Here is a 57,313-nt window from a genome sequence, read left to right on the forward strand (position 1 = left end):
GTCAGCATCGAGAACATCCACCGCGCCGAGCACATCGCCCGGTCCGAGGCGCTGTCCGGTCTGGCCAACCCGGCGCTGGTCGTGCTCGGCCGCATCCTCGAGCGCGGCTGGGACGCCGGGGTGTTCCGCGACGACGTCGACGCGCTCGACGTGCACCAGGTGATCAGCGCCTTCTGCGTCTTCCGGACGGCGAACCGGCACACCTTCGGCGCCATCTTCGGCCGCGACATGCTCGATCCGGCCCGCCGCGACCACCAGCGCCGGCTGCTGGCCGACCTCGTCGTCGCCCACCTGACCGCCTCCCCGTCCCCGCGGTGACCGGGCCGACCCGGCCGGCCGTCGGGTCGGCGGCTGGACGAGCGGGGCGCTGACGCGCCGTCCGGCCGGCCCGCCGGTGACGACGCCGGTGGTGTCGACCCGGCCGGTCTCCGTGCCGTCGGCCCGGAGGCGGGCGAGGGCGGCCAGGTGGCCGGCGTGCCAGGCGAGGACCTCGTCGTCGTCCGTCCCCCGCACCGGGTCCCCGGCCGCGCCGAGCGGGACGGGGTCGTCCGCGCCGGTGGGTTGACACGGTGACTCCGATCACCTCACCATCTGGTACGTAACCAACTGGTACATAAGCGCCCGACGCAGACCCACCCGTGACCCGGGTCGGACGGGCAGCCGGGCGAGCACGGTCCGGGCACCCCGGGCGCTGATCCGCACCCCACGCCGCCGATCGCCGGCACGACTCCGCTCCCCGCCGGCCCACCAGGAGACCGACCATGAGCCCGACTCCCGCACCGGGTGCCACCACCCACGAGCAGCTGCCACGCAAGGCCGCCCTGGCCAGCTTCGTGGGCAGCATGCTCGAGTACTACGACTTCTTCATCTACGGCGCCGCAGCCGGGCTGGTCTTCCCGCAGGTCTTCTTCCCCGAGTCCGACCCGTCGACGGCGACCCTGCTGTCGCTGGCCACCTTCGGCGTCGCCTACGTCGCCCGGCCGCTGGGCGCGGTGGTCATCGGCCACTTCGGCGACCGCGTCGGCCGCAAGCGGATGCTCGTGCTCACCCTCCTGCTGATGGGCGTCTCGACGTTTCTCATCGGCGCGCTGCCCTCGTACGCCGCCATCGGGGTGGCCGCCCCGGCGCTACTCGTCCTCCTGCGCGTCCTGCAGGGGCTCTCGGCCGCGGGCGAGCAGAGCGGGGCCAACTCGCTCACGCTCGAGCACGCCCCCGAGGGACGCCGCGGCTTCTTCACCAGCTTCACGCTGTCGGGCACCCAGGCCGGCCTGATCCTGGCCAACGTCGTCTTCCTGCTGGTGGCGCTGCTGCCGGAGGACCAGCTGCTGAGCTGGGGCTGGCGGGTCCCGTTCTTCCTGTCCGCGGTCGTCGTCGCGGTCGGCTACTGGGTGCGCCGCTCGCTGCCCGAGACCGCGGAGTTCGAGCGGGTCGAGCAGGAGCACACCGTCGCCAAGCTGCCGGTCGCCGTCCTGTTCCGCGACCACTGGGCAGCGGTGCTCCGCGTCGTCTTCTGCGCGCTGGTGTCGGTGGTCAGCACCATCGTCAGCACCTGGGCGCTCGCGCACGGCACCAACATCGTCGGCATGGAGCGCTCCACGCTGCTGTGGATGGTCATCCTGGCCAACGTCGTCGCCCTGGGTGTGCTGCCGCTGTGGGCCCGGCTGTCGGACCGGATCGGCCGCCGTCCGGTCTTCGCCCTCGGCGCGCTCGGGTCGGCCGCGCTGGCCTTCCCGTTCCTCTGGGCGCTGCAGCAGGGCAACGGCCCGCTGGTCGTCGTCCTCGGCATCGCGCTGTTCGGCGTCGTGTACTCCGCGGCGAACGGCATCTGGCCGTCCTTCTACGGCGAGATGTTCTCCACCCAGGTGCGCTACTCGGGCATGGCGATCGGCACGCAGATCGGCTTCGCGCTCGGCGGCTTCTCGCCGGTCATCGCCACCGCCATCGCGGGCGAGGGCTCCGGCGGCTGGGTGCCGGTCGCGCTGCTGACCGCCGGTGCGGCCGCCGTCGCGGGGCTGTGCGCGCTCACCGCCCGCGAGACCGCGCACGTGCCGCTCGAGCAGCTCGGCGACGTGCACGCCCGCGCCGGGGTGCGCGAGAAGAGCCTCACGCGCGCCTGAGCTGCGCACCGTCGCGGAGCGGGCCCCGGCCGGGAGCGGCCGGGGCCCGCTGTGCGTGCGGGTCGTGGAGCACACTGGTCGGGTGACCGTCGTCCTGACCGGGGCCGACTACGCGGCCGCGGTGTCCGCACCGGGGATCGTGCTGGTCGACTTCCGCGCGGCCGGGTCGGGGTCGAGCCGGGCGTTCTCCCGCGAGTTCGACGCCGCGGCGGAGCGGCACCCGGGCCTGGTCTTCGGCTCGGTCGACACCGAGGCCGAGGCCGCCCTGGCCGCCCGCGTGGGCGTGCGCTCGGCGCCCACGCTCCTGGTGTTCCGCGACGGCGTGCCGGTGTACGCCGAGCCCGGCTACCTGCCCGGCGACTCCCTCGACCTGCTCGTCGCCACCGTCCGCGAGCTGGACATGCCCGCGGTGCGCGCGCTGTTCCCCGAGCCCGTCGACCCGCGCTGAGCCGGCACCGTCCTGCCTCACCGCAGCCCGTCCGACCCGACCGCGGAGCGTCCTCCCCGACCGTGCACCGTCGGGGAGAACGCGCCACGATCAGGTCACCTGATCGTGGCGGCGGCTCCCGAGACCAGGACGACGACCAGCGTGCGGGGGCCGTGCACGCCCTCCACCCGCTGCAGCTCGATGTCGCTGGTGGCCGACGGCCCGCTGATCATCGTCAGCGGGCGCAGCGGGTCCAGCCGGCCCAGGCTCTCGGGCACGTTCCCGACCACCTGGTCGGCGGTCACCACGCAGACCAGGCAGTCGGGCAGCAGCGACAGCGCCCGCCGGCCGCACGGCGGCGTCCCGTCGAGCACCAGCGTGCCGGTCTCGGCGATCGCCACGGCGACGGCGGTGACCGAGGCGGCCCGCTCGGCGAGCTGCACCGGCGGCCGGTCGTCGTCGGTGTCCAGACCCTCGGGGCGCCAGGCGGCGGGCAGACCCGGCGCGGCCACCACCGACCCCGGCGCCCAGCCGGTGCCCAGCCCGGAGTCCAGCGCGGCTGTCACGGTGGCCGCGACGTCGTCGGGACCGCAGCGCAGCACCGAGGCCTTGTAGTCCTCGAGCCGGTCGACGAGGACGTCGAGCAGCTCGGCTGCCGGGCGGTCGTCGGTGGTGCGGTAGTCGCGCACCACCTCCGGCACCGGCGCCCGCGTCTCGCCCAGCGCGGTGCGGATGCGGCCGAGCACCTCCTCGCGGGCGCTCACGACCGGCCCCCGTGCTCGCGCGCCCACTGGGCGGTGAAGCTCTCCGCGGGCGGGGTGGGCAGGTCGCGGCTGCGGGTCCACGCCGAGGCGGGGAAGGGCAGCGCGGCCGGCATGGTGGGCCGCCCCCGGGCGAGGAGCCGGCCCAGGCCGGCCGCCCGCTGCGCCAGCCGCCACAGCCGCGGGCTGCTCATCGCCCGCGCCAGCGCCTTGAACGCCACCGACTCCGCGGTCGGCTTCTCCTGCGCCTCGACGTGCTCGGCGCGCAGGTGCACGAGGATCGACGGGATGTCGATGGCCACCGGGCAGACGTCGTAGCAGGCGCCGCACAGCGAGGAGGCATAGGGCAGCGAGGCGTTGTCCTCGACGCCGGTCAGCTGCGGCGAGAGCACCGCGCCGATCGGCCCCGGGTACACCGAGCCGTACGCGTGCCCGCCGGTGCGCTCGTAGACCGGGCACACGTTGAGGCAGGCCGAGCAGCGGATGCAGTGCAGCGCCTGGCGGCCCACCTCGTCGGCCAGGACCGCCGTCCGGCCGTTGTCGACGAGCACCAGGTGGAAGTCCTGCGGCCCGTCGCCGGGCGTCACGCCGGCCCACATCGAGGTGTAGGGGTTCATCCGCTCTCCGGTGGAGGAGCGGGGCAGCAGCTGGAGGAACACCTCCAGGTCGGGCCAGGTCGGCACCAGCTTCTCGATGCCCATGACGGTGATCAGCGTCTCGGGCAGGGTCAGGCACATCCGGCCGTTGCCCTCGCTCTCGACGACGGCGAGCGTGCCGGTCTCGGCGACGGCGAAGTTCGCCCCGCTGATCGCCACCCGGGCCCGGAGGAACCGCTCCCGCAGGTGCGACCGGGCGGCCATCGCCAGCCGGCGCGGCTCGTCGGTGAGGTCGGCGTCGACCCGGGGCATGGTGCGCAGGAAGATCTCGCGGATCTCGGCGCGGTTCTTGTGGATCGCCGGCACCAGGATGTGGCTGGGCTTGTCGTCCCCGAGCTGCACGATCAGCTCGGCGAGGTCGGTCTCGTGCGCGGCGATGCCCGCGGCCTCGAGCGCCTCGTTCAGGCCGATCTCCTGGGTGGCCATCGACTTGACCTTGACCACCTCGTCGGTGCCGGTGGCCCGGACCAGGTCGGTGACGATGCGGTTGGCCTCGGCGGCGTCGCGCGCCCAGTGCACCGTGCCGCCGCGGGCGGTCACCTGCCGCTCGAGCTCCTCGAGGTGCTCGTCGAGGCGGGCCATCGTCGCGGCCTTGAGCGCGCTGCCCGCCGCCCGCAGCTGCTGCCAGTCGGGCAGCTCGGCGACCACCCGGGCGCGCTTGCCGCGGATCGTCTGCGTCGCGTGGCCGAGGTTGGCGCGCAGCTGGCCGTCGCGCAGCGCGTCGCGGGCGGCGTCGGGGAAGGACCGGTCGCCGCGCAGGTGGCCGACGCCGCGGGGCGCGGTCGGCAGGCCGAGGAACGTCGTCCCCGACCTCGGGGCGCCCGGGGCGAGCGGGGTCTGGTCGGTGCGCAGGTCCTGCGGGGTCGTCGTCACGCGGCGCTCCTCTCGTGCATCTCCGCGGAAGTGCCCGGTGCACCTCCGCGGAGATGCACCGGGACGGTGGCGGTCACGCGGTCACCGCCGGGCGGGTGGTCTGGTCGGGGCTCACGGCGTCCTCCGTCGAGGCCAGGATCTCGGCCAGGTGCACCGTCCGGGTGCCCGAGCGCAGCCGGGACAGCCCGCCGCCGATGTGCATCAGGCAGGAGGAGTCGCCGGCGGTGCAGACCTCGGCGTGGGTGGACAGCACGTTGGCCATCTTGTCGGTGAGCATCGCCGTCGAGGTGTCGCTGTTCTTCACCGAGAAGGTGCCGCCGAACCCGCAGCAGGACTCCGCGCCCGGCAGCTCCACCAGCTCCAGCCCGCGCACCGCGCGCAGCAGCTGCAGCGGCCGGTCGCCGACCTTGAGCAGCCGCAGCGAGTGGCAGGTCGGGTGGTAGGTGACCCGGTGCGCGTAGTAGGCGCCGACGTCGGTGACGCCGAGGACGTCGACGAGGAACTGCGACAGCTCGTAGGTGCGCGCGGCCAGCGCCTCGGCCTCGTCGGCCAGCCCGTGCTCACCCGCCCGGCGGGCCACCATCGCCTGCTGGTGGTGGATCGAGGCCACGCACGACCCCGACGGCGCGACCACGGCCTCGGCGCCGGCGAAGGCGCGCACGTGGTTGGCCACGATCGGCACCGCCTCGCGCCGGTAGCCGGTGTTGACGTGCATCTGCCCGCAGCAGGCCTGCCCGGCCGGCACGACCACCTCGTGGCCCAGCCGCTCGAGCAGCACCGCCGTCGCCCGGGCGACCTGCGGCACCACCGTGTCCACCAGGCAGGTGGCGAAGAGCGCGACCCTCATGGAACCCCCTCCTCAGCGTCCGCCGGTGCGGCGGACGCGGCTCGACTCACGGACGACGAGCACCGGCTCGAAGACCTCCTGGACGTGCACGTGCCCCTCGCCGCGGGCCTCGTCGAGGAGCAGTCGCGCCGCGCGGGACCCGAGCTCCTGGCGCGGCTTGCGCACCGAGGTGAGCGGGACCGCGGCGGCCGCGGCGAAGTCGATGTCGTCGTAGCCGACGATGGCGAACTCGTCGGGGACCCGCACCCCCTGCCGCACCATCTCCTGCAGCACGCCCAGGGCCATGAGGTCGTTGGCGCAGACGGCGGCGGTGGGCCGGCGGGACGCGGGCATGCCCACGATGCGGGCGGCGGCCTCCCGCCCGCCCGCGACGGTGAGCACCTCGGGGGAGAGGGTGAGCAGCTCGTCGACGGCGCCGGTGGCCTCGCGCACCGCCGCCTCGACGCCGTCGTGCCGCTCCTGCACCTGCGGCAGGCCCGAGGCGCCGCCGATGAAGGCGATCCGCCGGTGCCCCCGCTCCAGCAGGTGCTCGGCCGCCAGCCGCCCGCCGAGCACGTCGTCGACGGCGACCGAGCACTGGTCGGGCCCGCTCGCGCGCCGGTCGAGCAGCACCACCGGGATGCCGCGCCGGCGCAGCGACTGCAGGTGCGGGGTGAGCTCGGCGGTGGGCGTGATCAGGACCCCCTGCACCCGCTGCTCGGCCAGCACGTCGAGGTGCGCGGACTCCTTCTCCGGCCGGTCGTCGGAGTTGCACAGGATCAACGCGAGCCCGGCGGGGTTGACGACGTCCTCCACGCCCCGGGCGACGTCGGTGAAGAACGGGTTGGCGATGTCGAGGACGACCAGGCCCACCGTGCGGCTGGAGCCGGCGCGCAGCTGGCGGGCCGACTCGTTGCGCACGAACCCCAGGGCGGCGATCGCGCCGAGCACCCGCTCGCGGGTGGCGGCGCTGACCACCTCGGGCCGGTTGAGCACGTTGCTGACCGTGCCGACCGAGACGCCGGCGGACTCGGCGACGTCGCGGATGCTCGCGGGCACGGCGCCTCCTCGCGCAGGCCGGGGGAGGCGCCCGGGACGGACGCCGTGCGGCGATGGTGAGCGTACGACCTGAAACGTGTCAACCGCCGGGGCAGGGCTCCGCGATGCGGACGGCGGCGTCCCGGTCGTGGCCGTTGACATGGTTCCGGCAGCGCCCCTATGGTCTGCGCCACAAGCCGTGTGAATCGTTTCAGCATGGGAGGTGGTCGCCGTGGACCACGCGTCGTCGTCGGCGCCCGGCCGGGTCGTGCTGGCCCTGGAGGACGTCGGCAAGAGCTTCGGCGCGGTCGCTGCCCTGCGTGGCGCGCAGCTGGAGCTGCACGCGGGGGAGGCCCACGCGCTGGTGGGCGAGAACGGCGCCGGCAAGTCGACCCTGGTGAAGATCCTGGCCGGGGTCCACGGCCCCGACACCGGGCGGGTGCTGCTCGACGGGCAGCCGGTGACCCTCACCGACCCGGCCGCCGCCCGGGCCGCCGGTATCGCGGTCATCTACCAGGAGCCCACGCTGTTCCCCGACCTCTCGGTCGCGGAGAACATCTTCATGGGCCGCCAGCCGCTGCTCCCCGGACGCCGGATCGACCGGCGGACGCTGGGCCGCCGCTGTCGCGAGCTGTTCGACCGCCTCGGCGTCGCGCTCGACCCCGACCGCCCGGCGCGCGGCCTGTCCATCGCCGACCAGCAGATGGTCGAGATCGCCAAGGCGCTGTCCTTCGACGCGCGGGTCCTGGTCATGGACGAGCCGACCGCGGCCCTGTCGGGCGTGGAGGTGGAGCGGCTGTTCGCCGTCGCCCGCTCGCTGCGCGACTCCGGTGCGGCGGTGCTGTTCATCTCCCACCGCTTCGACGAGGTGTTCGACCTCTGCGACCGGATCACCGTCATGCGCGACGGCCAGTGGGTCTCCACCGACCTCGCCCGCGACCTGACCGTCGACCAGGTGGTCCGCCGGATGGTCGGCCGCGAGGTCTCCTCGCTGTTCCCGAAGATCGACGTCGAGCCCGGCGAGGTCGTGCTCGAGGTGCGCGGCCTGACCCGCCGGGGCGTCTTCGCCGACGTCTCCTTCGACGTGCGGGCCGGCGAGATCGTCGCCCTCGCCGGCCTGGTCGGCGCCGGCCGCAGCGAGATCGTCCGCGCGGTGTTCGGCGTCGACCCCTACGACGCGGGCTCCGTCCGGGTGGGCGGCGAGGAGCTCCGCAGGGGCGACCCGGCCGCGGCCATGGCCGCCGGCATCGCGCTGGTCCCCGAGGACCGCCGACAGCAGGGCCTGGTCATGGAGCTCTCGGTGGAGCGCAACGCCACCCTCACCCGGCGCTGGGAGCTGGCGAGGGGGGGCCTGCTCAGCTCCCGCGCCGAGCGGGCCCAGGCCGCCGAGTGGTCGCGGAAGCTGCAGGTCAAGGCCGGGAAGCTCTCCGACCCGGTGTCCACCCTGTCGGGCGGCAACCAGCAGAAGGTCGTCCTGGCCAAGTGGCTGTCGACCGAGCCGCGGGTGCTGATCGTCGACGAGCCCACCCGCGGCATCGACGTCGGCACCAAGTCCGAGGTGCACCGGCTGCTGTCGGAGCTGGCGGCCGGGGGCCTGGCCGTCGTCATGGTGTCCAGCGAACTGCCGGAGGTGCTCGGCATGGCCGACCGCGTCCTCGTCGTCTCCGAGGGCCGCCTCGTCGACGACATCCCGCGCGCCCGCGCCGACGAGGACAGCGTGATGCTGGCCGCGACCGGCCAGGGCGGCACGCGCGCCGGGGCGGCCCGGTGAGCGCCCCGGTGACCGGGACGCCCGCCGCGCTGCCCGAGGAGCTGGCCGCCCCCGAGCGCACCGGCCACCGCGGCTCGGCCCTCGTGCACCGGCTGTTCGTCGTGCGCGAGCTGGGCATCCTCGCCGCGCTGGTGCTGCTGGTGGTCGTCACGGTGGTCGCCAACCCGCGGTTCCTGTCGGGCCAGAACGTCCGCGACCTGCTGCTGTCGGCCGCCATCCTCACCGTGCTCGCCGCGGGTCAGACGATGGTGATCGTCACCCGCAACGTCGACCTCTCCGTCGGCTCGGTGCTGGGCCTGTCGGCCTACGCCACCGGCACGCTGCTGGTCGTCGCGCCGGGCACGCCGGTGGTCGTCGCCGTGCTCGCCGGCACGGCGGTCGGCGCGGTGTGCGGCCTGCTCAACGGCCTCGTCGTGGCCGCCGCCGGGGTGCCCTCGCTGGTGGTCACCCTCGGCACGCTCTACGCCTTCCGCGGGCTGGACTCGCTGTGGGCCAGCAGCGCCGACCGGCTGCAGATCAACGCCGCCGACCTGCCCAGCGGCTTCAAGGCCCTGGGCGGCGCCCGGCTGCTCGGCGTCCCGGTGCTCTTCCTCGTCGCCGTCGCCGTCGTGCTGCTGGTCGGCTGGTACCTGCGCACCTTCCGCAGCGGCCGCGAGCTCTACGGCATCGGCTCCGCACCCGAGGCCGCCCGGCTCTCGGGCATCCCGGTCGGCCGCCGGGTGCTCACCGCGTTCGTCGTCAACGGCGCGCTGGCGGGCCTGGCCGGCGTCCTCTACGCCGCCCGCTTCCAGACGCTGGACACCACCGCCGGCACCGGCCAGGAGCTCTTCGTCGTGGCCGCCGCGGTCGTCGGCGGGGTGGCCATCTTCGGCGGCAGCGGCTCGGTCTACGGCGCCGCGCTCGGCGCGCTGCTGCTCACCACGATCGGCACCGCGCTGCCGCAGCTGGGGCTCGACCCGTTCTGGCGCGACGCCGCCGTCGGCGCGCTGATCCTCGCCGCCATCGCCCTCGACCGGGCGCTGCAGCTGCGCCTGGCCGCCCGTCTCCGGGGGAGGAACGCCCGCCGTGACCGTTGACACCGCTCCCGCCCCGGCCGCTCCGGCGCCCGCCGCGCCCGCACGCCGCGGGCGGACCCTGCCCGCCGGCAGCGTCATCACCACCTTCCTCGTGCTGTTCCTCGTCGTCGCCGCGTTCTCGGTCGAGGGCTTCGCCAGCACCCGCAACGCCGGCTTCCTGCTGCTCGACGTCGTGGTCATCGCGCTCATCGCGCTGCCGCTGACGCTCATCGTGGTGACCGGCGAGATCGACCTGTCGGTGGCCAGCACCGTGGGCCTGTGCAGCGCGGTCATGGGCCGGCTGTGGGTGGCCGGGCTGCCGCTGGAGGCGATCGTCCCGCTGGTGCTCGTGCTCGGCGGCGTGCTCGGCGCGGTCAACGGGTTCCTCGTGACCCGGCTGGGGCTGCCCTCGCTGGCGGTCACCATCGGCACGCTGGCGCTCTACCGCGGCCTGGCCTTCGTCGTCCTGGGCGACCAGGCGGTGGCCGACTTCCCCCGCGCCTGGACGACGTGGGCGATCAGCTCGATCGGCTCGACCGGCATCCCCACCGTCGTCGTCCCGCTGCTGGTGCTCGTCGTGCTCACCGGCGTCGTCCTGCACGCCACCCCGATCGGCCGCTCGCTCTACGCGATGGGCAACAGCGAGGACGCCGCCCGGTTCAGCGGCATCGACGTCGCCCGCACGAAGCTCTGGCTGTTCGTCGTCACCGGCGTCGTCAGCGCCCTGGGCGGCGTCTACTGGACGCTGCGCTACGGCAGCGCCCGCGCCGACAACGCCACCGGCCTGGAGCTGCAGGTCATCGCGGCGATCCTGCTCGGCGGGGTGTCCATCTTCGGCGGCAGCGGCGGGCTGCTCGGCGTCATCGCCGGCGCGCTGCTGCTCGGCTCGGTGCGCAACGCCCTGCAGCTGGTCAACGTGCCCTCCGACGTCCTCAACATCGTCACCGGCGTGCTGCTGATCACCGCCGTCGTCGCGCCGCAGGTCGCCGCCCGCGTCAAGGGACGACGCCGGCGCCGACCGGCCTCCTGACCGCACCACCGCACCACCCCCCCATCCACCCGAAGAGAGGGACCCCGATGTCGCTGTTCCTGACCAGCCGCCGCGTGCGCGGTGGCCTGACCGGCCTGGCAGTGGCCGCCATGGTGCTCACGACCGCCGCCTGCGGCGGCACCACCCGCGGCGAGGACGAGGGGAGCAGCGGCGGCAACGACGCCGCCGGCGCCTCGGCCGACCCGGACGCCGAGATCCCCGCCGACCTCGCGATCGCCTTCCTGCCCAAGCAGCTGAACAACCCCTACTTCGACGTCGCCGCCACCGGCTCGGAGCGGGCCGTCGGCGAGATCGACGGCGAGTTCAGCCAGGTCGGCCCCTCGGAGGCCAGTGCCTCCTCGCAGGTCAGCTACATCAACACGCTGACCCAGCAGGGCGCCGACGTCATCCTGACCTCGGCCAACGACCCCAACGCCATCTGCAGCGCCCTGGACCAGGCCCGCAGCGGCGGCGCCAGCGTGGTCACCTTCGACTCCGACACCGACCCCGCGTGCCGCGACCTGTTCATCAACCAGGCCACGGCCGAGGGCATCGCGCAGACCCAGATCGACACGATGGCCGAGCAGATCGGCGGCGCGGGCCAGGTGGCGATCCTGTCGGCGACGGCCAACGCCACGAACCAGAACACCTGGATCGAGCTCATGACGGAGTACGCCGCGCAGGAGTACCCGGACATGGAGATCGTGACGACGGTCTACGGCGACGACGAGGACGAGAAGTCCTTCCAGGAGACCCAGGGTCTGCTGCAGACCTACCCCGACCTCAAGGGCATCATCTCGCCGACCACCGTGGGCATCTCGGCCGCGGCGCGCTACCTGTCGGGCTCGGAGTACAAGGGCCGGGTCGCGCTGACCGGCCTCGGCACCCCGAACCAGATGCGCGAGTTCGTCCAGGACGGCACCGTCACCGCCTTCGCGCTGTGGAACCCCGAGGACCTGGGCTACCTGGCCGCCTACGCCGGCGCCGCCCTGGCCGCCGGCCAGATCACCGGTGCCGAGGGCGAGACCTTCGAGGCCGGTGACCTCGGTGAGTACGAGGTCGGCGCCGACGGCGTCGTCGTGCTCGGCGAGCCCACCGTGTTCGACGCCGAGAACATCGACGACTTCGACTTCTGAGTCGTCCGCCCCGGTCCCGCCACGGGTCGCTCCGTGGCGGGACCGGGAGCACCCCTCCCGAGGAGACCCGCGTGCCCCGCGCCTGCTTCACCCTCCAGGTCCGCCCCGACCGGCTGGCCGAGTACCGCGAGCGGCACGCGGCCGTCTGGCCGGACATGCTGCGCGCGCTGCGCGACGCCGGCTGGCGCGACTACCAGCTCTACCTCCGCGACGACGGCCTGCTCGTCGGCGTCGTGGAGACCGACGACCTCTCCGCCGCCCAGGCCGCCGTGGACGCCACCGACGTGAGCGCCCGCTGGGAGGCCGCCATGGCGCCCTTCTTCGAGACCGGCGACGGCCGCGGCAAGGCCGAGCTCGAGCTCGTCTTCGACCTCGACGCCCAGCTCACGGCGTCCGGGGAGCCCACCACCGCACCAACAGGAGACCCCTCGTGACCGACCCCCGCACCCGTGCCCTCGCCGCACTGGGCGAGCAGACCATCGAGCTGCCCTCGTGGGCGTTCGGCAACTCCGGCACCCGGTTCAAGGTCTTCGGCCAGCCCGGCGTGGCCCGCGACCCGTTCGAGAAGATCGAGGACGCCGCCCAGGTGCACCGCTACACCGGCGCCGCGCCGCGGGTGTCGCTGCACGTCCCGTGGGACCTCGTCGACGACTTCGGCAAGCTCGCCGCGCACGCGGCCGACCTCGGCGTCTCGATCGGCGCGATCAACTCCAACCTGTTCCAGGACGACGACTACCGGCTCGGGTCGCTCACCCACCCCGAGAAGCGGGTGCGGGACAAGGCGATCGCCCACCACGCGCAGTGCGTCGACGTCATGCGCGCCACCGGGTCGACCGACCTGAAGCTGTGGCTGCCCGACGGCACCAACTACGCCGGCCAGGACGACCTGCGCGCCCGGCAGGACCGCCTCGCCGACTCGCTGCAGCAGGTCTACGCGCTGCTCGACCCGGGCATGCGGCTGCTGCTGGAGTACAAGTTCTACGAGCCCTACTTCTACGCGATGGACATCCCCGACTGGGGCACCTCGCTGCTGCACTGCCTGGCCCTCGGCGAGCAGGCCACCGTCGTCCTCGACACCGGCCACCACGCGCCGGGCACCAACATCGAGTTCATCGTCATGCAGCTGCTGCGCGTCGGCCGTCTGGGCGCCTTCGACTTCAACTCGCGCTACTACGGCGACGACGACCTGATCGTCGGGTCGGCCGACCCGTTCCAGCTGTTCCGGATCATGAACGAGATCGTGGCCGCCGACGCGCTCCGGCCCGACTCCGGCGTCAACTTCATGCTCGACCAGTGCCACAACATCGAGCCGAAGATCCCCGGCCAGATCCGCTCGGTGCTCAACGTGCAGGAGGCCACGGCCAAGGCGCTGCTGGTCGACCGCGAGGCGCTGACCGCCGCCCAGCAGTCCGGTGACGTGCTGGCCGCGCACGGCGCGCTGACCGACGCCTTCGCCACCGACGTCCGCCCGCTGCTCGCCGAGCTGCGGGAGTCGAAGGGGCTCGACGCCGACCCCTACGCCGCCTACGCCCGCTCGGGTCACGCCGAGCGCACCGCCCGCGAGCGCGTCGGCGGCACCCAGGCCTCCTGGGGGGCCTAGCCCTCGTGCACTCCCGCGGAAGTGCACACCCTCTCTCCCCGGACGCATCCACCGGAAGGAAACACCCCGTGACGAACCCCGTGGTCAGTGAGCTGCTCGAGCGCAGCAACCGGCTCGGCGCCGACCCGCGCAACACCAACTACGCCGGCGGCAACACCTCCGCGAAGGGCACCGGGACCGACCCGGTGACCGGCTCGCCGGTCGAGCTGCTGTGGGTCAAGGGCTCCGGCGGCGACCTCGGCACGCTGACGGAGTCCGGCCTGGCCGTGCTCCGGCTGGACCGGCTGCGCTCGCTGGTCGACGTCTACCCCGGCGTGGAGCGCGAGGACGAGATGGTCGCCGCGTTCGACTACTGCCTGCACGGCCGCGGCGGCGCCGCCCCGTCGATCGACACCGCCATGCACGGCCTGGTCGACGCCGCGCACGTCGACCACCTGCACCCCGACTCCGGCATCGCCCTGGCGACGGCGGCCGACGGCGAGGCGCTGACCCGCGAGTGCTTCGGCGACCGCGTCGTCTGGGTGCCGTGGCGCCGTCCGGGCTTCCAGCTGGGCCTCGACATCGCCGCGATCAAGGACAAGAACCCGCAGGCGATCGGCTGCGTCCTCGGCGGCCACGGCATCACCGCGTGGGGCGCCAGCAGCGAGGAGGCCGAGGCCAACTCGCTCGACGTCATCCGCACCGCCGAGCGGTTCCTCGCCGAGCGTGGGAGGCCCGAGCCGTTCGGCGCCGTCGTCCCCGGCTTCGAGCCGCTGCCGGAGGCCGAGCGCCGGCACCGGGCCGCTGTCCTCGCGGCCGTGGTCCGCGGGCTGGCCTCCACCGACAAGCCGCAGGTCGGGCACTTCACCGACTCCGACGTCGTCCTGGACTTCCTGTCGCGGGAGAAGCTCACGTCCCTCGCCGCGCTGGGCACCTCCTGCCCCGACCACTTCCTGCGCACCAAGGTGCGGCCGCTGGTGGTCGACCTGCCGGCGTCCGCGCCGGTCGAGGACGTCGTCGCCCGGCTGAAGGAGCTGCACGAGGAGTACCGCGGCGAGTACGCGGCCTACTACCAGCGGCACGCCACCGCCGACTCGCCCGCCATGCGCGGGGCCGACCCGGCGATCGTGCTGGTGCCCGGCGTCGGCATGTTCAGCTTCGGCGCGAACAAGCAGACCGCGCGGGTGGCCGGCGAGTTCTACGTCAACGCGATCAACGTGATGCGCGGCGCCGAGGCGGTCTCCAGCTACGCGCCCATCGACGAGGGCGAGAAGTTCCGCATCGAGTACTGGGCGCTGGAGGAGGCGAAGCTGCAGCGGATGCCGAAGCCGAAGCCGCTGGCCACCCGGGTCGCGCTGGTGACCGGCGCGGCGAGCGGCATCGGCCGGGCGATCGCCGTCCGGCTGGCCGCCGAGGGCGCCTGCGTCGTCGTCGCCGACCTCGACCTGGCCAAGGCACAGGCCGCCGCCGCGGAGATCGGCAACAGCGACGTCGCGGTCGGCGTGGCCGCCGACGTCTCCGACGCCGAGGCCGTGGCCGCCGCCTTCCGCGAGGCCTGCCTGGCCTTCGGCGGGGTGGACCTGGTGGTCAACAACGCCGGCCTGTCGATCTCCAAGCCGCTGCTGGAGACCACCGAGCAGGACTGGGACCTGCAGCACGACGTCATGGCCAAGGGCAGCTTCCTCGTCTCGCGCGAGGCGGCCCGGATCATGATCGGGCAGGGCATGGGCGGCGACGTCGTCTACATCTCCTCGAAGAACGCGGTCTTCGCCGGCCCGAGCAACATCGCCTACTCCTCGACCAAGGCCGACCAGGCGCACCAGGTGCGGCTGCTGGCCGCCGAGCTCGGCGAGCACCAGATCCGGGTCAACGGCATCAACCCCGACGGCGTCGTCCGCGGGTCGGGCATCTTCGCCGGCGGCTGGGGCGCCCAGCGCGCCGCGGTCTACGGGGTGCCGGAGGAGGAGCTCGGGCAGTTCTACGCCCAGCGCACCCTGCTCAAGCGCGAGGTGCTGCCCGAGCACGTCGCCGACGCCGTCTTCGCCCTCACCGGCGGGGAGCTGTCGCGCACCACCGGCCTGCACGTCCCGGTCGACTCCGGCGTCGCGGCCGCGTTCCTGCGATGACCCGCCCGCTGACCCTCGCGGCCGTCGACCTGGGCGCCTCCAGCGGCCGGGTGATGGCCGCGCGGGTCGGCTCCGGGCGGCTGGACCTCACCGAGGTGCACCGGTTCCCCAACCGGCCGGTGCGCACCGCCGGCACGCTGCACTGGGACGTCCTCGGCCTCTACGCCGGGGTGCTCGACGGGCTGCGCGCCGCCGGCCGGGAGGCCGACGGCGGCGTGGTCGACGGTGTCGGCATCGACAGCTGGGCGGTCGACGTCGGCCTGCTCGACGCCGACGGCGCGCTGCTGGGCAACCCGGTGCACTACCGCGACGCCCGGCACGAGACCGCGGTGCCGGCGGTGCACGCGCTCGTCCCGCCCGACGAGCTCTACGCCGTCAACGGTCTGCAGCACCTCCCGTTCAACACGGTCTTCCAGCTCGCCGCGATGCGCGGGACGGCGCGCTTCGCCGCCGCACGGCAGGCGTTGCTGGTGCCCGACCTGCTGGCCCACTGGCTCACCGGGGCGCGCGGCGCGGAGGTCACCAACGCCTCCACGACCGGGCTGCTCGACGCCACGACCCGGCAGTGGGCCACCGGCCTGCTCGACCGGCTCGACCTCCCGCGCGACCTGCTGCCCGCCCTGGTGCAGCCGGGCGAGGAGATCGGCCGGCTGACCGCCGAGGTGCGCGCGGAGACCGGGCTGGGCGAGGTGCCGGTCATCGCGGTCGGGTCGCACGACACGGCCTCGGCGGTGGTCGGCGTCCCGGCCCGGGGCGACCGGTTCGCCTACGTCTCCTGCGGCACCTGGTCGCTGGTGGGCGTGGAGCTGGAGAAGCCGGTGCTCACCGCCGCGAGCCGGGACGCGGGGTTCACCAACGAGCTCGGCGTCGACGGCACGGTGCGCTACCTGCACAACGTCATGGGGCTGTGGCTGCTGCAGGAGTCGCTGCGCACCTGGGCGGCGGCGGGCCTGCCGGCCGACCTGCCCGACCTGCTCGCCGCCGCGGCCCGGGTGCCGGCGTTCACCGCGGTGGTCGACGTCGACGACCCGCGGTTCCTGCCGCCCGGGGACGTGCCCAGCAGGATCGCACTGGCCTGCGCCGCGACCGGCCAGGCGCCGCCACAGGGGCAGGCCGAGACGGTGCGCTGCATCGTCGACAGCCTGGCGCTGGCCTACCGGCGGACCGTCCGGCGGGCGGTGGAGCTGTCGGGCCGCGAGGTCGACGTCGTCCACGTGGTCGGCGGGGGCGCGCGCAACGCGCTGCTGTGCCAGCTGACCGCCGACGCCTGCGGCCTGCCGGTGCTGGCCGGGCCGGTGGAGGCCGCGGCGCTGGGCAACGCCCTGGTGCAGGCCCGCGCGCTCGGCGGTCTCGACGGCGGGCTGGCGGAGATGCGGCGGCTGCTGCGCACCACGCAGGCGCTGGTGGAGTACCGGCCCTCGGGGTCGGCCGCTGCTTGGGACGCCGCGGAGGCGCGCCTGTCCTGACTCGGCCGGCCAGCGCTCGGGGCGGCCCCGTGCCGGGGCCCGCGACGAGCGTGCGAGTCGCGGGGGGCACGGGGGTCCTCCTTCAGCCGCTGATCCGCTTGTAGAGGTCGGGCGGCGCCGCGCCGCCGGCCACCACGGCCGCCGACCACTCGTCGAGCCGGCGGGTCAGCTCCGGCAGGTCGGACCCGAGCGCGGCGAGCACCGGCTCGGTGGCGGCCTCGGTGCGCGCCTCGACGTCGTCGCGCAGCCGCCGTCCCTCGGGGGTGAGCCGCCCGTCGGCGAGCAGCCCGCGGCGCTCGAGGTCGGCGTCGGCCGCGGCCATCGCCTCCGGTGACCAGCCGCGGGTGCCGGCGTAGGCGCCGTGCTCCCAGCCGATCCAGTACTCGGTCACCAGGTTCATCTGGACGGCGCTGAGTCCGGCGGCCACGTTGGCGGCCTGGTGGGCGTCGCCGCGGAACTCGCGCAGCAGCGTCGCCGCGTGCCACAGCTGGCCGAGCGGGTCGGCCGGCCAGGGCAGGGAGAGCTGGCCGGCGAATAGCGGGCGGCCCACGACGTGCGGCGTGGCGGCGTCCACCGCGCGGCGCAGCAGCTCGACCGCGTCGCGGACGTCGGCGCCGGGCAGCAGCTCGCGCAGCGACTCCACCACGCCCTCCTCCCGGGCGGCGAGCACGGCGTCGCGGCCGGCGGTGGCGCGGGCCTGCTCGTACCAGGAGGTGAGCGCGCCGGGCTCGAAGACGCCGAAGGCGGCGACGACCACCGGCGCGGTCGGCTCGCCCATCGGTGCGGCCCGGCCCCAGACGTAGCCGGTGAGGAAGTCCAGGCCGAGGGCGGCGAGCCGGTCGTTGACCGGCCTGCCCCACCAGCTGATCGTCGCGAGCGGCTCGGCGGCGTCGCGCAGCCGGCGGCCGGGGGTGTCGGGGATCCCCGCGGCGGGGCGCTCGTCGTCGAGCGGGGTGAGGAAGACCTGCTGCGCCTGGGCGTAGTCCACGCGCGCATGGTGCTCGCGGGACGCCCCTCGGGGAAGGTCGCGCCGGGTGCCGGGGTTGTCGTTCGCGTCCGGCCCCCGACCGTCAGGAGACGCCCGTGCCTGCCGTGCCCCTCGCCGTCACCGGCTCGACCGGGCGGCTCGGCGGGCGCGTGGCCCGCCGGCTCGCCGACGCCGGCGTGCCCCAGCGGCTGCTGGTCCGCGATCCCGACCGGGCACCGCGGCTGCCGGGTGCCACCGCCGTCCGGGCGCCCTACGGGGACGCCGCCGCCGTCCTGGCCGCGCTGGAGGGCACCTCGACGGTGCTCATGGTGTCGGCGTCGGAGAGCGCCGACCGGGTCGCGCAGCACCGGACGTTCGTCGACGCCGCGGTGGCCGCCGGCGTGGAGCATCTGGTCTACGTGTCCTTCCTCGGCGCCGCCCCCGACGCCACCTTCACCCTCGCCCGCGACCACGCGGCCACCGAGGAGCACGTGCGCTCCCGCGGCCTGCCGGCCACGTTCCTGCGCGACTCGCTCTACGCCGACTTCGCGTCGGCGCTGGTGGGGGAGGACGGCGTCATCCGCGGCCCAGCAGGGGAGGGCCGGGCCGCGCTGGTGGCCCAGGACGACATCGCCGACGTCGCCGCGCTCGTGCTGCGCGACCCCGCGGCGCACGCCGGCCGCACCTACGACCTCACCGGTCCGGAGGCGCTCACCCTGGCGGAGGTCGCCGCGGTGCTGACCGCCGTCACCGGGCGGGCCGTGCGCTACGAGCCCGAGACCGTCGAGGAGGCGTACGCGTCCCGCGCGCCCTACGGGGCGCCGGGCTGGCAGGTCGACGCGTGGGTGTCCACCTACACCGCGATCGCGGCGGGCGAGCTGGCCGCCGTCAGCCCCGCCGTCCCCGACCTGCTGGGGCGGCCGGCGCGGACCCTGGAGCAGGTGCTGCGCGCTCGGGTGACTCGGGACCCCGTCGGCGGGTAGGGAGCGCCCCGTGCGCCTGCCCGGTCCCTCGGACCTCCTCGACCTGCCCCGGACGATCGCCGACTCCGTCCGCACCCTCGGTGCGACGCTGCCGCGTGCCGAGGGGCTCATCCCGCTGGCCGACGACGTGCTGCGCCGGACCCGCGCCCTGCTCGACGGCACCGCGCCCGCGGTGACCCGGGCGGCGGCCGCGGCGCCCGAGGCCCTCGACACGGCCACCGCCGTGCTGCGCCGGCTGGCCGCCGTGCTGACCCCGGAGCGGCTCACCACGCTGGGCGCGGTGGTCGACCGGCTCGGGGCGGCGCTGGCCCCCGACCGCGTGGCGGCGGTGACGCGCGCGGTCGACGCGGTGCGGGCGCGGGCCGACGTCGTGCCGCGCGCCCTCGACGCCCTCGACGGCCTGCTGTCCTCCGACCGGCTGCCCCGGCTGGGCGAGGCGCTCGACCGGCTGACGGCGGCCGACCTGCTGACCCGGCTGGACCGGGCGCTGGACCTGGTGGGCGACGAGCGCCTGCAGCGGGCACTGGACCTGGTGGGCGACGAGCGCCTGCAGCGGGCACTGGACCTGCTGGCCGACCCTCGCGCGGAGCGGGCGCTGGAGCTGGCCGCCGACGACCGGGTCGGGGTCGCCCTCCACCTGGCCGCCGACGAGCGGGTCGGCCGGCTGCTCGACCTGGTCGCCGACGAGCGGATCAGCCGGGCGCTGGACCTGGCCACCGACGAGCGGCTCGGGCAGGCCCTCGACGTCGTGACCGGCGACCGGGTCGACCGCACCCTGGGCATCCTCACCGGCGACCGGGTGCAGCAGGCCCTCGACCTGGCCGCCGACCAGCGGGTCCGGGCGCTGCTCGACCTCGCCGCCGACGACCGGGTGCTCCCGCTGCTCGGCCGGCTCGACGCCCTGCTGGGCGACGGCCGGGTGCCGCGCCTGGTCGAGCGCGCCGACGGGGTGCTGCAGGACGGGCGGCTCGCGCGGATCAGCGGGCGGCTCGACCGGCTGCTGTCCGACGAGCACCTCGACCGCACCGAGGAGGTCCTCGGGGGAGGGGAGGCGGCGGCCGCCCTGGCCCTGCTCGCCCGGCTCGACCGCGTCGTGACTGACGACGCGGCCGGCGCGCTGGCCACGCTGCTCGACCGGCTGCCCGCCCTGCTGACCGAGGACCGCACCGCGGGCCTGGCCGCCCTCGCCGACCAGGTGCCCAGGCTGCTGCGCGGGCTGGAGTCCGGCCGCCTGCCCAACGCCGCCGACCTCGGGCGGGTGCCGACCGACCTGCACGCCCTGCTCGAGCTCATCGACGACCTGCACCAGGTGGTGTCGGGCCTGCCCGGGGCAGGCCGCGCACGCGACCGCGGGGGCGACCCGCACCCGCAGGTCGAGGACCCCCGGCCCCCCGACGACGATCCTCGCCCCGACGCAGTGGCAGCGCCCGAGGCAGTGGCAGCGCCCGAGGCAGTGGCAGCGCCCGAGGCAGTGGCAGCGCCTGAGGCAGTGGCAGCGCCCGAGGCAGTGGCAGAGCCGCCCGAGGCAGCGACACCGCCCCAGGGCTGACCACGGCGTCCTGGCTCACCACGGACGGTGGGCCAGGACGCGGCACCATCGCCCGCCCGGTGGAGGGGGTGGTGTGGGAGCCCGTCCTCACCGACGCCGGCGCCATCCGCGGACCATGGGCGCGGCCGGTGAGGACCCGTCCTGCACCGGTGTCGTCACCTGGATGCACACCTCCACCCCTCGAAGACGTGGATCGCCGGCCTCGACGCGGCACGATGCGGGGCATGCCCCTCTTCACCGGCGTCGGCGTCGCTCTGGTCACCCTCTTCCGCGAGGACGGGGCGGTGGACGCGCCGGCCACCGCCGGCCTGGCGGCGCAGCTGGTCGACCTGGGGGTGCGGTGCGTGCTCGTGGCCGGGACGACGGGGGAAGCGGCCGCCCTCACCGCCGAGGAGCGGGACGCGCTCGTCGGCGCGGTGCGGGCGGCGCTGCCGGCGGAGGTGCCCGTGCTCGCCGGCACCGGCGCAGCCACCGGACGGCAGGCGGCGGAGCTGACCGGGCGGGCCTTCGCCGTGGGCGCCGACGCGGTCCTGGCGCTCTCGCCGCCCGGCGTCCCCGACCCGCGCCCGTACTACGCGGCGGTCGCCGAGGCGGCGACGGGGCCACTGCTGGCGTACCACTTCCCGACGGCCTCCGCGCCCGGCATCCCCGTCGACCTGCTGCCCGACCTGCCGGTGTCCGGGCTCAAGGACTCCTCGGGGGACGCCGGCCGGCTGCTGCACGAGTGCGACGTCTTCACCGGCGACCTCTACACCGGGGCGGCGTCCCTGGTCGGGGTGTGCGGGTCGATCGGGGCCGCCGGCGCGCTGGTGGCGGCCGCAAACGTCGCCCCCGAGCTGTGCGTCGCGGCGTGGGGCGGCGACGCCGACGCCCAGGTGCGGCTCGCCGCGGTCGACCGCGGCGCATCGGCCGACTTCCCGGCGGGCTACAAGCGGGCGGCCGGGGAGCGCTTCGGCACGTCGGTGGTCACCCGGGTGGGCGGCTGACCGGGCTCAGTGCGACTCGCGGCTCACCGCCGACCCGCTCGAGCCGACGAGGAAGTCCAGGTCCGCGCCGGTGTCGGCCTGCAGCACGTGGTCGACGTAGAGCCGCTCCCAGCCGCGCCGGGGAGCGGCGAACCCGGCGACGGTCGCCTCGCTCGGCGCGCGGGCGGCCAGCTCGTCGTCCGGGACCTCGACGTCGATCCGCCGGGCCGCGACGTCGAGCGAGACGACGTCGCCGGTGCGCACCCGGCCCAGGGGTCCGCCGGCCGCGGCCTCCGGCGCCACGTGCAGGACGACGGTGCCGTAGGCCGTGCCGCTCATCCGGCCGTCGCAGACCCGCACCATGTCGCGCACCCCCTGCTCGAGCAGCTTGCGGGGCAGCGGCATGTTGGAGACCTCGGGCATGCCGGGATAGCCCTTCGGGCCGCAGCCGCGCAGGACGAGCACGGAGTCGGCGTCGACGTCGAGGTCGGGGTCGTCGACGCGGGCGCGGAAGTCCTCGATCGAGTCGAAGACCACCGCCCGGCCGCGGTGCCGCAGCAGGTGCGGTGAGGCCGCGGCCGGCTTGACCACCGCCCCGTCGGGGGCGAGGTTGCCCCGGAGGACGGCGATGCCGCCGTGCTCGACCAGCGGCTCCCCGCGCGGCCGGATGACCTCCGGGTCCCAGACCCGGGCGTCGTCCAGGGCGGCGACCAGCGGCTCCCCGGTGACGGTGAGCGCGGTCGGGTCGAGCAGGTCGCGCACCTCGCGCAGCACGGCGGGCAGGCCCCCGGCGCGGTGGAGGTCCTCCATGAGGAACCGCCCGGCCGGGAGCAGGTCGACGAGCACCGGCACGCCGGAGCCGATGCGGTCGAAGTCGTCGAGCGTCAGGTCGATCCCCAGCCGGCCGGCGACGGCCAGCAGGTGGACGACGGCGTTCGTCGACCCGCCGACGGCGGCCAGCGCGACGATGGCGTTGGCGAAGGACCCCCGGGTGAGGAAGGTCGAGGGCCGGCGGTCGGCGGCGACCATCTCCACGGCCAGCCGGCCGGTGCCGTGCGCGGCCTCCAGCAGGCGGCTGTCCGCGGCGGGGGTGCCGGCGACCCCGGGCACGACGGTGCCCAGCGCCTCGGCGACGACCGCCATGGTCGAGGCGGTGCCCATCGTGTTGCAGTGCCCGCGGCTGCGGATCATCGCCGACTCCGAGCGGGCGAACTCCTCGGCCGACAGCGTGCCGGCGCGGACCTCCTCCGACAGCCGGAAGACGTCGGTGCCGCAGCCCAGCGGCACCCCGCGGAAGGTGCCGGTCAGCATGGGGCCGCCCGGGACGACGACGGCGGGCAGGTCGACCGAGGCGGCGGCCATGAGCAGCGACGGGATGGTCTTGTCGCACCCGCCGAGCAGCACCAGCCCGTCGACCGGGTTGGCGCGGAACGCCTCCTCCATCTGCATCGCGGCCAGGTTGCGCCACAGCATCGCCGTCGGCCGGACCTGCGTCTCGCCCAGGCCGAACACCGGCAGCTCCAGCGGGGTGCCGCCCGCGGTGAGGACGCCGTCGCGCACGGCGGCCGCGACCTCGGTGAGGTGCCGGTTGCAGGGCACCAGGTTGGAGGCGGTGTTCGCGATGGCGATCTGCGGGCGGCCGAACGCGTCGTCCGGGATGCCGCGGCGCATCCACGCCCGGTGGATGTAGGCGTTGCGGACGTCGCCGGAGTACCACGCCGCGCTGCGCAGGGTCACGCCCGCCATCCTGGCGCTGTGTCGAGGACCATGCGCGCGGTCGTGCTCTCCGGGCCGGGGCGGTGCGCGGTGCAGGAGGTGCCCGCCCCCACCGCCGTCCCGGGCGAGGTGGTCGTCGACGTCGAGCGGGTCGGCGTCTGCGGCACCGACGTCGAGCTGTTCACCGGCGAGCTGTCCTACCTGGAGACGGGGCACTCCTCGTACCCGCTGCGGCCCGGCCACGAGTGGTGCGGCCGGGTCACCGCGGTGGGCGGCGGGGTCGACCCCGCCTGGCTCGGCCGCCGCGTCACGGGGGACACGATGCTCGGCGACCGGGTCTGCCGCCGGTGCCGGCGCGGGCAGCAGCACGTGTGCGAGGACCGGCAGGAGGTGGGCATCCGGGGCGACCGGCCCGGCGCGCTGGCCGAGCAGCTCGCCGTCCCGGTGCAGTCGCTGCACGAGCTGCCCGACTCCGTCGACCCGGTGCTCGGCGCGCTCGTCGAGCCCGGGGGCAACGCCTGGCGGGCGGCGCAGGCGGCCGCGGTGGCCTCCGGCGACCGCGCGCTGGTGATCGGGCCCGGGACGATCGGCCTGCTGACGGCGATGTTCCTCCGGGCGCGGGGCGCCGAGGTGCACCTGCTCGGCGTCACCGCGCCCTCGCTCGACTTCGCCCGCGGTCTCGGCTTCGCCGACGCCTGGACCCGCGACACCCTCCCGGACCTGCCCGTCGACGCCGTCGTCGACGCCTCGACCGACCCCGGGTCCCCGGCGCTGGCCCTGGACCTGGTGGAGCCCGCCGGCCGCGTCGTCTGCATCGGCATCGCCGGCACGCCGAGCACCATCGACACCCGCACGCTGCTGCTCAAGGACGTCACGGCGGTCGGCGTCCTCTCGGCGTCCCCGGGGCTGGCGCCCACGATCGAGGCCTACCGGACCGGTGCGGTCGACCCCCGGCCGCTGGTCGCCGCCACCGTCGGCCTCGCGGAGGTCGGCGCCGTGCTCGCCGGCGGGCGCCCCCGCGGCAGCGGCGCCGGACCCAAGGTCCACGTCGACCCGCGGCTCGGCGCCTGAGCGGGACGGCGTCGTCCGGGAGGTCCGCGCGCTGCCCGGCAGGAGGCACGGCTCCTCCTCGTGGTGGGCTCGTTCCGTACGCGCACGCCGACGACACCCGGGAGCTCCCGTGACCGACCGCCCCGACCTCCAGGGCCTGCCCCTCGAGCGCAAGGCGACCCTGCTCTCCGGCCAGGACTTCTGGTCCACCCCGCCGGTCGAGGAGGTGGGGCTGCCCTCGCTGGTGCTCACCGACGGGCCGCACGGCGTCCGCCGCCAGGCCGGTGACCTCACCGGGATGGGCATCACCGACAACCTGCCGGCCACCTGCTTCCCACCGGCGGTGGCGGTGGGCAACAGCTGGGACCCGTCGGTCGCCGAGCGCATCGGGGAGGCGATCGGCCGGGAGGCACGCGCGCTGGGCGTGCACGTCGTCCTCGGGCCGGGCGTGAACATCAAGCGCTCGCCGCTGGGCGGGCGGAACTTCGAGTACTACTCGGAGGACCCGCTGCTGTCCGGCGTCCTCGCGGCGGCGCACGTCCGCGGGCAGCAGGCGCAGGGCGTCGGCGCCTCGGTCAAGCACTTCGCGGCCAACAACCAGGAGACCGAGCGCATGCGCACCAGCGCCGAAGTCGACGAGCGGACGCTGCGCGAGGTCTACCTGCCGGCCTTCGAGCGGGTGGTCACCGAGGCGGCACCGGCCACGGTCATGTGCGCCTACAACAAGGTCAACGGCGTCTACGCGTCGCAGCACCGGTGGCTGCTCACCGAGGTGCTGCGCGAGCAGTGGGGCTTCGACGGCGTCGTCGTCTCCGACTGGGGTGCCGTCGACGACCGCGCTGCCGCCCTGGCCGCCGGGCTGGACCTGCAGATGCCGAGCGACTCCGGCGCCGGCGACCGGCGGGTGGTCGAGGCGGTGCGGTCCGGGGAGCTCGACGCGGCGCTCGTCGACGCGAGCGCCGGCCGGGTGGCCGCGCTGGCCCGGTACGCCGGCGGGCCGGCCGACGGGTTCGACGCCGCGGCCCACCACGCCCTCGCCCGCGAGCTGGCCGCCGGGTGCGCGGTGCTGCTGCGCAACGAGAACGGCACCCTGCCGCTGTCCTCGGACACCCGGGTGGCCGTGATCGGCGAGTTCGCCCGCACGCCGCGGTTCCAGGGCGGCGGCAGCTCCAACGTCAACGCCACCCGGGTCGACCCCGCGCTCGACGCGATGCGCGAGCTGGCCGGGCGGGAGCTCCCGTTCGCCCCGGGCGTCGGGGACGACGCCGCGGCACGGCGGGCGGAGGCCGTGGCGCTGGCCCGCGACGCGGAGGTCGCGGTCGTGTTCGTCGGGCTGGCCGACGCCGACGAGTCCGAGGGCTTCGACCGGACGACGATCGACCTCCCCGCCGCCCAGGTCGAGCTGGTCCGCGCGGTCGCCGCCGCGGCCCCGCGGACGGTCGTCGTCCTCTCCCACGGCGGCGTGGTGTCCCTGGAGGGCTGGCACGACGCCGTCGACGCGGTGCTCGACGGTGCGCTGCTCGGCCAGGCCGGCGGTGGCGCGCTGGCCGACCTGCTCTACGGCGTCGCCAATCCCTCGGGGCACCTCGCCGAAACGGCGCCGGTGCGGCTGGAGGACTCGCCGAGCTGGCTGTCCTTCCCCGGCGAGCAGGGCCGCGTCGTCTACGGCGAGGGCGTGCTGGTCGGCTACCGCGGGCTGGTCACCCAGGGCCGGCCGGCGCGGTACCCCTTCGGGCACGGCCTGTCCTACACGACCGTCGCCACGTCGGACCTGCGCGCCGAGGTCACCGGCGACGACACGGTCACCGCCTCGGTGACCGTGACGAACACCGGCGACCGGGCCGGGGCGCACGTCGTGCAGGTGTACGTGTCGACGGCGGCCGGGCCGGTGCGCCGCCCGTCGCGGGAGCTGCGCGCGTTCACCAAGGTGGGGCTGGGGCCGGGGGAGAGCCGCGAGGTGGTGCTGGAGCTGGGCCGCCGCGCGTTCGCCTACTGGGACGTCGTGGAGTCCGGCTGGGTGGTGGCGCCGGGCGAGTACGCGGTGCAGGTCTGCGCCGACGCGGAGACGGTCCTCCTGGAGGAGACCGTGACCCTGGCCGGCGACGAGCTGGCGCGGGTGCTGACGATGGACTCCTCGGTCGCCGAGTGGTTCACCCACCCCGCGGCCGGGCCGGCGCTGGTCGAGGCGCTCACCGCGACGATGCCCGCGGACGCCGCCTCGCCCGCCGACCAGGCGGTGATGCTGCAGATGATCGGCTCGATGCCGATGCGCCGGTTCGCCGCCGACTTCGGCTCCGCGCTGCCGACCGACCTGCTCGACCGGCTGGTGGCCGAGACCGCCGCCGCCCGCACCGCCCCCTGACCGTGCACCTCCGCGGAGGTGCACGCTCGCGCCTCAGAGCTGTAGGTGCAGGCGCAGCGCGTCGTCCAGGGCGTCGGGTGTCGTGCTCTCCCACTCGGCCTCCTGGCCCGAGGTGCGCCACTCGGCCCACGCCGCGGCGTGGTCGTCCTCGCCGGCCGGCTGACGGAGCAGCCGGACGACGTACTGCAGCGCTGCCGACCGGGACGGGAGTCCGGCGTCCCGGACGTGGGCATCGAGGATCGCGACATCCTCCTCGGACAGGTCGAGTGCGAGCTCCACCCCTCGATGGTGCCGCTCCGGAGACCGTGGATCGCGCTCGCGATCGCAGGACGTCGCTGGTGTGCACCGTGCACCTCCGCGGAAGTGCATGCTCCCGACGGACCCAGGGACGCCAGTGGCCCAGGACCGCGCGGGTCCTGGGCCACCGGGTGCAGCGGTCGGTCAGACGCGCAGCGCGTCGTCGTCCCGGTCGTCGCGTTCGTCGCGCAGCGTGGGCTCGGGTGCGGGGACGGCGGCGTGCGCGCCCGACCGCAGCAGCGCGGCCAGCTCCTCCTCCGACTCCACGGCCTCGCCGCGGGCCACCATGCCGGCGTGCTCGGAGAGCGGGATCTCCCGGAGCACGAACGACAGCAGCAGCGCGACGGCGAGGATCGGCACGAGGTACCAGAACACCGGGGCGAGGGAGTCCGCGTAGGCGTCGACGATCGCCGTCCGCAGCGGCTCCCCGGCGGCGTCGACCGCGGCCGGCACCAGGGTGTCGGGCGAGGTGATGCCCGCGGCGGCCGCCTGCTCGGCGTTGCCGGTCAGCGCGCCGGTGAGGTTGTCGGTCAGCCGGGTGGTGAACAGCGTCCCGAAGACGGCCACGCCGAGGGTGGCGCCGACCTCGCGGAAGTAGTTGTTCGTCGAGGTGGCGGTGCCGATCTGGCCGGCCGGGACGGCGTTCTGCGCGGCGAGGACGACGTTCTGCATGATCAGGCCGAGCCCGCACCCGAGGGTGAAGAACATCGCGCCGATCGTCCACAGCGAGGTGCCGCCCGACAGCGTCGTCATCCATACCAGCGTCGCGAGGATGACCGCGACGCCGGCGACGGTGAACCGCTTGTAGCGCCCGTCCTTCAGGATGAGCGACGCCGAGCTCTGGATGGTCAGGATGATGCCGGCGGTCATCGGCAGCATCAGCAGGCCGGAGCCGGCCGCCGACAGGCCCGAGCTCATCTGCAGGAACGTCGGCATGAAGGCGATCGCCGAGAACATGCCCAGGCCCACGGCCATGCCGAGCGCGGTGGCCACCACGAAGGTCGGGTTGCGGAACAGCGTCAGCGGCACGATCGGCTCGACCGCGCGCCGCTCGACCAGCACGAACGCCACGGCCGAGACGACGAACGCGGCGGCCAGGGCGAGGGTGAGCGGGTCGGTCCAGCCATCACTGCCGCCGAGGTCGGTGAACAGCACCAGCGACGTCGTCGTGGCCGACAGCGCGACGATGCCCGCGACGTCCAGCGGCGTCGTGCTGCGCTTGCGCGGCAGGGTGAGCGCGGACCAGCCGATGGCGAAGGCGCCCAGGCCGACCGGCACGTTGATCCAGAAGCACCACTCCCAGCCCAGCGCCGCGGAGTCGGTGAAGAAGCCGCCCACGAGCGGCCCGGCGACCGCCGACAGACCGAAGAGCGCGCCGATCGGGCCCATGTACCGCGCCCGCTCCCGGGCCGGGACGATGTCGGCGATGATCGCCTGCGACAGGATCATCAGCCCGCCGCCGCCGAGGCCCTGGACCCCGCGCCAGACGACGAACCAGGTGAAGTCCGGCGCGAGGGCGGCACCCACGCTGGCGACGGTGAACAGGCCGATCGCGACGAGGAACAGCGTGCGGCGGCCCCACAGGTCGCCGAACTTGCCGTAGACGGGCATGACCAGCGTGGTGGCCAGCAGGTAGGCGGTGGTCACCCAGGCCATGTGCGAGACGCCGCCGAGCTCACCGACGATCGTCGGCATCGACGTCGACACGATCGTCTGGTCGAGGGCGGCCATGAGCATGCCGGCCAGGAGCGCCGAGAAGATGACGTTGATGCGCCGCCGGGTGAGGACGATCGGCGGCGCGGAGGGGTCGGGCGGGGCCTGCACGGAGGTCCTCTTTCGGTCGTTCGGCGGTGCCGCGGGCGCGCGGCACCGAGGGGCGAGCGGACGGCGCCGGCCGCTCGGGAGGAGTCAGGAGCGCGGGGCGGGCAGCCCGGCGGCCAGCACGTCCCACGCCTCGTCGACGAGGCGGGGGAGCGATGCGGTGAAGTCCGAGCCGAGCCAGCGGTGCAGCGCGGTCCGCATCGCCGCACCGGCGACGGCGGCGAGCAGCGTCGGGTAGACGTCGGCGTCGACGCGGGTGCCGGTGCGCGCGGCGATGGCCTCGGCGAGCGCCCGCTCGGACCGCCCGAAGACCGCGTGCAGCCGGCTCACCAGCACCGGGTGCGCCTCGATGACCCGCAGCCGCAGCGGCCACAGCCCCTCGGGCTCGGCGGCCATCGCCGCGGCCTGCTCGAGCTGCACGGCGCGGAGCGCGGCGAGGGGCGGGTCCTCCGCCGGGTGGGCGATCAGCGCCGCGGTCAGGCGCTCGGCGTCGGCCGGATCGAGCCCGAGGACGGCGTCGTCCTTGGTGGGGAAGTAGTTGAAGAACGTGCGCGGGGAGACGCCGGCGCGGGCGGCGACGTCGTCCACCGAGACGCCGTCGAGCCCGCGCTCGGCGACCAGCTGCAGGGCGGCCTCGTGCAGCGCGAGACGGGTGGCGAGCTTCTTGCGCTCACGCAGTCCGGACGTCACCGGTCCACGATCACACCATCTTGCAGACTCTGCAATGTTGCGTGCGCTGCACGGCGCGTCGGGACGTCCTCCCGCACCGCAACGCTCGAAGGACCCTCCTGCCCCCCACCGCTCGCAGGCTCGCGGCGGGCCCCTGCAGGAGGGCCGTGCCGCCCACCGTCGGGTAGGACGCGCCGGGATCAGGTCCCCTGATCATCGCGCCCCACCCCTCAGTCGCGGTGGCGCTGCTCCTCGATCGCCCGCAGCACCGTCGTGCGGCCCTTCCCCAGGTCGCGCTCGGCCTGCTCGGCGCGGTCGAGCTGCGAGTCCCCGTGCATCCGGCCCACCCGCTCGCGCGCCTCCGTGGCCTTGACGTCCACGAGCTCGGCGGCCTTGCGGGCCTCCTTCGCCGCGTCGGTGTTGGCCACGTGCTGCTGCTCGGCGCCCTTCTTCCTCGTGTCGGTGGCCGCCTTCTCCTCGTCGGAGAGCAGCTGCCAGGCGGCGTCGGGCAGGTAGCGCCTCGTGCCGTCGGAGCCGCGGGCGCGGTCGCCGCCGTCGGCGGTGTGCCAGTCCTGCTCGCCCCACTCCCGCAGGTGCTGCTGGCTCTTCGTGCGCTCCCCCTCGTGCCGGTAGCCGCCGCCGGCCGCCTCGTACTCGTGGGTGAGCAGCTGGCTCTTGCGCGCCGACCACTGGCCGGGCCTCCCGCCCCGGTCCCCGGCCTTGATCTCCTCCTTGAGCCGCGCGCGCAGCTCCGGGTCCGTGTAGTCCTCGGCGTAGTCCTCGGCCGACTTCCCGCTCATGGCACGGGGGCTACCCCGATCGGTCGCGCGTCATCCAACGGCGTCTCACCCAGCGGAGCGCGGCCGGTCCACCTGCACGTGCGGCCGCGACTGCCACCGCGTCCAGTCCGCGCTGACCTCGCCCGCCGTGCACAGCAGCCGGGGCAGGTGCTCGGCCAGCAGCCGCTCGGTGGAGGTCTCGGCGGCGTGCACCGTCACGTTCATCGCGGCGCGCACGGCGCCCTCCCCGTCGCGCACCGGGACGGCGACCGAGCGGACGCCGGGCGCGAGCTCCTCGTCGGCCAGGGCCCAGCCGCGGGCGCGCACCTCGCTGAGCTCCTCGCGCAGCTGCTCGGGCGTGCGGCGGAGGGGTGCCGGCAGCCCCGAGCGGCTGGGCTCGGCGAGCGTGGCCGCCAGCTGCTCCGGCGGCAGCGCGGCGAGCAGCACCTTGCCCTGGGAGGTCTGGACGGCGGGGAACCGGGTGCCGACGTCGACCCGCAGGGCGATCAGCTTGGGCACCGAGACCCGCGCGACGTAGACGATGTCGGACCCGTCGAGCTGGGCCATGGACGACGACTCGCCGGTCCGCGCGACCAGCGCCTCGAGGTGCGGCCGGGCGACGTCCCACAGCCCCAGCGACCCGACGTAGGCCATGCCCAGCGACAGCACCCGCGGGGTGAGCGAGAAGACCCCGCCGGCCGAGCGGACGTAGCCGAGCTCCTCGAGCGTGAGCAGCAGCCGCCGCGCCGTCGGCCGGGCCAGCCCCGCCGCCGCGGCGACCTCGCTCAACGACATGGCCGGGCGGTCGGCCCCGAAGCAGGTCAGCACGTCCAGGCCCCGGGCCAGCGCCTCGACGAAGTCCGGTCCCTCACCCCGTCCGGCCACGACGTTCCCCCTCGTCCCGAGCCTGCTCCTCCCGTACCCCGGCGGAGCGCTCAGTCCTCCCCGGCCAGGTGGCGTTCGAAGGCCGCCTCGCGCGCCGCGTGCGTGCTGTCCGACCGGTAGTCGGTGTACTGGTAGGGGTTGTCGAGCACCTCGGTCGAGGGCAGCTCCGGGTCCATCCCCGACAGCCACACGTCCTCGCCCATCTCGGCGCGCAGGTGCTCCACGGTCGCCTCGACCTCGCGCCGCACCGCCCCGAGGTCGACGCCGACCAGCCGGTGCCCGGACTTCACCACCCGGCCGTCGACCAGCACGGTGTGCACGTCCCCGCGCTGGGCCTGGAAGGCGATGTGGCCGTAGGGGTTGAGCAGCGGGAACGACACCGGCGAGGCCTCGTTCTTGACCAGCACGACGTCGGCCTTCGCGCCCGGGACCAGCCGGCCGAGGTCGTCGCGGCCCAGCGCCGTGGCGCCGCCGCGAGTGGCCCACTCGACGACGTGCTGCGCCCGCAGCGCCAGCTGGGTGACCGTCTCGCCCTTGAGGTGGGCCTCGAAGTGCTCGCGGGAGCGGTCAGCGCCCAGCGTCGTGCGCATCGCGGAGAACAGGTCGCCGCTCCACCACACGCTGGTGTCCATCGACAGCGACACCGGGATCCCGTGCGCGCGCACCTGCCAGGTGGGCGGGTAGCCCTGCCCGGCGCTCTGCTCGGACTCCGTGGACACCGAGATCGACCCGCCGGTGGCGGCGATGCGGTGGTAGCTGTCGGGGGAGAGCGAGGCGGCGTGCACGTACACCGTCTCCGGCGTGGCAAAGCCGTGCTCGTGCATGAGCCGGATGCCCTCGTCGTCGGTCGCGCCCCAGACGCCGGCGTGGGTGGTCACCGGCAGGCCGAGCTCGCGGGCCACCTCGAAGGCCGCCTTCTCCGGGAAGGCCGGGTCGCCGGTGACGTCGAAGGCGAGCTGGAAGCCGAGCAGGTCGCCGGCGCCGGTGCGGCGGCGCTCGAGGAAGGCCTGCACCGCCGGGTCGGCGGTCCACTCCCAGGGCGCGGCCTGGATGTTGCCGTAGGCGAGCACGTAGCGGCCGGGCACCGACTGCAGCGCGTCGACGGCGGCCTCGGCGTGGTCGACCGTCTGCAGCCCGTGCGACCAGTCGACGACGGTGGTGACCCCGGAATCGAGCGCCTCGACGGCGGCCAGCCGGTTGCCGGCGGCGACGTCCTCGGGGCGGAAGCGGCGGCCGTGCTCGAGGTAGTACCAGACGAAGTACTGGGTGAGCGACCAGTCGGCGCCGTAGCCGCGCATCGCCGTCTGCCACATGTGCCGGTGGGTGTCGATCATCCCGGGCATGACGACGCCATCGGTCGCGTCGACCTCCGCGGTGCCCTCGGGGACCTCGAGCCCCGGCCCGACGGCCGCGATCCGGTCGCCGACGACCAGCACGTCGGCGTCGCGCAGCACGGTGCCGGCGTCGTCCATCGTCAGCACCGTGCCGCCGCGCAGGACGACGGGGCGCCCGGCCTGCGGGGCGGGGGACGCGGGCTCGCTCATGCAGGTCTCCTCGGGCGGGGACGGACGGACGTCCGCCTGACGGACAGGTGGTCGCGTCCGGCCACCCTGCGCGTGACCTGCGCCACCTGTCAAGCGGCCGGCGCTGCGGTTGACAGCGTGCGACGACGGTGCCGAGGATCGGCGCGGACGACGGACGGCTGTCCGCCGGATCCCGACGGCGAGGAGCGACGATGACCCCAGGACCCGCCGGAGCCGGCGCCACGCCCCCCCGGGGACCGCTCGCGGGGCTGCTGGTGGCCGACTTCTCGCGGATCCTGGCCGGGCCCTACGCCACGATGCTGCTGGCCGACCTCGGTGCCGAGGTGGTCAAGGTCGAGGGCCCGGGCGGCGACGACACCCGCACCTGGCAGCCGCCCGTGCGCGAGGTCGACGGGCAGGGGGTGTCCACCTACTACCTGGGCGTCAACCGCAACAAGCGCTCGGTCGCCCTCGACCTGAAGGACGGCGCCGACCTGGCGGCGGCCCGCGAGCTGGCCCGTCGCGCCGACGTCCTGGTGGAGAACTTCAAGCCCGGCGGCCTGGCCCGCTTCGGCCTCGACTACGACATGGTGGCCGCGACCAACCCCGGCGTCGTCTACGCCTCGATCAGCGGCTTCGGCAGCGGACCCGGGGGGCGGTCGCTGCCCGGGTACGACCTCATCGTGCAGGCCATCTCCGGGCTGATGAGCCTCACCGGCGACCCGGACGGTCACCCCTACCGCGCCGGGGTGGCGGTCTTCGACGTCATGGCCGGGCTGCACGCCACGATCGGCGTCCTGTCGGCGCTGCACCTGCGGCAGGCCACCGGCCGCGGCCAGCACGTCGAGGTCAGCCTGCTCTCCAGCGCGCTGTCGGGGCTGGTCAACCAGACCTCGGCGTACGTGGCCGGCGACGTCGTCCCGTTCCGGATGGGCAACAGCCACCCCAGCCTGTTCCCCTACGAGCCGCTGCCCTGCGCCGACGGCGAGCTCATCGTGACCGCCGGCAACGACGGTCAGTTCCGCAAGCTGTGCGAGGTGCTCGGCGTGCCGGAGCTCGCCGACGACCCCCGCTTCCTGCGCAACGAGGACCGCACGGCCAACCGCGGGCAGCTGCGCCCGCTGCTCGTCGAGCGGCTGCGCACCCGCACCAAGATGGACTGGTTCCGCGACATCATCGGCGCGGGCGTCCCGTGCGGGCCGATCAACACGATCGACCAGGGCGTCGCGTTCGCCGAGGAGGTGGGCCTCGACCCGGTGGTCCCCGCCGGTGAGGGCCCGGCGGCCCTGCCCACGATCCGCAACCCGATCACCTTCTCCGACACCGCCGCGGAGTACCGGCTGCCGCCGCCCGCGCTCGACGAGCACGGCGACGAGATCCGCCGCTGGCTGGCCGAGGGCGAGGAGGCGCCGTGACGCAGGACGACGGGGCCGGCTACCCCACGGCGCTGGGCGCCTCGAGCCGGGAGTCGATCACCCTGCTCGGCACCGACCTCGCCCGCGACGTCATGGGCAGCGTCGGCTTCGGCGAGCTGGCGTTCTGGCTGGCCACCCAGCGCCGGCCGACGCCGGGGGAGACCCGCGTCTTCGAGGCGGTGCTCGCCGCGCTCGCCGACCACGGGTTCACCCCGACCGCGATCGTCACCCGGCTGACCTGGCTGTCGGCGCCGGACTCGGTGCAGGGCGCACTGGCCGCCGGGCTGCTCGGCGGCGGCTCCCGCTTCCTCGGCGTCACCGAGGACTGCGGCCGCTTCCTGCACGGCGTGCTCGCCGACGCGGGCGAGCTGCCCACCGACGACGCCGGCTTCGACGCGCTGGCCCTCGAGACGGTGACCGCGCAGCGGGCCGCCGGCCGGTTCGTGCCGGGGCTGGGCCACCACGTGCACAAGGACGGCGACCCGCGCACCCCCCGGCTGTTCGAGATCGCCGCCGAGGAGGGGCTCACCGGCCCGCACCTGCGGCTGTTCGCCGCCATCGGGCGGGTGCACCCGCAGGTGCTGGGGCGGACGCTGCCGCTCAACGGCGCCGGCGTCTGCGGCGCCGCGCTGGCCGACCTCGGGCTGCCGCTGGAGCTGCTGCGCGGGTTCGCGCTGCTGGCCCGCACCGCCGGGCTGATCGGCCAGCTCGCCGAGGAGATCCGCTCCCCGGTCGCCAACGACGTCTTCCTGTCGGTCGACCTGCACAACCGCTCCGTCGCCCCGGACCCGTACGAGCCCGAGAACCTGGGAGGTCCCCATGGCTGAGCTGGCCGCGGTCATCGCGTCCACCCACCACCCCTTCTACTACCGCGCGAGCACGTCGACCGGCGCCGACCGGCCGCCGTTCGCCGACGAGTGGGTGGCCAAGATCGAGCGGTTCCGGGAGACCCTGACCCGGGCCGAGCCCGACGTGCTGGTGATGGTTGGCAGCGACCACTTCCACCAGCTGTGGCTGGACAACATGCCGCAGTTCCTGGTGGGCAAGGCGCCGTTCTTCGACGCGAACTTCTACAACGAGGAGCGCGAGTTCGGCCTGCCGCGGATGACGCTGCGCGGCGAGGAGGACCTGGCCGCGCACCTGCTGCGCGACGGCCTCGACCGCGACTTCGACCTGGCGTTCTCCAACGAGCTGCGCATCGACCACAGCATCACGTGCCCGATCATCACGCTGCGCCCGCAGGCCGACCTGCCGATCGTGCCGGTCTACACCAACATCTTCGCCCCGCCGCTGCCGCAGCCGCGCCGGTTCGTGGCGCTCGGGAAGGCCATCCGGGAGATGGTCGAGTCCTGGGAGTCGGACAAGCGGGTCGCCGTCATCGGCACCGGCCACCTGTCGCTGGAGCTCGGCGGCCCGCGCCAGTTCGGCGAGCACGGGCCCGACCCGGAGTTCGACCGCAGGGCCGTGGAGTGGATCGCCTCCGGCGACGTCGAGGGCTGCCTGGCCGAGGTCTCCCTGGACTCCCTGCACGCGCCGGGGAACGCCACCCACGGGTTCATGGACTTCATGCTGATGATGGGTGTCGCCGGCGAGGGCGCCAAGGCTGACCACGTCGACACCCTCGACCTGTTCCACACGATGGAGGCCTACTTCACCTGGTACCCGAACGGCGTCCCCGGAGAGGTGGTCCCGGCGTGAGCAAGTACCTGCTGGACAAGTTCCTCTACACCGTCGACCGCGACCCCGAGCTCGTCGAGCGCTACCGCGAGGACCCCGCCGGCACGGTGGAGTGGTGGGAGGCCGAGATGGCCAACCGCATCCTCAACTGCGCCTCCGCCGAGAGGAGCACCTGGCTGGAGTTCACCGAGGACGAGCGGCGGGCGCTGCGCGAGCAGGACCACGTGACGCTGTTCCAGATGGGCGCCCACCCGTTCCTCACGCTCACGCTCTTCATCGCGGTGTTCGAGCGCGACCACGGGCCGCTGGAGTACCAGAAGGCCTACGGGAAGGCGATGGAGCACATCTCGCTGCCGTACCCCGACATCAGCACCTGACGTGCGCGCCGCCGTCGTCCGCAGGCCCGGGACGCCGCCCGAGCACGCCGAGCACCCCGACCCGGTCGTCGGCCCGGGCCGCAGCCTCGTGCGGGTCACCGCCGCGCCGATCGTCCCGCTGGACCTGCTCTGCGCCTCGGGCACCTCGTACCTCGGGACCCCGGCGGTGCCCTACGTCCCCGGCGTGCAGGGCGTCGGCGTCGTGGCGGAGTCGGCCGCGGTGCCGGCCGGCACCCGGGTGTGGTTCGCGACGTCGGCCGGGATGGCGCCCGGCGACGGCGGCCTCGCCGAGCGCTGCTCGGTCGCCGACGACGACCTGGTGCCCCTGGCCGGCGGGCTCCCCGACACGGCGGTCGCCGCGCTCGGGACGTCGGCGGTCGCGGCGTGGGCGTGCCTGACCCGCCGCGGGCGGCTGCGGCCGGGGGAGACCGTCGTCGTGCTCGGGGCCGGCGGCGCGGTCGGCCAGGTCGCGGTCGGCGCGGCCCGCGTGCTCGGCGCCGGGCGGGTGGTGGCGGTGTGCCGGTCGGCGGCCGCGCAGGACCGGGCCCGGGCCGCCGGCGCCGACGCGGTGGTGCCGCTGGCCGGGGACGTCGACGCGCTCGCCGCCGCGCTCGCCGGGACCTGCGGGGGGAGCGCCGACGTCGTCGTCGACCCGGTGTTCGGGACGGCGGCCACCGCGGCGTCGCAGGTGCTCGCGCCCGGCGGGCGGCTGGTCAACCTCGGCGGGGCGTCCGGCGACGAGGCGGTGTTCTCCTCGGCGGTGCTGCGCGGCCGGTCCGCGGAGGTGCTCGGCCACACCAACAACGCGCTCACGCCGGCCCAGCGCCGGGAGGACCTGGACGCCGTCCTGGCGCACGCCGCGGCCGGCCGGATCGCCGTCGCGCACGAGACGGTGCCGCTGGCCGACGTCACCGCGGCCTGGGAGCGCCAGGCCTCCGGCCGGGCCGGGACGCGGCTGGTCGTCGTCCCCTGACCGCGATCCGCGTGCCCCGGCTCCCCTCTTCGGGTGGTCCGACCCGCCGTGGGGCAGACACGGCTCGCAGTGATGTCGCTACTGGGGGTGCCGCTCCGGCCGGAGCGGTCCCTCATGGACGAGAAGAGCACACCACATGGAGTCACCACGCACACCCGGGACCTCCCGGTGAGCCGGGGCTGGGGTCGACGCGGGATCGCCGCTCTGGCCGCCACCACCGCGACCCTGGGCGGCGTCGTCATGACCGCAGGGCCGGCCGCCGCGGCCCCCCTCGGCTACGACGTGAACGCCAAGGGTTCGCTGTTCCACATCGCCCAGGCCGTCGGGGCGCACGACTCCTACCGGGCCGGCTTCACCGGCCGGGGGGTCGGTGTCGCGCTCATCGACACCGGCGTCACCGAGGTGCCGGGGCTCGACACCGGCAACGTCGTCGACGGACCCGACCTGTCCTTCGACAGCCAGGACCCGGAGCTGGCACACCGCGACGCCTACGGGCACGGCACGCACCTGGCCTCGATCATCGCCGGCCGCGACGTCGCCGGGACCCCGGCGTCCTACACCGACCCGAGCCGGTTCTCCGGCATCGCCCCCGACGCCACGCTGCTCGACGTCAAGGTCGGCGCCAGCGACGGTGCGGTCGACGTCACCCAGGTCATCGCCGCCATCGACTGGGTGGTCGAGCACCGCAACGACAACGGGATGAACATCCGCGTCATCAACCTGTCGTACGGCACCGACTCCACCCAGGACACCCGCGTCGACCCGCTGTCCTACGCCGTGGAGCAGGCGTGGAAGGCCGGCATCGTCGTCGTGGTCGCCGGCGGCAACGACGGGTCGACGAACCTCAACCTGGCCAACCCGGCCCAGGACCCCTACGTCCTCGCGGTCGGCGCGGCCGACACACAGGGCACCCTGAACGCGGTGGACGACACCGTGCCGTCGTGGGGTACCCGGGGCACCAACCAGCGGCACGTCGACGTCGTCGCCCCCGGGGTGTCGGTCACGGGCCTGCGGGTCCCCAGCGGCTACGCCGACGAGCGGAACCCGGGAGCTCGCCGGGGCGACCGCTTCGCCGTCGCCTCGGGCACGTCCCAGGCCGCCGCCGTGGTCAGCGGCGAGGTCGCCCTGCTGCTGCAGGAGGAGCCGCGGCTGACCCCCGACCAGGTCAAGCGGCAGATCATGTCCACCTCGACGGCGTTCAGCTCGACGACCAACCAGTACCGGGGCAACGGGCTGACCAACGTCCGGCAGGCGCAGGTCAAGTCGAACAACACCTCCACCCAGTCCGCGCAGTTCTGGAGCACCGGCACCGGGTCGGTCGAGGCCGCCCGCGGCAGCTCCCACGTGGAGCGTGACGGCGTGCCGCTGCAGGGCGAGGTCGACGTGTTCGGCAACGCCTGGGACGGCCGGGCCTGGGCGACCGCGTCCGGGCGCCAGACGGCCTGGGAGGGAGGCCGCTGGCGCGGCGTCCTGTTCAGCGGGGACGGCTGGGACGGCTCCACCTGGCGCACCGCCGAGTGGACCGCGGTGGCGTGGGACGGTCGGCAGTGGCGCGACGCCGACTGGTCGGGCCGGCAGTGGCGGGACGGCTCCTGGACCGGCATCTCGTGGAACGGCCGGCAGTGGCGCGACGCGAACTGGTCGGGCCGGCAGTGGCGGACCGCCGACCTCGCCGGCGCGGCGTGGTCGTGACCGTGGTCGTGACCGTCGCCGTCCCCGGGACCGAACCGCCGGCCGGTCGCTGTCGGCCGGCTGCGGGTCCGGGGCACCGTCCGGCGGCCCGGCCGGCCCGGCATCGGGGCCGGGTCCGCCCGCCTCGCGCCGGACGCATGTGGGGTTCCGCCCGCGGGGCGTGACGACTCCCTCCTCGGGATGACCAGGGTGGGGCGCGACTGCAGGTCGCGCCCCACCCTGCCGTCGTCGTGGGGGAGGAACCACCAGCTCCCGAGGAGGACCGGACATGGACGTCCAGCAGGGCACCGCGGCCCCGCGCCGACGCCGGCGCCCGTCCGCCCCCGAGCAGCGGGTCCTGGGCATCAGCGCCGCGCTCGTGGTCCTGACGGCCGCGTCGCTCTGGGCGGCCCCGCCCGTCCCGGCCGGGATCGGAGGGCTCGTCGGGGCCGTAGCACTGCCGTGGTGGGTGCTGGCGCTCGGCTACGCCGCCACCGAGGCCACCGTCCTGCACATCCAGGTCAAGCGCGAGGCGCAGACGGTCTCGGTCAGCGAGCTCTCGCTCGTGCTGGGCCTGTTCTTCGCCGGCCCGCCCGCCCTGCTGGCCGGCCGGCTCGTCGGGTCGGCGACGGTGCTGCTCCTCCACCGCCGCTCCACCCCCCTGAAGACGGCGTTCAACCTGGCGCTGGCCGCCGCCGAGACCGCGGTCGCGGTGCTGTGCTTCCACGTCCTCGCCCAGGTCGGGCAGAGCGCGCCCGCGCTGTGGCTCGCCGCCCTCGCCGCGACGCTCCTCGCCAACACCGTGGGGATCATCGCCGTCGGCCTGGTCATCGCGGCCTTCGAGGGCGGGCTGCGGCCCCGCGAGCTGGCGCGGGACGTCGTCGCCGGACAGCCGGCGACGCCGGTGGTGGTCGCCGTCGCCCTCGTGGCCGTCACCAGCCTGGCCGCCGACGTCCGCAGCGCCGGCCTCCTGCTGCTGGCCGCCGCCGGGCTGCTGATCGCCTACCGGGCCTACGCCTCGCTCAGCGACCGCCACCTCAACCTCGAGCGGCTCTACCGCTTCACCCAGGCGGTCACCAGCTCCCCGGAGGTCGACGTGGTGCTGAGCAGCGTGCTGGGGGAGGCGCGCGAGCTGCTCAAGTCCGAGCGCGCCGAGGTGGCCTTCCCCGCCCCGGGCGGCGGCCACGTCGCCCGCGTCCGCCTGGGACCCTCGGGTCGGCTCTCCCGTTCGGAGGAGCCGCTGACGCCGGCGGACGAGTGGCTGCTGCGCGCGGTGGTCGGCGACGACGAGGCGCAGCTCCTGCCGCGGACCACCCGGGACGCCGCGGCCCGCGCCTGGTTGGCCGCCCGGGCCGCTCGCGAGGCGATCGCCGTCCCGCTGCGCGGCGGGGCCGGCACGGTCGGGGTCCTCGTGGTCACCGACCGGCTCGGGGATGTGCGGACCTTCGACGACTCCGACGTGCTCCTCCTCGAGACCGTCGCCAACCACGCCAGCGTCGCCCTGCAGAACGGTGAGCTGGTCGACCGGCTGCGGCACGAGGCGCTGCACGACGCGCTCACCGGACTGCCCAACCGCGCCTTCCTGCAGCGCCGGCTGACCGGCGCGCTGGACGACGTCCGAGACGGCCGCTCCGCCGGCGCCGCGGTCATGATCCTCGACCTCGACGGCTTCAAGGACGTCAACGACACCCTCGGCCACCAGCAGGGCGACCGGCTGCTCGTGGAGGTCGGCGCCCGCCTGGGGGCCGCGGTGGGCGCGGCCGGCACCGTCACCCGGCTCGGCGGGGACGAGTTCGCCGTCCTGGTGACCGACACCGCCGACGAGGACCGGGTCGTCCGGCTGGGCCGGCGGCTGCTGCGGGCCCTCGAGCAGCCGGTGGCCCTTGACGGCCTCGAGGTCGAGGTCGGCGGGTCACTGGGCATCGCCCTGGCCCCGGTTCACGCCACCGACGCCGCCGGGCTGCTCAAGCGGGCCGACGTCGCGATGTACGACGCCAAGGGCGCCGCGCGCGGCCTGCGCGTCTACGGGGCCGACCTCGACACCGCCGATCCGCGCCGGCTGACCCTGGTCGCGGAGCTGCGCGCCGCCCTTGCGACCGGCGGGATCGAGGTGCACGTGCAGCCGCAGGCCCGCGTCACCACCGGCGAGGTCGTCGGCGTCGAGGCGCTGGTCCGCTGGGACCACCCGGAGCTGGGCCGCGTGTCGCCGGAGGAGTTCGTCCCGATCGCCGAGCGCACCGGCCTGATCGGCCCGCTGACCACCCACGTGCTGGACCGGTCGCTCGCCGCCTGCGCGGCCTGGCGGGCCGGCGGCCACGACCTCGCCGTCGCGGTGAACCTGTCCGCGCGCAGCCTGTACGACGCCGACCTGGTCGACGAGGTCGCCCGGCTGCTCGCCCGGCACGACGTGCCCGCGGGGCGGCTCACCCTCGAGGTCACGGAGGGCTCGGTCATGGCCGACCCCGCCCGCGCCATCGCGCTGCTGCACCAGCTGCGCGACCTGGGGGTGCGGCTGTCGGTCGACGACTTCGGCACCGGGTACTCCTCGCTGTCCTACCTCAAGCGGCTGCCGGTGCACGAGGTCAAGATCGACCGCAGCTTCGTCATGGGGCTGCAGAGCGGCGCCGAGGACGTGGCGATCGTCCGTGCCGTCACCGACCTCGGGCGGCACCTGGACCTCGAGGTGGTGGCCGAGGGCGTCGAGGACGCGGCCACCTGGGAGCTGCTGCGGGAGGTGGGCTGCGACCTGGTGCAGGGCTGGTACCTCGGCCGGCCGATGCCTGCCGCCGAGCTGCTGCCCTGGCTGCGGTCCCGCCCGGCCGCCCGCGGGGCCCTGCGCGCGGTCTGAGGCGGTCAGCTCGGACGTCCGGCGGGCGCGGCGCGCACGTGCAGCCGCTCGCCCTGCGGGCCGTAGAGCGCGAGCAGCTCGGCCGGCCGGTCGTCGGGGTTGCCCATCCAGTGCGGCGTGCGGGTGTCGAACTCGGCGGCCTCACCGGGGGTGAGCGTCACGTCGGTGTCGCCGAGCAGCAGCCGCAGCCGGCCCGACAGCACGTAGACCCACTCCCAGCCCTCGTGCGAGCGCTGCTCGCCCGGGTCGCCGCCCCAGCGCGGCGGCAGCACCTGCTTGTAGGCCTGCAGCCCGCCGGGGCGGCGGGTCAGCGGGATGAACGTGGCGCCGTGCCGGGTGATCGGCTTCAGCCGCACCCGCGGGTCACCGGTCTCCGGGGCGTCGACCAGCTCGTCGAGCGGCACCTGGTGGGCGCGGGCCAGCGGCAGCAGCAGCTCCAGCGTGGGCCGGCGCTGCCCGGACTCCAGCCGCGACAGCGTGGACACCGAGATGCCGGTGTCCTCCGACAGCTGGGTGAGGGTGGCGCCGCGCTGCCGGCGCAGCTCACGCAGCCGCGGGCCCACGGCGTCCAGGACGCCTTCGAGGTCGGTCACGGCCGCCACTTTGCCATACCGGCAACGGAAATTGTCAAGACGGCAGGCGTGGGTGCACCGTCGTCGGCATGGACGAGACGTACGACGTGGTGGTCATCGGCGGGGGAGCGGCCGGCCTGTCCGGGGCCCTCGCCCTGGGACGGGCGCGCCGCTCGGTGGCGGTGGTGGATGACGGGACGCCGCGCAACGCGCCGGCGCACGCGATGCACAACTACCTGGGCCGCGACGGCACACCGCCCGGCGACCTGCTCGCCGCGGGGCGGGCCGAGGTGGCCGGCTACGGCGGCGTGCTGGTGGCCGACACGGCCACGGGGGTGGACGGCGAGATCGGCGCGTTCACGGTGCGGACGGCGGGTGGTCGGACGCTGCGGGCACGCCGGCTGCTGGTCACCACCGGCCTGACCGACGAGCTGCCCGACATCCCGGGCGTGCGCGATCTGTGGGGCACCGACGTGCTGCACTGCCCGTACTGCCACGGCTGGGAGGTGCGCGACCAGGCCGTCGGCGTCGTCGCCACCGGTCCGATGTCGCTGCACCAGGCGCAGCTGTGGCGGCAGTGGAGCGCCGACGTCGTGCTGTTCCAGCACACGGCGGAGCCGCCGCCGGCCGACGTCGCCGAGGCCCTGGCCGCGCGCGGCGTCCGCGTGGTGACCGGCGAGGTCGTCGGGCTGGAGACCGACGGCGGCCGGCTCACCGGCGTGCGCCTGGCCGACGGCGAGGTCGTGCCGCGCGCGGCCGTCGTCGTCGCGCCGCGCTTCACCGCCCGCTCGGCCGTGCTGGCCGACCTGGGCCTGGAGGCCGTGCCGTTCCGGATGGGGGAGGCCGTCGTCGGCTCGCACGTGCCGGTCGACGCGCGCGGCGCCACCGCGGTGCCCGGCGTCTGGGCGGCGGGCAACCTCGCCGACCCCAGCGCCCAGGTGATCGGCTCGGCCGCGGCCGGGCTGACGGCCGGCGCCGGGATCAACGCCGACCTGCTCGCCGAGGACACCCGCCTCGCCGTCGACGTGCTGCGCGCGCAGACCGACCCGGAGTACGGCGAGCAGTGGTGGGAGGAGCGGTACCGCTCCCACGCGCACGGGGCCTGGAGCGGCCGGGTCAACGACGTGCTGGCCACCGAGGCCGCCGACCTGCCGCCGGGTCGCGCGCTCGACGCCGGGGCGGGGGAGGGCGGCGACGCCGTCTGGCTGGCCCGGCGCGGGTGGGCGGTGACCGCGCTCGACCTCTCGCGCACGGCGCTGGACCGCGCCGCCGCGGCGGCCGCGGCGGCCGGGGTGCCGCTGGAGACCCGCAAGGCCGACATCTCGTCGTGGGAGCCCGGCGACGAGCGCTGGGACCTGGTGACCGCCTCGTTCCTGCACTTCCTGCCCGCCACCCGCGACGACGTGCTGCGCCGGCTGGCGTCCGCCGTGGCCCCGGGCGGGACGCTGCTGGTGACGATGCACGACGGCGGGAACGTCTCCCGCGGCGTGCAGCGGCCGGGCCCGGCGGAGTGGTACGCCACCGGCGAGCAGCTGGCCGCCGTCCTCGACACGGAGGACTGGGAGGTCGAGGTGGCGGAGTCGCGTCCCCGGGAGGCCAGGTCGCACGAGGGCGGGGCGCACGAGCACGGGTCGGTGCACGTGGCCGACGCGGTGCTGCGGGCGCGCCGCCGTCAGCCGGTCGCGTCGTCCTCGCTGGTGTAGAGCAGCCGCAGCCGGGCCGGCGGGGTGAACGGCCGCCAGCCGTCGCGGGTCTGGGCCAAGCGGTCGGCCACCAGCCACAGCACCGCCGGGTCGTGGCCCATCCCGAGGTGGCTGGCGTGCACGCCGACGTTCTCCGCGCGCGGGCCCGGCGTCTGGCGGCAGGCCCGCCAGTCGACGACGCCGTCCCACCGCGAGTAGACCGCCGTGCTCGGCACCGGCAGGCCGTCGGTGAGGCCACTCCGCCCACGCGGCACGGCGGTCAGGTGTCGCTGGCGGGCGTAGGCCCGGGCGCCGGGGCTGTCGTCGGACGCCCGGCCGGAGAGGCCGAACGGCGAGCCCAGGCTGATCACCTGCCGCACCTGCCCGGGCACGCGCAGCGCCAGCCGCCGCGCGTAGATGCCGCCGAGGCTCTGCCCGACGACGCTCACCGGCCCGCCGTGCTGCTCGGCCAGCCGCCGCACCAGCCGCGGCAGCTCGTCGGTGACCTCCTTGGTCGGCCCGCGGTTGCGGCCGAGCTCCCAGCCGACCACCGGGTACCCGAGCCCGCGCAACCAGCGGCGCAGGGTCACCGTGGACACGTCGGAGGCCAGCAGGCCGGGCAGCACCAGCACGCCGTGCGGCTCGCCCCGCGGGGCGCCGCGCAGGAGGGGGTAGGCCAGCGCCAGCGCGCCGGCGCTGGCCGCCGCCCGGACCGGCTCCGTGGCGGCGAGCAGGCGGCGGTCAGGGGACCAGGGCACGGGGTTCCTCCGGCGGCGGCGGCAGTGGTGCCCGGGGCGCATACCCGGCCGGACGCGCAGGGACCCTCCGCATGACGCGGGATCCGTCACCCGATCCCGGCTCCCCTCCGCGCGGACCCCGCGTCATGCCGGGCGGTCGGAGGGGTCTTCATGCGTGCACGGCCCACGCGGCGACGGCGCCGCCCGGGCCACTCACGGAGGAGACCCCATGACCAGCACGCTCAAGCGCACGGCCTTCTGCCTGGCCGCCACCACCGCGCTCGTCACCGGGGTCGCCGGCACCGCCAGTGCCCAGCCGGTGGACCAGGACGGCCTCGTCAACGTGAACGTCGGTGACGTGACGATCCTCGAGGACGTCAACATCGGCGTTGCAGCGCAGTTGGCGGCCCAGATCTGCGGGGTCAAGGTCGGGCCGGTGGCCGTCCTGGGTACGGCCGTCGACCGCAGCGGCGACACCCGCACCGTCTGCGAATCGGACCAGGGACCGGTCACTCTCAGGCAGAACGCCGGCTGACCGACCCGGCGCGGCTCCCCGGACGCACCCTGACCCCCGGCCGGGGACGGTGCCACCCCCGACGCCGTCCCCGGCCGGGACGCCTGCGCCCCTCCGTCGGTGACCGTCCCCCCGGCCCGGCGGAGGGGCCCGGCCGTCAGCGCCGGCGCAGCAGCGTCCGCTGGGCCATGTCCGACGTGGCCAGCACCTCGCAGAGGAACTCCGACGCCGCGGCGGCGACGTCGGGCAGCTCGCCGGCGGGGGTCCCGCGCAGGACCTCGAGCAGCACCTCGTGGTGCACGTGCGCGACCTCGAGGATCCCCAGCCCCTCGGTGACCGCGGCCCGGCCGAGCTCGTACCCGCGGTGCAGCGAGCCCTCACTGCGGCGGGCCAGGTGCGCGAGGAAGGCGACGCGGTAGTCGCGCGCGAACCCCTGCACGCCGGTCACGCCGACCCGCCCCGCGCCGCGGCCGCCGGCCGCCGGGGGCCGACGACCCGGTCGAGGAACTCCAGGCCCTCCTCGAGGTCGAGCGCGGTGTGCACCGACCCGGTGTCCATCCCCAGCGTCACCATCGCGAAGGCCACCTCCGGCTGGATGCCGACCACCACCGTCACCGCGCCGCGGAGCCGGGCGACCTCGCCGATCGTGCGCAGCGTCCAGCTGGCGAAGGAGTCCAGCACGTCGAGCGCGGCGACGTCGATGACCACCCCCCGCGCGCGGTCGCGGCCGATGCGCTCGACGAGGTCGTGCTGGAAGGCGGTCATCTGCGTGTCGTCGAGGGCGGTGTGGATCGAGGCGATCAGGTAGGACCCCTGGCGCAGGATCGAGACCAGGCGGGGCCCGGTCACGGGACCGCCGTCCCGTCGTCCCTGGCGGTGCGGTAGCCGAGGAGGCGCTCGGCCTCCTCCAGCCCGCCCTGCAGGTCACCGATGGTGTCCATCTTGCTGAGGTCGACGCCGATGGTCACCAGCGTCTGGGCGATCTTGGGCGACAGTCCGGTGATGATGACGCTGGCGCCCATGAGCCGGGAGGCGTCGACGGTCTGCACGAGGTGGTTGGCCACCGACTCGTCGACCTCGGGGACGCCGGTGATGTCGACGACGACGACGCGGGCGCGGTGGGTGCGGATGCCGGTGAGCAGCTGCTCGGTGAGCTGGCGGGCCCGCTCCCGGTCCAGGACGCCGATGATCGGCAGGATGAGCAGCCGCTCGCGCACCGGCAGGACCGGGGTGGACAGCTCGCGCAGCGCGTCCTGCTGCTGCCGGATGACCCGCTCGCGCTCCTCGACGAAGCTCACCGCGACGGTGTTGGCGATGCGGTTGGCCGCCGGCTCGTAGGCGTCGAGCACGCGGTTGAGCAGGCCGAAGTCGCGCTGGTACTTCTCGAACAGCGACCGGGCCAGCACGTCGCGCAGCAGCAGCACGATGCCGACGACCTCGTGGGTCTCCACCCCGCGCGGGATGATCCGCTCGGAGAGGTCGCGGGCGTAGCGCTGCAGCGCCTCGACGCTGCCGGTCTCCAGCACCTCGACGTAGTTGTCGTAGACCGACGTCGTCTCGGCCGCCATCTCCTGCGGGGTCATGGCGTGCAGCAGCCCGGCCCGCTGGATGCGGTCGGACCACTCGTCCCGCAGCCGCGCGCGGTGCTCGCGCAGGTGCGCGACGAGCTGGGGGAGCAGCTGGTCCTCGCCGAGGCCGTCGCCCCCGGCGGTCGCCCTCGTCGGAGCCGTTCCCTGGGTGCTGCTCATCGATTACCACACCATCTCGTCATCGTCACCGTCGTGCCCCGCCCCACCTCGGAGGCGATCGCGAACTCGTCCATCAGCCGCCGGGCGCCGGGCAGGCCGAGACCCAGGCCGGCGTAGGTGCTGTAGCCGTCCTGCAGCGCCCGCTCGACGTCGGGGATGCCGGGGCCGGCGTCCCGGGCGGTCACCTGCACGCCCCGGCGGGGCTCGTCGAGGACCTCCACCACCACCTCGCCGGAGCCGGCGAACTTCACGATGTTGCGGGTCACCTCGGACACGGCCGTGGCGAGCAGCGTCAGGTCGGTGGGGGAGAAGCAGCCGAGCCGGCCGGCCAGCTCCCGGGCGGCCTGCCGGGCCGCGACGACGTCGGCGTCGCCCCCGATCGGGATGCGGACCTCGTCGTCGCGCTGCGGCGCCCGCTCGAGCAGCGGCTGGCTGAGCGCGGCGCAGACGTCGCACTCCAGCAGGTGCCGCCCGGCGTCGACCTCGCGCTGCCGACGCCGGTCACCGCTGGACAGGGCGAACAGGACCGGGCGGCAGCGCTCGGTCGGGGGCTCGGTGCGGTCCCGGGCGAGCAGGTACTCCACCCGCAGCCGGGCCCGGGCGCGGTGCAGCTGCGCGGCGACGGCGCCGGCGGTCGAGCCGAGCTCGCTGGCCAGCGACCGGGTGTCCCGCCCCGACACCTCGTGGGCGAGGAGCGCCTGGCGGTCCCGCTCGGAGAGCCGGGCCAGCGCCGCGGCGACGGCCGACCGCTCCTCCTCGGCGAGCAGCCCGCCCTCGGGGAGGTCCGGCGCGGTGAGGTCGACCACCCGGTGCTGGTTGCGCCGCTGCCGGTCCTCCTCCCGCCAGGCGGTCGCGACGACGTTGCGCGCGGTGGCGATGGCGTAGGGCTCGAGCATGCCGGGCTCGACCCGGCCGGAGGCGGCGAGCACGCGGGCGAGGGTCTCCTGGACGAGGTCCTCGGCGGCGGTGACGTCGGCGACGCGGGCGGCGACGATGCGTCGCACCATCGGGATGAGCGCGGCGACGGCGTCGGTGTCGCGCACCGGCGGCTCCCCGACCCACTCCGCGGCCTCCACCCGCGGCACGCTACCGCCGCACGGCCGTCCCGGCGCCCCTTGCGGGACGCCGGGACGAACCGCAGGTCAGCGCTGCGCGAGGTAGGCGGCAGCGGTCTCCCGCAGCCGCTGGTGGACGCCGTCGGCGGCGACGGCGCCCGGCAGGTACCGCTTGGCCAGCTTGGCCACCATCGTGTAGTTGGTGTCGACCACGTTGCCCGCCGGCGCCAGGCCGGCCTGGCTGACCAGCTGCAGGGCGTCGAGGCGGTCCCAGCCGGTGAGCTCCGCCGCCCAGGTGACCAGGTCGTGCTGGCTGACCCGGTAGGCGTCCTCCAGCGGCCGCACCGAGCCGGTGGAGGCGAGGAACTCGTCGGTCTCCAGCCGCGGCCACGCGGGGCCGCCGCCCTTGACCAGGTCGACGACGACGACGGTGCGCATCGCCGACTCGACCGCGGTCCCGCAGACCTCGCCCTCGCCCTGCCGGCAGTGCCCGTCCCCGATCGACAGCTGACCGCCGGGCACGTTGACGCCGAAGTACGCCGTCGTGCCCGCGCGCATCTCGGGGGTGTCCATGTTCCCGCCGTGCGCGCCGGGCGTGATGCTGGCGAACACCTCACCGGAGGCCGGGGCGACGCCGATCGTGCCGTGCATCGGGTCCAGCGGGAGCTCCACCTCGGGGCCGCCGCGGCGCGGGCGGAACAGGCAGGTGCCGCGTTCCCGGTCGACCTCGTAGAGCCAGACCAGCTCCTCGAGCGGGTCGTGCAGCATCGCCGTGCTGTGCGTGGTGGTCAGCGCGCCGAAGTGCGGGAAGGTGCTCGACACCGCCCAGTCGCGGGCCGGCGCGATGTCGACCAGGTGCACGGCGAGGGTGTCGCCCGGCTCGGCGCCCTCGACGGCGATCGGCCCGGTCACCGGGTTGAGGTAGGGGAACCGGCACACGACGCTCGGCAGGTCGTCGACGCCGCGCACCTTGCCGGCGTAGCAGTCCTCGGTGGTCAGTTCGACCACCGTGCCGGGGGCGACGGTCAGCAGCGGCTCGCCGCCACCGAACGACCACCGCCACTGGTCGGGCGTCGGCTCCAGCGCGACGACCTCGAGGGACGCCGTCACAGCCCCTCCTCCGCCCGGATCTCGGGCTTCCGGCCCGTGGCCACCAGCACGCCCATCAGGACCAGGCCGACGACCAGCCAGACGAAGCCCAGCGTCTGCGCCGCCACCTGGGCGTTGATGATCACGTACACCAGGATCGCGAACCCGATGACCGGCACCGCCAGGTGCAGCCACCAGTTCCGGCTGTGCAGCCGGCCCACGTAGTGCACGACGACCGAGACGTGCAGCAGCAGGAACGCCGACAGCGCGCCGAAGTTCACCAGCGTGGACAGCAGCGTGATGCCGTCCTCGCGCGTGGTCATGTACCAGCCCAGGACGAGGGAGACCGCCGCGACGAGGAAGGTGGCGTTGACCGGGACGCGCCGGGTCGGGTGCACCTGCTTGAGGAAGGCGGGCAGCTGGCGGTCGCGGGCCATCGCGAACAGCAGCCGCGAGGTGGCCGCCTGCGCGACGAGGGAGTTGGCGAAGCCCCACGCGATGGCCGTCGCCAGCGCCGTGAGGGTGCCCAGCCAGGCGCCGCCGGCCACCTCGGCCGCGTCGTAGAACGCGGTGCCCGCGGCGTCGCCCTCGGCGATGAGGGTGTCGGGGTCGGGCACCAGCAGCGCGGCGACCCAGGTCTGCACGATGAAGAGCGTGCCGGCCAGGGCCAGCGCGGCGACCATCGCCTTGCCGATCGAGCGGGCCGAGTCGCGGTTCTCCTCGGCGAGGGTGGAGATGCCGTCGAACCCGAGGAAGCTCAGCACCGCGACCGACACCGCGCCGAAGACGAGCTCGAGGGAGAACGTGTCGGCGTTGTAGATCGGCGAGAAGTCGAAGCCGCGGCCCTCGCCGGACGCCAGCGCGACGACGCCGACCACCAGGAAGATGGCGAGCACGATCAGCTCACCGACCAGCATGATCTTGTTGACCCGCGCGGTGAACTCGATGCCGAAGTAGTTGACCACGGTGTTGAGGACGACGAAGCCGATCAGCCAGACCAGCACCGGCACCGAGGGCACGATCGAGTTCATCGCGATCGCGGCGATCAGGTACAGCAGGGCCGGGACGAGCACGTAGTCGAGCAGGATCATCCAGCCGGCGATGAAGCCGACCGGCTGGGCGATGCCGCGCCCGGCGTAGGTGTACACGGAGCCGGCCATCGGGAAGGCCCGCGACATCTGGGAGTACGAGGCCGCGGTGAAGGCCATGGCCAGGCCGCCGATCGCGTAGGCGAGGGCCACCATGCCGCCCGACGCCTGGAAGACGCCGCCGAAGATGCCGAACGGGGCGATCGGGACCATGAAGACCAGGCCGTAGACCAGCAGGTCGGTGAAACTCAGCGAGCGCTTGAGCTCCTGGCGGTAGCCGAACTCCTCGACGCCGGCGGCGCCGGCCGCGGGGACCGCGCCGGCACCGGAGCTCCCGGTGCCGGGCGAGGACTGGGTGGTGCGGGGGTCGCTCACGACTCCTCCTCTCGGCCGGCTCGCGGGCCGGACGCCGGGAGGGTAGGCCGAGATCCTTCCAAGCGGAAGCACCGGGGTCAGACGGGTGGACCGACCTCCCGGAAGACCAGCCCGTCGGCGCGGGCCAGCCGTGCCCGCGGGGGCCGGGGCCGGGTCGCCGTCCGCGCGTCGAGCAGGGCGGCCGCGGCGCGGACGCCGTCGTGGACGCCCCGGGCGTAGGCGCACACGACCGGCGCGTCCGGCCCGGCGTGCGCGGCCAGCCGCTCCTGCAGGGCGAGCTGCCCCTCGTCGGTGGCGTCGGCCGCCGCGGCGAAGGAGGGCATGCAGGCGTAGAGCTCGCCGGTGTCGTCCCCGCCGATCGCGTAGAGGCCGTTCTCCTCCAGCGCCCCCGAGAGGCGGACGACGCGGCGGCCGAGGCCGGTACGGCCGAAGGCGCGGTTGAACACCACCAGGTCGCGGCCGACCAGGCTGAGCAGGACGGCGTCGGCGCCGGTGCGGCGCACCAGGTCCAGCGCCGGGCCGGGGTCGGCCGGGCCGAAGGGGACCAGCAGCTCGCCGACGACGTCGGCACCCAGGTCGCGCAGCACGGCCCGGGCGGCGCGGTGCACCGCCTGCGGCCACACGTAGTCGGTGCCCAGCAGCACCCAGCGCCGGGCGTGCCGGTGCCGGACCAGCCAGGCGAGCGCGGCGGCGTGCTGGGCCAGCGGCGAGGAGCCGATCCGCAGCGCCCCGCGGGTGGCGCGGCCGCCCTCGTGCGGCGGGGTGAAGACATAGGGTGTGCGGCCGGCGAGGACGCCGGCGACGGCGCGGGAGACGTCGCTGGTGGCGAAGCCGACGACGACGTCCAGCGCGCCCGCGGCCTGCAGCGCGGCGACGTCGGCACCCACCTCGGCGGGACGGCGCCCGGCGTCCACGGTGACCAGCTCGACCGCCCGGCCGCGGACCCCGCCGGCCTCGGTGAGCTCGCCGGCGGCCAGGGTCGCCAGCCCCAGCGCCGAGGGCGCGGTCATCGCCAGCGGGCCCGACAGCGGCACCGCCAGCCCCACCCGCACGACGCCCGGGGCGCGGCCGGTGAGGGCGGCCTCCCAGGCGTCCATCGGGACGGTCCAGCGCGGCACGCTGAGTATGGTGCGCTCATGCCGGTCGAGCAGCAGGCCGCGGGGGTGGTCGACCCGACGTGTCCCCCCTCGCTGGTGGAGCTGCTCACCCTGGTCTCCCGGCGGGTGGCGCGGGGCGTGACCGCGGCGCTGGCCGAGGACGGCGCGAGCCTCGACTCCTACCGGGTGATGCGCGCGCTGGCCTCGGCTCCCGGTCGCGCGATGAGCGAGCTCGGCACCGTGCTGTGCCTGCCCCCGCCGACCGCGACCCGGCTCGTCGACGGTCTGGTCGACGCCGCGCTGGCCTACCGGCTGCCCGACCCCCGCGACGGCCGGCGGGTGCTGGTGCACCTGTCCCCGCAGGGACGGCTGCGGCTCGACCGGCTCGAGGCGCTGGTGGCCGCGCACGAGTCCGCGCTCGCGGCCGAGCTGGGCGCCGAGCGGGTCGGCGCGCTCGTCCGCGCGCTCACCGACCTCGCCTGACGCCGCCCGGACCTACTCCGAGGGCGGGAGGACGCGGGGGAGGAAGACCTCGTCGATCGGGCGCGGGCCGACGTACTGCCGGCAGGTGCAGGCCACCCAGGTGTGGCCGGCCCAGCGGCCGCGCCTGTCGTAGGAGTCGCGGCGCAGCTCGGCGTAGCAGGTGTTGGTCTCGGTGTCGTGCTGGCTGAGCGGGTGGCCGCAGCCGCAGACCGGCGTCGGGAGCGGTGGCGGCCCGGCGGGAGGACGGCGGCCGCCGATCCGCCCGGCCACGAAGCCGGCAGCCAGCAACGCCGCACCGATCACCAGGCTGACTGGTTCCACCGTCCCTGCTCCTCCCGACGTGCCGCCTCCCGACGGTAACGCCGGGAGGGCGGCGACGGTGCCTCGGCGTGACCGTCCGCACCGGGGGCGTGCCTCGTCCACCCGGGGTCCTGCAGCACCCCGGGAGCACGAGGAACGCCCCCGGAGCGGCGCGCGAGCCACCTGATCAGGTGTTTTGACCTGCTGTGACCCGGGGCACATTCCCGGCGTGGAGTCCTACGCCGTCGGCTTCGCCCGACCCGACCGGTGGTCGCGGGGCCACCCGGCCGAGGACGGCCGGCCCTGGCACGCCGTCGAGGCCCATCGCCCGCCCAACGAGCTCGACGGGGAGGTGGAGCTGGCGGTCTGCGGGGCGATCGTGCAGGTGTGGGGTTCCCAGCAGTGGGAGCGCGTGGGGCCCGGCCGCACCGCCTGCCCCGACTGCCGCCGGCTCACCGGGACGGCGCTCACCCCGCCGCTCAGCCGCGCCGGCTGAGCGGCCGCGGGTCAGCGGCGCCGGCCGCTGATCGCCGAGTGGCCGGTGATCTCCCGGCCGATGATGAGCGCCTGCACGTGGTCGGTGCCCTCGAAGGTGTAGATCGCCTCGATGTCGGCGTGGTGCCGGGCGATGTGGTGCTCGAGCAGGATGCCGTCGCCGCCGAAGAGGTCGCGGGCGTCGGCCACGATCCGCCGGGCGGTCGCGCAGCAGTGCCGCTTGGCCAGCGAGGCCATCGCCGCGGTCATCCGGCCGTCGTCGGCCAGGCTCGACAGCCGCCAGCACATCAGCTGCATGGTGGTGATCTCGGCGAGCATCGTCGCGAGCTTCTCCTGCACCAGCTGGTAGCCGGCGATCGGCTGGCCGAACTGCTCGCGCCGCAGGCAGTGCGCCAGGGCCAGCTCGTAGGCCGCCGTCGCCACGCCGAGCGCCCGCCAGGCCACGGTGTAGCGGGTGCGGTCGAGCACGGTCGAGACGTCCTTGAACGACCGGCAGTTCGCCAGCCTGTTCTCCGCCGGCACGCGGGCGCCCTCGAGGGTGATCTCGGCCTGCCACACCGCGCGCAGCGCCGTCTTGCCGGTCATCACCGTCGCGGTGAACCCGGGGGTGCCCTTGTCGACGACGTAGCCACCGACGGCACCCTCCTCGTCGCGCGCCCAGATGATCACGTGGTCGGCGATCGTGCCGTTACCGATCCACTTCTTCTGGCCGTCGAGGACGAAGGCGTCGCCGTCGCGGCGGGCACGGGTCTCCAGGGCCACGGCGTCCGAGCCGTGCCGGGGCTCGGTCAGGCCGAACGCGCCGATCTTCTCCATCCGGGCCATCGCCGGGAGCCAGCGCTCCTTCTGCTCCTCCGAGCCGAGCATCGCGATCGACTGCATCGCCAGGAAGCTGTGCACGCCGTTGAAGGTGCCGACGCTGCCGTCGGCGCGGGCCAGCTCGGCGGCCACCAGCCCCGCGGCGACGGCGCTCATGCCCGGGGAGCCGTAGCCCTGCACGGTGCCGCCGGCGATGCCGAGCTCCGCGAAGCCGGGCACCAGCTCGAAGGGGAACTCCGCGCGCTCCCAGTAGTCGTTGATCCGCGGCAGCACCTCGGTGTCGCACCACTTGCGCACCCGGTCGCGGACGGCGACCTCCTCGGGGGTGAGCAGCTCCTCGAGGGCGTAGAAGTCGGGCGACGACGGCTCGGTCACGATCCGACGCTACGCGCGGGTGCGGCATGCTGCCGGTCGTGCGGATCGTGATCGCCCCCGACTCCTTCAAGGGCTCCCTGGCCGCCGCGGACGCCGCCGAGGCGGTCGCCCGCGGCCTGCTCCGCGAGCGCCCCGGGGCCGAGGTCCTGCTGCGCCCGATGGCCGACGGCGGGGAGGGCACCGTGGCCGCCGCCCTGCGCGCCGGCTACACCGCGCGGACGGTGACGGTGACCGGCCCCGACGGCCGCCCGGTCGAGGCGGAGTTCGCCGTCGACGGGACGACGGCCGTGGTCGAGATGGCCGCGGCCGCCGGGCTCGGGCTGCTCGACGAGCTCGCCCCGACCACCGCCACCACCCGCGGCGTCGGGGAGCTGCTGCTGGCCGCCCTCGACGCCGGCGCCACCCGCGTCGTCGTCGGCCTGGGCGGCAGCGCCACCACCGACGGCGGCGCCGGCCTGCTGCAGGCCCTCGGCGTGCGGCTGCTCGACGCCGACGGCGCCGACGTGCCGCCCGGCGGTGCCGGGCTGGCCCGCCTCGACCGCGTCGACGCCGGGTCGGCCGACCCCCGCCTGCGCGACGTCGAGGTGCAGGTGGCCACCGACGTCGACAACCCGCTGACCGGCCCGGCCGGCGCCGCCGCCGTCTACGGGCCGCAGAAGGGCGCCACCCCCGAGCAGGTCGCCGAGCTCGACGCCGCGCTGGTCCGCTTCGCCGCCGTCGTCCGCCGCGACCTCGGCGTCGAGCTGGAGGGGATCCCGGCGATGGGCGCGGCCGGCGGCACCACGGCCGGGATCGCCGCCGTCCTCATCTCGTCGGTGTCCTCCGGGGCGGAGCTCGTCGCCGACCTGGTGGGGCTGGACGCGGCGCTGGCCGGCGCCGACCTGGTGGTCACGGGGGAGGGCAGCCTCGACGCCCAGACGCTGCGCGGCAAGGCGCCCGCCGTGGTGCTCGCCCGGGCCCGGGCGGCCGGCGTCCCGTGCGTGGGCCTGGCCGGGCGGGTGCAGCTGACCGGGGCCGAGCTGCGGGCGGCCGGGTTCGCCGGCGCGGGCGCGCTGGTCGACGTCGAGCCGGACGTCGCCCGCTGCCTGGCCGAGCCGGCGCCGGTGCTCACCGAGCTCGCCGCGCGGCTGCTGCCCGCCCACCTGCCTCAGCCGCCGAGCAGCCCCCGCGCGTAGGCCGCCTGGCCGGCGTGCTGCAGGTCGTCGTCGAGGACGCTGACCAGCCGGACGCCGAGGGTGACCGGCGGGTCCCACCGCTCGTCGACGACGCGGTCGAGGTCGTCGTCGGACAGGCCGCCGAGGAACTCCCGGCTGCGGGCGAGCACCGCGTCGAGGTACTCCAGCAGCAGCCCGGCCGAGGGCACCCGCACGGCGGCCACCTCCGCGCTGCTCATCCCGTAGCCGGTCGCGCCGTCGTCCACCGGGAGGGCGAACCGGCCGGCGAAGCCCTGCGCGGTCCACACCTGCTCGCTGCCGGCGACCTCGGCGAGGTGGTCGTCCTGCACCCGAAGCGCGTGCCAGACCAGCCAGCCGACCGGGTTGGCGTCGGGGCCGGGGCGCTGCGCCAGCTGCTCGGGGGACAGGCCGTCGACGGCGTCGCGGAGGTGCTCGCCGACCTGGGCGTAGGCGTACTGGAGGAGGTCGCTGCTGCGCATGCCGCAGCGCTACCCGTCCCGCTCGCGGGGGACGCCCGTGGCGGGCGGGCGACGGTAGGTTGCGGTGTCCGCCCGGCCGTCGAGGGGTCCCGCGTTGCCGTTCTTCCTGCTCCGGCTGCTGCGCACCGTCCGCGTCCGGCTGCACGGCTGGCGGCTGCCGCTGGCCGTGGCCCTGCTGGTCTTCCTGACCAGCTGGGGGCTGATGGCGCTGGCGGAGCCGGCCGGCAGCGAGATCGTCGCCCCGGACACCTACTGGTGGTACTTCGTCGTCACGGCCGCCACGGTCGGCTACGGCGACGTCTTCCCGGTGTCCCTCGCCGGCCGCGCGGTCGGCACGTTCGTGGTCGTCGGCGGCATCGTCACGCTGACGCTGTTGTTCACCGAGCTGGCCACCGCCCTGCAGACCGTGCGGGGCAGGCGGCTGAGAGGAGTGGTGGCCCTGGACCTCCGGGACCACGTCGTCGTCCTGGGCTACACGCCCGGGCGGACCGAGCGGATCGTCGCCGAGCTGTGCGTGGAGCCGGGCACCCGGATCGCGCTGTGCGCCCACGACGACGTGCCGGTCAACCCGATGCCCGAGCAGCAGCAGGTGTCGTTCGTCCGCGGCGACCTGACGCGCGCCGAGGTCATGGTGCGCGCCGGCGTCGACCGGGCGCGCACGGTGGTGGTCGACGGCCGCGACGACAACGAGACGCTGGCCATCGCGGTCGCCGTCGACCACGCCAACCCGCGGGTGCACCTGGTCGCCGCGGTGCGCGACCTCGGCCGCCGCGAGAGCCTGCGCTACGTCAACGCCGCCGTGCAGGTGGTGCAGTGGCACATGCCGTTCCTGCTGTCGGAGGAGGCGGCCGACCCGGGGCTCACCCAGGTCTACAACGAGCTGATGACCGCCGGCGGGCACGGCAACACCTACTCCCTGCAGGTGCCGCCCGGCCCGGCGACGCGCAGCTACGGCGACTGGCAGACCGCCTTCGGCCGCGACTTCGGCGCCACGCTGCTCGCCCTGCGCACCGACGACGGCCTGGTCGTCAGCCCGCGCTGGGACACGCCGGTCCCGGAGGGCGCGACGCTGTACTACGTCGCCGACGAGCGGCTCGACCCCGCGCGGCTGACCGCCCTGCGCTGAGCCCGGGGGGTCAGAGCGCGCCGAGGGCCGCGGCCACGAGGGCGGCCACCCCCGCCAGCGCCCCCAGCACGGCGAGCACCACGAGCACGACGGGGACGACGACCCAGCGGCGCTTGAACCGCAGGCGCCGGGCGCGGGCCGGGGTCCGCGGCGGCGTCGGAGCCGGAGCCGGCGGTGCCTTCCGTGCCGGGGCCGGCGGTGCCTTCCGTCCCGGGGGAGCGGCGGCGCGGGCGGCCCGACGCTCCTTGCGCTCCCGGTGCCGCTCGGCGAGGTGCCGGGCCTGGTCGCGGGCGTCGCGCGCCACGGTGCCCAGCAGCGAGGCGAGCGCCCGCAGGTCGTCGGCGTCGAAGCGCTCCACCCGGCCACCGAGCGTCGCGCCGCCCTCCCGCACGGAGCCGTCCTCCCGCACGGAGCCGTCGTCCCGCGCGGGGCCGTCGTCGGTGTCCGGCGGGGTCCACGTCGTCCCGAGGGGACTGCCGGACAGGGCCCGCTCCAGCGCGGCGCGGGCGGCGGGCACGTCCATCCGGGCGGCGGGGTCCTTGGTGAGCAGCCCCCGCAGCACCGGCTCCAGCGGCCCGGCGCGCTCCATCGGCGCGGGCTCCTCGGTGACGACGGCGTAGAGGGTGGACATCGGCTCGCCGCGCTCGAAGGCCAGCCGGCCCTCCACGGCGGTGTAGAGCGTGGCGCCCAGCGACCACAGGTCGGCGGCCCGGCCG

General features: G+C 75.4%; 54 protein-coding genes (2 of these 54 only partly in view). 29 read left to right on the forward strand and 25 right to left on the reverse strand.

Translation table 11 applies throughout. From position 1 onward, the window contains the following. From LY71_RS13060 to LY71_RS13070, 3 genes are all read left to right on the forward strand, one after another. Window positions 1-318, forward strand: partial view of a TetR/AcrR family transcriptional regulator gene (locus LY71_RS13060; RefSeq protein WP_106278152.1) — the 3' portion only. The gene continues 363 nt to the left of window position 1, outside the view; 318 of the gene's 681 nt are visible here — the last part of the coding sequence; its start codon lies off the left edge, out of view; it ends in the stop codon at window positions 316-318. 443 nt (window positions 319-761) lie between these two features. Continuing rightward, complete coding sequence (locus tag LY71_RS13065) at window positions 762-2,117, forward strand: MFS transporter (protein WP_106278154.1); 1,356 nt, start codon at window positions 762-764, stop codon at window positions 2,115-2,117. An 82-nt stretch (window positions 2,118-2,199) separates the two neighbouring features. Then, window positions 2,200-2,565: a thioredoxin family protein gene (locus LY71_RS13070; protein WP_106278157.1), complete on the forward strand. Its 366-nt coding sequence runs from the start codon at window positions 2,200-2,202 to the stop codon at window positions 2,563-2,565. 95 nt (window positions 2,566-2,660) lie between these two features. Here LY71_RS13070 and LY71_RS13075 read toward each other — a convergent pair whose 3' ends face one another. The 4 genes from LY71_RS13075 to LY71_RS13090 all read right to left on the reverse strand — a co-directional run bounded on the left by LY71_RS13075 (window position 2,661) and on the right by LY71_RS13090 (window position 6,719). After that, entirely contained in the window at window positions 2,661-3,308 is a 648-nt protein-coding gene (locus LY71_RS13075) for a LutC/YkgG family protein (protein ID WP_106278311.1), read from the reverse strand. Continuing rightward, a complete protein-coding gene (locus tag LY71_RS13080; protein WP_211297323.1) occupies window positions 3,305-4,834 on the reverse strand; it encodes a LutB/LldF family L-lactate oxidation iron-sulfur protein in 1,530 nt (509 codons plus the stop codon). Before LY71_RS13080 ends, LY71_RS13075 begins: the two co-directional genes overlap by 4 nt. Before the next feature lie 73 nt (window positions 4,835-4,907). Further along, window positions 4,908-5,681 carry a (Fe-S)-binding protein gene (locus LY71_RS13085; protein WP_106278159.1) on the reverse strand — a complete coding sequence of 258 codons (774 nt, stop codon included), beginning with the start codon at window positions 5,679-5,681 and terminating at the stop codon, window positions 4,908-4,910. A 12-nt stretch (window positions 5,682-5,693) separates the two neighbouring features. After that, window positions 5,694-6,719 carry a LacI family DNA-binding transcriptional regulator gene (locus tag LY71_RS13090; protein WP_245887870.1) on the reverse strand — a complete coding sequence of 342 codons (1,026 nt, stop codon included), beginning with the start codon at window positions 6,717-6,719 and terminating at the stop codon, window positions 5,694-5,696. 211 nt (window positions 6,720-6,930) lie between these two features. Here LY71_RS13090 and LY71_RS13095 point away from each other — a divergent pair, with 211 nt between their 5' ends. The 8 genes from LY71_RS13095 (at window position 6,931) to LY71_RS13130 (ending at window position 16,861) form a co-directional block, all read left to right on the forward strand. After that, on the forward strand, window positions 6,931-8,469 hold the full coding sequence (locus LY71_RS13095) for a sugar ABC transporter ATP-binding protein (RefSeq protein ID WP_211297324.1): 1,539 nt from the start codon (window positions 6,931-6,933) through the stop codon (window positions 8,467-8,469). Beyond that, on the forward strand, window positions 8,466-9,545 hold the full coding sequence (locus tag LY71_RS13100; RefSeq protein WP_211297325.1) for an ABC transporter permease: 1,080 nt from the start codon (window positions 8,466-8,468) through the stop codon (window positions 9,543-9,545). The genes LY71_RS13095 and LY71_RS13100 overlap by 4 nt, the downstream gene beginning before the upstream one ends. After that, window positions 9,535-10,554 carry an ABC transporter permease gene (locus LY71_RS13105; protein WP_211297326.1) on the forward strand — a complete coding sequence of 340 codons (1,020 nt, stop codon included), beginning with the start codon at window positions 9,535-9,537 and terminating at the stop codon, window positions 10,552-10,554. Before LY71_RS13100 ends, LY71_RS13105 begins: the two co-directional genes overlap by 11 nt. A 47-nt stretch (window positions 10,555-10,601) precedes the next feature. Then, on the forward strand, window positions 10,602-11,690 hold the full coding sequence (gene rhaS / locus LY71_RS13110) for a rhamnose ABC transporter substrate-binding protein (protein ID WP_106278163.1): 1,089 nt from the start codon (window positions 10,602-10,604) through the stop codon (window positions 11,688-11,690). A gap of 71 nt (window positions 11,691-11,761) precedes the next feature. Further along, complete coding sequence (locus LY71_RS13115) at window positions 11,762-12,124, forward strand: L-rhamnose mutarotase (protein ID WP_106278165.1); 363 nt, start codon at window positions 11,762-11,764, stop codon at window positions 12,122-12,124. Beyond that, window positions 12,121-13,290 carry an L-rhamnose isomerase gene (gene rhaI, locus LY71_RS13120; protein ID WP_106278167.1) on the forward strand — a complete coding sequence of 390 codons (1,170 nt, stop codon included), beginning with the start codon at window positions 12,121-12,123 and terminating at the stop codon, window positions 13,288-13,290. The genes LY71_RS13115 and rhaI overlap by 4 nt, the downstream gene beginning before the upstream one ends. 68 nt (window positions 13,291-13,358) lie before the next feature. Then, window positions 13,359-15,395, forward strand: a complete 2,037-nt coding sequence (locus tag LY71_RS13125) for a bifunctional aldolase/short-chain dehydrogenase (protein WP_106278169.1) — start codon at window positions 13,359-13,361, stop codon at window positions 15,393-15,395. Next, window positions 15,392-16,861, forward strand: a complete 1,470-nt coding sequence (locus LY71_RS13130; RefSeq protein ID WP_106278171.1) for a rhamnulokinase — start codon at window positions 15,392-15,394, stop codon at window positions 16,859-16,861. The genes LY71_RS13125 and LY71_RS13130 overlap by 4 nt, the downstream gene beginning before the upstream one ends. Before the next feature lie 82 nt (window positions 16,862-16,943). Here LY71_RS13130 and LY71_RS13135 read toward each other — a convergent pair whose 3' ends face one another. Beyond that, window positions 16,944-17,849 (reverse strand): SCO6745 family protein, encoded by a 906-nt coding sequence (locus LY71_RS13135; RefSeq protein ID WP_106278173.1) that lies wholly within the window; start codon window positions 17,847-17,849, stop codon window positions 16,944-16,946. A 95-nt stretch (window positions 17,850-17,944) separates the two neighbouring features. Here LY71_RS13135 and LY71_RS13140 point away from each other — a divergent pair, with 95 nt between their 5' ends. The 3 genes from LY71_RS13140 to LY71_RS13150 all read left to right on the forward strand — a co-directional run bounded on the left by LY71_RS13140 (window position 17,945) and on the right by LY71_RS13150 (window position 21,346). Continuing rightward, complete coding sequence (locus LY71_RS13140; protein WP_106278175.1) at window positions 17,945-18,811, forward strand: SDR family oxidoreductase; 867 nt, start codon at window positions 17,945-17,947, stop codon at window positions 18,809-18,811. A 10-nt stretch (window positions 18,812-18,821) separates the two neighbouring features. Beyond that, complete coding sequence (locus LY71_RS13145; protein WP_106278177.1) at window positions 18,822-20,360, forward strand: hypothetical protein; 1,539 nt, start codon at window positions 18,822-18,824, stop codon at window positions 20,358-20,360. Window positions 20,361-20,584: 224 nt separating this feature from the next. After that, window positions 20,585-21,346, forward strand: a complete 762-nt coding sequence (locus LY71_RS13150; RefSeq protein WP_170121344.1) for a dihydrodipicolinate synthase family protein — start codon at window positions 20,585-20,587, stop codon at window positions 21,344-21,346. A gap of 6 nt (window positions 21,347-21,352) precedes the next feature. On the opposite strand, the gene LY71_RS13155 is transcribed toward LY71_RS13150, so the two are convergent. Next, window positions 21,353-23,071 carry a dihydroxy-acid dehydratase gene (locus tag LY71_RS13155; RefSeq protein ID WP_211297327.1) on the reverse strand — a complete coding sequence of 573 codons (1,719 nt, stop codon included), beginning with the start codon at window positions 23,069-23,071 and terminating at the stop codon, window positions 21,353-21,355. 9 nt (window positions 23,072-23,080) lie between these two features. Between LY71_RS13155 and LY71_RS13160 the strand changes: the two genes are divergently transcribed. Both LY71_RS13160 and LY71_RS13165 read left to right on the forward strand, forming a co-directional pair. Then, window positions 23,081-24,112 (forward strand): zinc-dependent alcohol dehydrogenase, encoded by a 1,032-nt coding sequence (locus LY71_RS13160; RefSeq protein WP_106278183.1) that lies wholly within the window; start codon window positions 23,081-23,083, stop codon window positions 24,110-24,112. Window positions 24,113-24,221: 109 nt separating this feature from the next. After that, on the forward strand, window positions 24,222-26,453 hold the full coding sequence (locus LY71_RS13165; RefSeq protein ID WP_106278185.1) for a glycoside hydrolase family 3 C-terminal domain-containing protein: 2,232 nt from the start codon (window positions 24,222-24,224) through the stop codon (window positions 26,451-26,453). Between the two features lie 33 nt (window positions 26,454-26,486). Here the strand turns inward: LY71_RS13165 and LY71_RS13170 are convergent, their stop codons facing one another. The 6 genes from LY71_RS13170 to LY71_RS13195 form a co-directional block, all read right to left on the reverse strand. Further along, the gene (locus tag LY71_RS13170) at window positions 26,487-26,732 is read right to left on the reverse strand and encodes an antitoxin (RefSeq protein WP_106278187.1); all 246 of its coding nucleotides are present in this window, start codon (window positions 26,730-26,732) and stop codon (window positions 26,487-26,489) included. 162 nt (window positions 26,733-26,894) lie between these two features. Next, window positions 26,895-28,574: an MDR family MFS transporter gene (locus LY71_RS13175; RefSeq protein WP_106278189.1), complete on the reverse strand. Its 1,680-nt coding sequence runs from the start codon at window positions 28,572-28,574 to the stop codon at window positions 26,895-26,897. Between the two features lie 84 nt (window positions 28,575-28,658). Further along, a complete protein-coding gene (locus tag LY71_RS13180) occupies window positions 28,659-29,261 on the reverse strand; it encodes an acyl-CoA-like ligand-binding transcription factor (RefSeq protein ID WP_106278191.1) in 603 nt (200 codons plus the stop codon). Between the two features lie 209 nt (window positions 29,262-29,470). Then, window positions 29,471-30,040 (reverse strand): hypothetical protein, encoded by a 570-nt coding sequence (locus LY71_RS13185; RefSeq protein ID WP_106278193.1) that lies wholly within the window; start codon window positions 30,038-30,040, stop codon window positions 29,471-29,473. Between the two features lie 45 nt (window positions 30,041-30,085). Beyond that, window positions 30,086-30,904 carry an IclR family transcriptional regulator domain-containing protein gene (locus LY71_RS13190; RefSeq protein ID WP_106278195.1) on the reverse strand — a complete coding sequence of 273 codons (819 nt, stop codon included), beginning with the start codon at window positions 30,902-30,904 and terminating at the stop codon, window positions 30,086-30,088. A gap of 50 nt (window positions 30,905-30,954) precedes the next feature. After that, on the reverse strand, window positions 30,955-32,448 hold the full coding sequence (locus LY71_RS13195) for an amidohydrolase family protein (protein WP_106278197.1): 1,494 nt from the start codon (window positions 32,446-32,448) through the stop codon (window positions 30,955-30,957). A gap of 191 nt (window positions 32,449-32,639) precedes the next feature. Between LY71_RS13195 and LY71_RS13200 the strand changes: the two genes are divergently transcribed. From LY71_RS13200 to LY71_RS13230, 7 genes are all read left to right on the forward strand, one after another. After that, entirely contained in the window at window positions 32,640-33,842 is a 1,203-nt protein-coding gene (locus LY71_RS13200; RefSeq protein WP_106278200.1) for a CaiB/BaiF CoA transferase family protein, read from the forward strand. Further along, a complete protein-coding gene (locus tag LY71_RS13205) occupies window positions 33,839-34,669 on the forward strand; it encodes a citryl-CoA lyase (RefSeq protein WP_106278202.1) in 831 nt (276 codons plus the stop codon). Before LY71_RS13200 ends, LY71_RS13205 begins: the two co-directional genes overlap by 4 nt. Then, on the forward strand, window positions 34,662-35,540 hold the full coding sequence (locus LY71_RS13210; protein WP_106278204.1) for a DODA-type extradiol aromatic ring-opening family dioxygenase: 879 nt from the start codon (window positions 34,662-34,664) through the stop codon (window positions 35,538-35,540). Before LY71_RS13205 ends, LY71_RS13210 begins: the two co-directional genes overlap by 8 nt. After that, window positions 35,537-35,896, forward strand: coding sequence for a hypothetical protein (locus LY71_RS13215; protein ID WP_106278206.1), 360 nt, complete (start codon window positions 35,537-35,539; stop codon window positions 35,894-35,896). The genes LY71_RS13210 and LY71_RS13215 overlap by 4 nt, the downstream gene beginning before the upstream one ends. Window position 35,897: 1 nt before the next feature. Beyond that, window positions 35,898-36,869 carry a quinone oxidoreductase family protein gene (locus tag LY71_RS13220; RefSeq protein ID WP_106278208.1) on the forward strand — a complete coding sequence of 324 codons (972 nt, stop codon included), beginning with the start codon at window positions 35,898-35,900 and terminating at the stop codon, window positions 36,867-36,869. A 168-nt stretch (window positions 36,870-37,037) separates the two neighbouring features. Beyond that, entirely contained in the window at window positions 37,038-38,561 is a 1,524-nt protein-coding gene (locus LY71_RS13225) for a S8 family serine peptidase (RefSeq protein WP_211297328.1), read from the forward strand. Window positions 38,562-38,829: 268 nt separating this feature from the next. Then, a complete protein-coding gene (locus LY71_RS13230; protein ID WP_106278212.1) occupies window positions 38,830-41,388 on the forward strand; it encodes a putative bifunctional diguanylate cyclase/phosphodiesterase in 2,559 nt (852 codons plus the stop codon). 5 nt (window positions 41,389-41,393) lie between these two features. Here LY71_RS13230 and LY71_RS13235 read toward each other — a convergent pair whose 3' ends face one another. After that, a complete protein-coding gene (locus LY71_RS13235; protein WP_106278319.1) occupies window positions 41,394-41,981 on the reverse strand; it encodes a helix-turn-helix domain-containing protein in 588 nt (195 codons plus the stop codon). Window positions 41,982-42,049: 68 nt separating this feature from the next. Between LY71_RS13235 and LY71_RS13240 the strand changes: the two genes are divergently transcribed. Continuing rightward, entirely contained in the window at window positions 42,050-43,663 is a 1,614-nt protein-coding gene (locus tag LY71_RS13240; protein ID WP_106278215.1) for a bifunctional NAD(P)/FAD-dependent oxidoreductase/class I SAM-dependent methyltransferase, read from the forward strand. Here the strand turns inward: LY71_RS13240 and LY71_RS13245 are convergent. Next, on the reverse strand, window positions 43,633-44,400 hold the full coding sequence (locus tag LY71_RS13245; RefSeq protein ID WP_106278217.1) for an esterase/lipase family protein: 768 nt from the start codon (window positions 44,398-44,400) through the stop codon (window positions 43,633-43,635). The two genes, LY71_RS13240 and LY71_RS13245, sit on opposite strands and share 31 nt — an antisense overlap. Window positions 44,401-44,608: 208 nt before the next feature. Here LY71_RS13245 and LY71_RS13250 point away from each other — a divergent pair, with 208 nt between their 5' ends. Next, on the forward strand, window positions 44,609-44,914 hold the full coding sequence (locus tag LY71_RS13250; RefSeq protein ID WP_106278219.1) for a hypothetical protein: 306 nt from the start codon (window positions 44,609-44,611) through the stop codon (window positions 44,912-44,914). A gap of 136 nt (window positions 44,915-45,050) precedes the next feature. Here the strand turns inward: LY71_RS13250 and LY71_RS13255 are convergent, their stop codons facing one another. From LY71_RS13255 to LY71_RS13285, 7 genes are all read right to left on the reverse strand, one after another. Beyond that, a complete protein-coding gene (locus LY71_RS13255; RefSeq protein ID WP_106278221.1) occupies window positions 45,051-45,341 on the reverse strand; it encodes a phosphatase RsbU N-terminal domain-containing protein in 291 nt (96 codons plus the stop codon). Next, window positions 45,338-45,742, reverse strand: a complete 405-nt coding sequence (locus LY71_RS13260; RefSeq protein ID WP_245887871.1) for an STAS domain-containing protein — start codon at window positions 45,740-45,742, stop codon at window positions 45,338-45,340. Before LY71_RS13260 ends, LY71_RS13255 begins: the two co-directional genes overlap by 4 nt. Further along, a complete protein-coding gene (locus LY71_RS13265; RefSeq protein ID WP_106278223.1) occupies window positions 45,739-46,641 on the reverse strand; it encodes an STAS domain-containing protein in 903 nt (300 codons plus the stop codon). The genes LY71_RS13260 and LY71_RS13265 overlap by 4 nt, the downstream gene beginning before the upstream one ends. Further along, window positions 46,638-47,717 carry a sigma-70 family RNA polymerase sigma factor gene (locus LY71_RS13270; protein ID WP_245887872.1) on the reverse strand — a complete coding sequence of 360 codons (1,080 nt, stop codon included), beginning with the start codon at window positions 47,715-47,717 and terminating at the stop codon, window positions 46,638-46,640. Before LY71_RS13270 ends, LY71_RS13265 begins: the two co-directional genes overlap by 4 nt. Window positions 47,718-47,783: 66 nt before the next feature. Further along, entirely contained in the window at window positions 47,784-48,806 is a 1,023-nt protein-coding gene (locus tag LY71_RS13275) for an acetamidase/formamidase family protein (RefSeq protein WP_106278225.1), read from the reverse strand. Beyond that, the gene (locus LY71_RS13280; protein WP_106278227.1) at window positions 48,803-50,248 is read right to left on the reverse strand and encodes an APC family permease; all 1,446 of its coding nucleotides are present in this window, start codon (window positions 50,246-50,248) and stop codon (window positions 48,803-48,805) included. Before LY71_RS13280 ends, LY71_RS13275 begins: the two co-directional genes overlap by 4 nt. 77 nt (window positions 50,249-50,325) lie before the next feature. Continuing rightward, window positions 50,326-51,366 (reverse strand): ABC transporter substrate-binding protein, encoded by a 1,041-nt coding sequence (locus LY71_RS13285; RefSeq protein WP_211297329.1) that lies wholly within the window; start codon window positions 51,364-51,366, stop codon window positions 50,326-50,328. A gap of 18 nt (window positions 51,367-51,384) precedes the next feature. On the opposite strand from LY71_RS13285, the gene LY71_RS13290 reads away from it, so the two are divergent. Next, window positions 51,385-51,828 (forward strand): MarR family winged helix-turn-helix transcriptional regulator, encoded by a 444-nt coding sequence (locus LY71_RS13290; protein ID WP_106278229.1) that lies wholly within the window; start codon window positions 51,385-51,387, stop codon window positions 51,826-51,828. 12 nt (window positions 51,829-51,840) lie between these two features. Here the strand turns inward: LY71_RS13290 and LY71_RS13295 are convergent, their stop codons facing one another. Next, window positions 51,841-52,149 (reverse strand): hypothetical protein, encoded by a 309-nt coding sequence (locus tag LY71_RS13295; protein ID WP_106278231.1) that lies wholly within the window; start codon window positions 52,147-52,149, stop codon window positions 51,841-51,843. Window positions 52,150-52,357: 208 nt separating this feature from the next. On the opposite strand from LY71_RS13295, the gene LY71_RS13300 reads away from it, so the two are divergent. Further along, window positions 52,358-52,624, forward strand: a complete 267-nt coding sequence (locus LY71_RS13300) for a hypothetical protein (RefSeq protein WP_106278233.1) — start codon at window positions 52,358-52,360, stop codon at window positions 52,622-52,624. Window positions 52,625-52,635: 11 nt separating this feature from the next. On the opposite strand, the gene LY71_RS13305 is transcribed toward LY71_RS13300, so the two are convergent. Beyond that, window positions 52,636-53,817, reverse strand: coding sequence for an acyl-CoA dehydrogenase family protein (locus LY71_RS13305; RefSeq protein ID WP_106278235.1), 1,182 nt, complete (start codon window positions 53,815-53,817; stop codon window positions 52,636-52,638). Window positions 53,818-53,855: 38 nt separating this feature from the next. On the opposite strand from LY71_RS13305, the gene LY71_RS13310 reads away from it, so the two are divergent. Continuing rightward, complete coding sequence (locus tag LY71_RS13310) at window positions 53,856-54,992, forward strand: glycerate kinase (RefSeq protein WP_245887873.1); 1,137 nt, start codon at window positions 53,856-53,858, stop codon at window positions 54,990-54,992. Here the strand turns inward: LY71_RS13310 and LY71_RS13315 are convergent. Further along, entirely contained in the window at window positions 54,965-55,471 is a 507-nt protein-coding gene (locus LY71_RS13315; RefSeq protein WP_106278239.1) for a mycothiol transferase, read from the reverse strand. The two genes, LY71_RS13310 and LY71_RS13315, sit on opposite strands and share 28 nt — an antisense overlap. A gap of 94 nt (window positions 55,472-55,565) precedes the next feature. Between LY71_RS13315 and LY71_RS13320 the strand changes: the two genes are divergently transcribed. Continuing rightward, a complete protein-coding gene (locus LY71_RS13320) occupies window positions 55,566-56,597 on the forward strand; it encodes an NAD-binding protein (RefSeq protein ID WP_106278241.1) in 1,032 nt (343 codons plus the stop codon). 10 nt (window positions 56,598-56,607) lie between these two features. Here the strand turns inward: LY71_RS13320 and LY71_RS13325 are convergent, their stop codons facing one another. Then, a protein-coding gene (locus tag LY71_RS13325) for a serine/threonine-protein kinase (RefSeq protein WP_106278243.1) crosses the window boundary here: on the reverse strand, window positions 56,608-57,313 show its 3' portion. 584 nt of this gene lie beyond the right edge of the window; the window shows 706 of its 1,290 coding nt (coding positions 585-1,290); its start codon lies beyond the right edge, outside the window; its stop codon occupies window positions 56,608-56,610.

The organism is Geodermatophilus tzadiensis, from assembly GCF_003002915.1.
GTDB lineage: Bacteria > Actinomycetota > Actinomycetes > Mycobacteriales > Geodermatophilaceae > Geodermatophilus > Geodermatophilus tzadiensis.

Coding starts and splice junctions, on each gene's coding strand:
- LY71_RS13085 (WP_106278159.1), bottom strand. CDS start 5,681: ATGAGGGTCGCGCTCTTCGCCACCTGCCTGGTGGACACGGTGGTGCCG.
- LY71_RS13200 (WP_106278200.1), top strand. CDS start 32,640: ATGACCCCAGGACCCGCCGGAGCCGGCGCCACGCCCCCCCGGGGACCG.
- LY71_RS13185 (WP_106278193.1), bottom strand. CDS start 30,040: ATGAGCGGGAAGTCGGCCGAGGACTACGCCGAGGACTACACGGACCCG.
- LY71_RS13290 (WP_106278229.1), top strand. CDS start 51,385: ATGCCGGTCGAGCAGCAGGCCGCGGGGGTGGTCGACCCGACGTGTCCC.
- LY71_RS13230 (WP_106278212.1), top strand. CDS start 38,830: ATGGACGTCCAGCAGGGCACCGCGGCCCCGCGCCGACGCCGGCGCCCG.
- LY71_RS13155 (WP_211297327.1), bottom strand. CDS start 23,071: ATGGCGGGCGTGACCCTGCGCAGCGCGGCGTGGTACTCCGGCGACGTC.
- rhaS (WP_106278163.1), top strand. CDS start 10,602: ATGTCGCTGTTCCTGACCAGCCGCCGCGTGCGCGGTGGCCTGACCGGC.
- LY71_RS13195 (WP_106278197.1), bottom strand. CDS start 32,448: ATGAGCGAGCCCGCGTCCCCCGCCCCGCAGGCCGGGCGCCCCGTCGTC.
- LY71_RS13240 (WP_106278215.1), top strand. CDS start 42,050: ATGGACGAGACGTACGACGTGGTGGTCATCGGCGGGGGAGCGGCCGGC.
- LY71_RS13265 (WP_106278223.1), bottom strand. CDS start 46,641: ATGAGCAGCACCCAGGGAACGGCTCCGACGAGGGCGACCGCCGGGGGC.
- LY71_RS13065 (WP_106278154.1), top strand. CDS start 762: ATGAGCCCGACTCCCGCACCGGGTGCCACCACCCACGAGCAGCTGCCA.
- LY71_RS13250 (WP_106278219.1), top strand. CDS start 44,609: ATGACCAGCACGCTCAAGCGCACGGCCTTCTGCCTGGCCGCCACCACC.
- LY71_RS13150 (WP_170121344.1), top strand. CDS start 20,585: ATGCCCCTCTTCACCGGCGTCGGCGTCGCTCTGGTCACCCTCTTCCGC.
- LY71_RS13315 (WP_106278239.1), bottom strand. CDS start 55,471: ATGCGCAGCAGCGACCTCCTCCAGTACGCCTACGCCCAGGTCGGCGAG.
- LY71_RS13130 (WP_106278171.1), top strand. CDS start 15,392: ATGACCCGCCCGCTGACCCTCGCGGCCGTCGACCTGGGCGCCTCCAGC.
- LY71_RS13210 (WP_106278204.1), top strand. CDS start 34,662: ATGGCTGAGCTGGCCGCGGTCATCGCGTCCACCCACCACCCCTTCTAC.